Below are 53,159 nucleotides of genomic sequence, written 5' to 3' on the forward strand. Positions count from 1 at the left end.
GTGTCGGGCGGTCCTCCTGGGGCGAGTTCGCGGCCTCGGCCGCGTCGCTCCGCTCGTCCTGGCTCACTGCCACTGCTCCCACCCGTATTGTCCGCGTCCCCGCGCCGCCGTGTCGCCGCTGCGCCGCGTCCCCGCGCCGCCGTCAGCCGAGCGCGTCCGGCTTGCCCTCGCTGCGCGGCCGCTCCTCGACCATTGTGCCCCAGACGATCAGACGGTACTTCGAGGTGAACTCGGGCGTACAGGTCGTGAGGGTCAGATAGCGGCCCGGCTCGGTGAAACCGGACTGCCGGGGCACGGGGTTGAGCACGTCGACGTTGCGCGGGCTGGTGGACGGCAGCTGGCTGGCGACCTCGTACACGTAGTAGGTGTCGGAGGTCTCGACGATGATCGGGTCGCCCGGCTTGAGCTTGTTGATGTAGCGGAACGGCTCGCCGTGGGTGTTGCGGTGGCCGGCGACGCCGAAGTTGCCCTTTTTGTCCCAGGGCATGGCGGTCTCCAGGCCTGACTTCTTGTCGTAGCGGCCGACCATGCCGCGGTCGAGCACCCGGTTCTTGTCGATGCCCTCGGCCACCGGGACCCGGACGTCGAGCTTCGGGATGTACATGATCGCGAAGCCCTCGCCGGGCGAGAAGGTGTCGGCCTCGCGCCGCTCGCCCTCCTCGAAGGCGCGGGCGAGGTTGTTGGCCTCGCCCTTCGCGTGCTGGTTGGCCTGCACGTTCGTCCACCACAGCTGGTAGGTCACGAACAGCAGCATCAGCACGCCCGCGGTGATGAAGAGCTCGCCGATGACCCGGCTGGCGACGACGCCGAAGCCCTCTTTGGACGCTTTGGCGGCCTGCGCCGCCGCCTTCCGCCGCGCCGCCCGGCCGCCACCGGGCGGCCCGTCGACGGGCCGGGGGGTGGAGGTGGGGTCGGCTTCCTCCTCCTCGGTGGCGAGTGCGGCGTCGGCGGTGTCGGTGCCGGTGTCGGCGGGGCCGGTGTCGGTGCCGGTGCCCTCGGAGTGGGCGGCGGTACCGCGGCGGGAGGAGGCCTGGCGCAGGGCCACCGTCTCGTCGTCGCGGGCTTCGCCGCCGTGTGGTCCGGCGGTGCCGTAGGAGGGGTCGGCGCTGTATGGACCAGCGCCGTACGGGTCGGTGCCGCCGTACGGGTCGGTGGTGCCGTACGGGTCGGTGGTGCCGTACGGGGCGGCGCCGGTGTGCGAGTCGTAGGTGTCGGCCGCGTACGGGCCGGTGGTCGGCTGGCCGCGTCCGGCGGGCCGGCTGCTGTGCCGCTCGTACCCGTCGTGGCCGTCGTACGCCTCGTGGTGCGGCGCCTCGTGGTGAGGCGCCTCGCGGTGCGGGGCCGCGTGCGGGGCGCCGGGCGGGGACGCCGGGTCGACGTGGGGACGGAACCAGGGGGAGGCGCCGGCGGCTCCCTCCGGGCGGCCGGGCAGCGGGTCGTTCAACGGATCGGCGAGCCGCCCGACCGCGTCCTCGAGTGCGTCGGGGTCGGTGTAGGGATCGTGCGGCCGCGTCACGTACCGACCACGGGAGCGAGCCCGCGGGACCGCTCGACCGCGTCGGCGTCGCCGCACTCGGCGAGCCAGTTGGCGAGCATCAGGTGCCCCCACTCCGTCAGCACCGACTCCGGGTGGAACTGCACGCCCTCCACCGGGAGTTCCCGGTGCCGCAGCCCCATGATCACGCCCGACTCGGTGCGGGCGGTGACCTCCAGCTCCGCCGGCACCGACTGCGGCGCGGCGGCCAGCGAGTGGTAGCGGGTGGCGGTGAAGGGCGAGGGCAGTCCGGCGAAGACGCCCCGACCCTCGTGGCTCACCGGCGACGTCTTGCCGTGCAGCAGCTCGGGCGCGCGGCCGACGACGCCGCCGTAGGCGACGGCCATGGACTGCATGCCGAGGCAGACGCCGAAGACCGGCACCCCGGTGTCCGCGCAGTGCCGGACCATGTCGACGCAGACACCGGCCTGTTCGGGCGTGCCGGGGCCGGGGGAGAGCAGCACCCCGGCGAAGCCGTCCTGGGCGTGCTCGGTGCGCACCTCGTCGTTGCGCAGCACCTCGCACTCGGCGCCGAGCTGGTAGAGGTACTGGACGAGGTTGAAGACGAAGCTGTCGTAGTTGTCGACGACAAGAATGCGTGTGCTCATCAGCTCTGGCAGCCCCTGTCAGTCCTTCTCAGCTCTCGTCGACCGTCACGTCGTTGAACGGCAGCAGCGGTTCGGCCCACGGGAAGACGTACTGGAACAGCAGGTACACCGTTCCGATGACAAGCGCGAGCGAGATCAGCGAACGCACGATCGTGTTGCCCGGCAGATGTCGCCAGATCCAGCCGTACATGCTCGGTTCGTCCGTCCTTCCCGTGCCGCGCCCGGTGCGCGCGGAGTCCAGAGTACGTGGCGGGGCCGGGGAGCGGGGATCGGTCTCGCAACCCGGGCGCAGTGCGCTTGATCACCACGTAACGGGACGCGGGCGCGCGCCCGGTGAGGGTGGCGGCCTACCGGCTCAGTCCACCGGTTCGGCGTGCTGGAGGTCGACCCCGCCGGTGTAGCCGGGCAGCGTGAGGTCGCCCCGCTGCTCGACCTTCCAGCCCAGCCCGTAGGCGTCCACGTACTTCTTGTACATGTCGATCGCCGGGGAGGCGTCGAGGGCGCGCCGCAGCGCGTCCGGGTCGCCGACGGCGGTGACGGTGTACGGCGGCGAGTACAGCTGGCCCTGGAGGATCAGCGTGTTGCCGACGCAGCGGACGGCGCTGGTGGAGATGAGCCGCTGGTCCATGACCTGGATGCCGGACGCGCCGCCCTGCCAGAGGGCGTTGACGACGGCTTGGAGGTCCTGCTGGTGGATGACCAGGTAGTCCGGTTCGGGCTCCGGCCAGCCGGGGATGCGGGCGGTGGCGTCGGCCGGCGCGTCGGTGAGGGTGACGGTCAGGCCGGGGCCGCTGACCGGCTGGGCGCCGGCGGCCGCCTCCACCTCGCGGAGCCGGCGGCGTTCCTCGGGGTTGCCGGCGCTGTCCCGGCTGGCGAGTCCGGCGACCTCCTCGCGGAGCTTGGCCGTGGAGGATTCCAGGGTGCGGTTCTCCCGGCTACGCTGCTCGATCAGGTCGGAGAAGCGCAGCATCGATTCGTCACTGCGGATGTTGGTGCCCTGGGCGGTGTTGAAGCTGACCCAGAAGATCAGGCCGGCGAGGGCGAACACGCCGACGCTGGCGAGCCGGATCGGCCGCAGCCGGGCCAGGACGGACGACGCGCGCGACGACGAGGAGGTCGGCGGGGTCGAAGAGCTGGAAGCGGTCACCGTACCCTTGTCTCCTTCCTCCCCTCGGAAGCACTACGCTAACGGACCGCAGCAGCAGACGTTCCGCGCGGTCGGAGCGCATCGACAGGAGATCCCCTCGTGCCGAAGTCACGGATCCGCAAGAAGAAGGACCGGCTCACGCCGCCGGAGGGCACCAAGACCCAGAAGACGAAGATCGACCTGAGTTCCGGTCGACGGTGGGTGGCTCCGCTGATGCTGGCGATGTTCGCCATCGGATTGGCGTGGATCGTCGTCTTCTACGTGACCGAGGGCCGCTTCCCGGTCGAGGCGCTCGGCAACTGGAACATCCTCGTGGGCTTCGGCTTCATCGGCGTGGGGTTTGTCGTCTCCACGCAGTGGAAGTAGCCGCGCCGACTGAGGCGCGTCGACGGGCACCGGCCTCGGGGCCGAGTTTTCCACAGGCTGTCCACAGGGGTGGGAAAAGTTCTGAAGATCTGTGGATAACTCCGCACGGAGCTGCTGTCAGCTGCTGTGCACGAGTCCCGGTGGGATGGCCTCACGGCCCCCACCGGGCGCTCTGACGTACTCCAACGGGGTTGTTCGCCCGTTTTGGGCGATCTGGGCGTCACATTCCGTGACCATGGGCCATGGTCCCACGCGCCGTACACAGGCCGCCCCCGGCCTGTGGAAAACCCCACCCAGAACTGTGCGGAGCGTACCGATCACAGCCGACCCAGGGCCGGGCTCACCCCGCCGCCGGCTCTACAGGGGGAGATCGTCGGGAAGCACCCTGAACGCCTTGTGGTGACCCAGAGGGCGCACGGCGCGGAAGTCACGGCGATCAAGCGTGAGAACCGCATCGGTGTCGTAGTCGGCGGCGAGGGCGACGTTCACGGCATCCGCCAGGTCGAGGTCGAGGTCGAGGTCGCGGTAGCGGACGCGCAGGGTCTGTGCGGTTCCCAGGTGCTCTTCGGTGATCTCGGGCAGGATGATGCGGCCACGGCGAATCCAGTACCGAAGATCGTCAATCGCGCTGAGCGCCGCGGCGCGGCCGAGTTCGCGAGTGGCGACGTGGTCCGTCTCCGCGAGGAGCAGCGGAGACATCACCAGAAGGCCCGCTGCCATGATCGCTTCGTTCGACGCCTGATGCTCGGGGTGCGTGTCGTCGAGTGCTGCGAGAAGCCCGGAGGTGTCCGCGATGACGATGATCACGCGGCGGTTCCGGAGTCGATCTCGCGACGTACGGCGTCGGCGACGGCGTCACGCACCTCGTCCTTCGTCGCCGTGCGGCCGGTCCCGGTGAACGTACGGGAGAACAGAGGCTCGTCCCAGACGCGGTTGGCCATGGCCGCGAGGTGAATTCCCTGGCGAATGATCTCGGCCTCGCTGACGCCCCGGCGCTTGGCCGCTTCCTTGATGATGGCCAGGTCTTCCGGATCGGCGTAGACATTGGTTCGCTTCATCGACATGTACCAAGGCTGGTCCATGTGTCGGACTGGTGTATGTCGCCGAGGAAACCGGCGCGGTGTTCCGGTGGACGGCCAGGGCCGGCGGTGGCGGGCGGGGTCAGCCGAGGAGGTTGATCGTGCGGGCGATGGTGAGGGTGACGAGGAGGACGGCGAGCAGGGCGCACGCGCCCCACTGGACGAGCGCGCGGCGCTCGCGGGGAGCGTGCACCATCGCGTACGCCACGATCGCCCCGACGATCAGCCCGCCCAGGTGCGCCTGCCAGGCGATGTTCAGCCCGGGGACGAACGTGATCACCAGGTTGACGCCCAGCAGCACGGCGATCGGCCGCATGTCGTACCGCATCCGGCGCATCAGCACGGCCGTCGCGCCGAACAGGCCGAAGATCGCGCCCGACGCGCCGAGGGACATCACGTTCTGCGCCATCAGCCAGTACGTGAGCACGTTCCCGCCGAGGGCGGAGAGCAGGTACAGCGTGAGGAACCGGGCCCGGCCGAGCGCCGCCTCCAGCGGCGGGCCGAGGAACCACAGCGCCATCATGTTGAAGCCGATGTGCCAGAACTCCTGGTGCAGGAAGGCCGACGTGATCAGCCGGTACCACTCGCCGTCCGCGACGCCCAGCATTTCCGGCGGGCTGAACGGGTCGAACGGGCCGTCTGCCCGGGCCAGGCCGAGCATGGCCAGCTGCTCGACGAGGTCCCGGCCGGTGGCCAGTACCGCGACGAAGACCGTGACGTTGATCGCCAGGAGCACCTTGGTGACAAGCCGGGTGTCGCCGACCATCGTGCCGCCGGCGATCGTGCGCGGCCGGCTGGCGCCGGCCGAGTGGCCGGTGCCGGAGCCGCCGCGCACGCACTCAGGGCACTGGTAGCCCACGGACGCGGCGATCATGCACTCGGGGCAGATCGGCCGCTCGCAGCGGGTGCAGCGGATGCCGGTCTCCCGGTCCTGGTGGCGGTAGCAGCCCGGCAGCTGGTACTGCCCCGGCTCCTGGCCGCCCTGCTGGTGCTCCATGGCACTCCCTCGTCCCGGCAGCCGCCCGGCTGCCCCTGCCGCTGTCGCGGTGTTCCTGCCGCTGTCGCGGCGGTCCCCGCCGCGCGGGCGTCCGCGCGGCGCACCGGAAACCGCCCCACCCGTCCTACGGACGAGCGGGGCGGTGTGGTTCCCGCGGCGGGCGCTCTCCGGCGCCCGGCCGCATACCGGTCGGCGTCAGCGCGACTCGATGACCACGGACTCGATCACCACGTCGTTGACCGGGCGGTCGGTGCGCGGGTTGGTCTGCGTCGAGGCGATGGCGTCCACGACCTTCTTGCCGGCGTCGGTGGAGACCTCGCCGAAGATGGTGTGCTTGCCGGTCAGCCACGTGGTCGGCGCCACGGTGACGAAGAACTGCGAGCCGTTGGTGCCCGGGCCGGCGTTGGCCATGGCCAGCAGGTACGGACGGTCGAAGGACAGGTCCGGGTGGAACTCGTCGCCGAACTCGTAGCCCGGGCCACCGGTGCCGTTGCCCAGCGGGTCCCCACCCTGGATCATGAAGCCGCTGATGACACGGTGGAAGACCGTGCCGTCGTACAGCTTGCCGGTGGACTTCACCCCGGTCGCCGGGTGCGTCCACTCGCGCTCGCCCTGGGCGAGTTCGACGAAGTTCTTGACCGTCTTCGGCGCGTGGTTCGGGAAGAGCCGGATCTCGATGTCGCCTTGGTTGGTCTTCAGGGTGGCGTAGAGCTGCTCGGCCACGATCTACCTTCCATAGTCCTTTGTGACGGCTACCGATCCTCCCATGCCGTCGTTCGGGGTCGTGCACCGCGTGAATCAGCGCGCCTGGCACCGAACCATGGCATTGTCGGCATTGCGCGACAAAAGCCGCATGGATGTTTCCGTACCGGGCATGCGTGACCCAGATGCCTGCCCGCAGATGTCGAACCGCAATCCGGCAGGCATGCTCGTCGAGTACGCCACCGAGGAGAGCCCACCGAGGAGGAGGAGCCGTGACCCGCATCGATGACGTGCGCGCCAGGACCAAGGGGAGCGCGAAGGAAGGCATGCGGCACGCCAGGGCCGTGAAGGACACGGTGGCCCCCAAGGTCGGACACGCCGCCAAGGCGGCCGGGCACGGCGCGCTGGAGCAGTACCACAACCATCTCGCCCCCCGCCTGGCGCACGCCAGGGAGACGCTGCCCCCGGCCCTGGACGGCGCCGCCACGAAGGCCGCGCACCGCACCAGGGAGGCCGCCCGGCACGCCGCCGACTACGCCGCCCCCCGGCTGGAGGCCGCCCGCGCGGCGGCCGGCCCGGCGCGGGAGGAGGCCATGGCACGGTCGGGGGCCGCGCTGGCGGCCCTGCGCGGCGAGGTGACCGCCGCCGACGTGCAGAAGATCACCAAGCGCCGCGCCCGCCGCGCGCGTGCCGGACGGGCCTTCCGCCGGCTGGCCGTACTCGGCCTGCTGACCGGCGCGGCGGTCGCCGCCTGGCGCTGGTGGGACCGGCAGGCCAACCCGGAGTGGCTGGTCGAGCCGCCGGAGGCGACCGAGGTGGGCGAGGAGACGAGGGTCAACGCCACGCCGCTCGACCCGGAGGTCGAGGCGAAGGAGGCGGCCGACCGCAAGGCCGAGGAGTCCGGCGGCGAGAGCCGCTGACCGCACCGCCGCGCCCACCCGGGCGCGGACACGCGCGAGGGGGCGGGGATCCGGATCGGATCCCCGCCCCCTCGCGGTGCCTCACGGCGTCAGTCGCGCCGCCTCTCACGGCGTGAGCCGCGCCGCCGTCGGGCGGACTCAGCCCCGTCGGACGGACTCAGCCCCGGCCGAAGCCGTTGGGCCCTCGGATGAAGCCGCCCTCGTCGTCGTCGCCGTCACCGCCGCCGTCGCCGTTGTCCCCACCGCCGGGGATCGTGAAGACCCGGACAGTGGAGTCCTTCGGCACCTCGGTGCCGCCGACCGGATTGGTGGCGAAGACCCGGGCCTTCCCGTCGTCGGGGCCCTGCACCTCGACCTTGAGACCGGCCTGCTCCAGCGTCTTCCTGGCGTCCTTCAGCTCCTGGTTGGAGACGTCCGGCACCCGCACGTTCTGCTGCTCGGGGGCCTTGGCCACCGTCAGCGTCACCTGCGAGTTCGGCGCGGCCTGCGAGCCGGCGCCCGGGTTCTGGTTGAGCACCTGGTCGGCGGGGACCGAGCCGTCCTCCCGCTCGGCCTTCGCCACGACGAAGCCGATGGCCTCGAGCTGCTGCTTGGCGTCGTCGAAGCTCTTGCCGATGACACTCGGGACGGTCCTGGTGACGGTCCGCACGACGGAGATCGTGACCGTGGAGTCCTTCTGGACCTTCGTGCCGCCGCTCGGGTCCTGCTCGGTGACCGTGCCCTCGTCCTCGGTGCCCGAGGCGACGGCCTTCTCCTCGACCTTGAAGCCCGCGTCGGACAGCGTCTTGCGGGCGTCGTCGGCGTCCTGGCCGGTGACGTCCGGTACCTCGACCGGGGCCGGGCCCTTGGACATGGTCAGCGTGATCACACTGTCCCGGGGGGCCTTGGTGCCGGCCGCCGGGTTGGTGCTGCACACCAGGCCCTTGTCCTCGTCGCAGTGCTCGCTGCCGCCCTCCTGGACCTGGAAGCCGACGTTCTCCGCCCGGTTCTTGGCGTCGGGGAGACTCAGCCCGACCAGCTTGGGCACCTCGGTGTCGCCACCGGCGGCCGTACCGCTGAAGATCACCTTGCCGAGGAAGACCGCGCCGATCAGCACCAGTGCGGCGCCGACCACCAGCAGGATCGTCGAGAGGTTGCTCTTCTTCTGCCCGCCGCGCCTGCCGCGCGGCTCGTCGTAGCCGAACCCGCCGTCGTCGTCGCGGACCGGCGGCAGCATCGACGTACGCGGCTCGGCGGCGCGCAGCGCCTGCGTGGGCCGGTCCTCCGGGTTCCCGGCGTGCCCGTAGCCGACCGGGACGGGCGCGGCGACCGCGCCGACCGGCTGGCCGTCCAGCAGCGCCTCGATGTCCGCGCGCATCTCGTCGGCGGACTGGTAGCGGTAGTCCGGGTCCTTCGCCAGCGCCTTGAGGACGATGGCGTCCATCTCGGGCGTCAGCTCGGGGTCGAACGCGCTCGGCGGCTGCGGCTCCTCCCGCACGTGCTGGTAGGCCACCGCGACCGGGGAGTCCCCGATGAACGGCGGCCGCACGGTGAGCAGCTCGTAGATCAGACAGCCGGTGGAGTACAGGTCGGACCGGGCGTCGACCGTCTCGCCCTTCGCCTGCTCCGGGGAGAGGTACTGGGCGGTGCCGATGACGGCGGCCGTCTGCGTCATGGTCATGCCGGCGTCGCCCATCGCCCGGGCGATGCCGAAGTCCATGACCTTGACCTGGCCGGTGCGCGTCAGCATGACGTTCGCCGGCTTGATGTCGCGGTGCACGATGCCGTTGCGGTGCGAGTACTCCAGCGCCTGGAGGATGCCGATGCACATCTCCAGCGCCCGCTCGGGCAGCAGCTTTCGCCCGGAGTGCAGCAGCTCCCGCAGCGTGGAGCCGTCCACGTACTCCATGACGATGTACGGGATCGACACCCCGTCGACGTAGTCCTCGCCGGTGTCGTACACGGCGACGATCGCGGGGTGGTTCAGCGAGGCCGCGGACTGCGCCTCGCGCCGGAAACGCGCCTGGAACGTGGGATCACGCGCGAGGTCGGCCCGAAGGGTCTTGACCGCGACGGTACGCCCCAGGCGGGTGTCATGGCCGAGATACACCTCGGCCATGCCGCCACGGCCGAGCACCTGGCCCAGCTCGTACCGGCCGCCTAGGCGACGCGGCTCGTCCATATCTCCAGCCCTCTCCGTTCGTCCCGGCCCGGATCCGTCGGGCCCGGCGGTGTGCCGCTCGGGCATACGGTACCCGGGTCGCGCGGTCGGTCCCGGCCGTCGGCGGCCGGCGTCCCGCCCAAGCTCCTGTTCACACTCAGCGCTTGCCGTCGAGAATGGCCTTCATCACATCAACGGCGATCGGGGCCGCCAGACCGCCGCCCGAGATGTCGCCACGGGCCGCGTCGCTGTCCTCGACGATCACCGCGACGGCCACCGGCGAACCATTGCCGCTCTTGGCGTAGGAGATGAACCAGGCGTACGGGTTGGCCTTGTTCTCCTCACCGCGCTGCGCGGTACCCGTCTTGCCGCCGACCGTCACCCCGGGGATCTTCGCCCGGCTGCCGGTGCCCTTCTCGACGACGGACTCCATCATCTCCTGAAGCTTGCGCGCGGTCTCCGGCGAGACGGCCTGCCCCATCTCCTCCGGCTTGAACTGCTCCACCGTGCTGCGCGGACCCTCCAGCCGGTCCACCATGTACGGCTTCATCAGCTTGCCGTCGTTGGCGATCGCGGCGGTGACCATCGCCATCTGCAGCGGGGTCGCCCGGTTCGAAGCCTGGCCGATACCTGCCATCGCGTTCTGCGGCCGGTTGTCCTCCGGGTAGACGCTGGAGACCGCCCGCACCGGAGTGAAGACCTCGGAGTTGAAGCCGAACTTCTCGGCCTGCTTGATCATCTCCTCGTTGCCGACGTCGTCGCTGATCGCCGCGAACGTCGCGTTGCAGGAGAGCTCCATCGCGCGCCGCAGCGTCGCGTCGTCGCAGAGCCGGTCGTACGCCGAGTTGCCGAGCTTGTTGGTGGACTGCGGCAGCTGGTAGGGGCTCTCGATGCCGGTCTTCTTGTCGACGTCGTACTTCCCGCTCTCCAGCGCCGCCGCCGCGGTGATCACCTTGAACGTCGAACCCGGCGCGTACGTCTGCCGGATGGCCCGGTTCAGCATCGGGTCCTCGTCCTTGTTCTTCTCGGTGTACTCGACCCAGTGCTTGGTGTCGTTCTGCGAGTTCCCGGCAATCTTGGAAGGGTCGTACGACGGAGTACTGACCATGGCGAGGATCGCCCCGGTCTCAGGGTTGAGGGCGACGACCGAGCCCTTCTTGCCCTGCAGCCCGTCGAACGCCGCCTTCTGTGCGGCGTTACTGAGGGTGGTGACGACGCTGCCGCCCTCACGCGGCTTGCCGGTGAGCATGTCGACCGTGCGGTTGAAGAACAGCCGGTCGTCGTTGCCGGTGAGAATCCCGTCGTAGATCTCCTCCAGTTGCGTCCCCCCGAACGCCTGCGACGAGCGGCCTGTGACGGGCGCCCACATCTGCCCGTTCTTGTAGACGCGCTTGTAGTTGAAGTCACTGCCGGTCGTCTCGACGGAGCCGGTGATCGCCTTGCCCTCGACGATGATGTTGCCGCGCGGGTGCGCGTAGCGCTCGATCTGGACGCGACGGTTGTCCTTGTGGCTCTGGAGTTCGTCGGCCTGGACGAACTGCACCCAGTTCGCCCGCACCATCAGCGCCAGCATCAGCAGTCCGCAGAAGATGGCAACCCTGCGCAACGGCTTGTTCATGCCTGTCCCATCTGGCCGCTGGACTCATCGCGGAGGTTTCGGCCGCCTCGCTTGCTCCTGCTGGACTGCCGCTGGGCAGCCTCGACATTTTAGACGGGCGGGCCCCGCCGCCCGGTTCCGTACCGGGCGGCCGGACGGCGTCCGCGTACCGCGCCTCGGCCGTCGCTAGGAGCGGACGACCTGGGTCATCTCGATGTCCGGGTTGGTGGCCGGGGCGGGGGCCGGGCGGCGTGCGGTGTCGCTGATGCGCAGCAGTACCGCGATGAGCGCCCAGTTCGCGATGACGGACGAGCCGCCCTGCGCGAGGAACGGCATCGTCATACCGGTCAGCGGGATGAGACCGGTCACACCGCCGGCGACCACGAAGACCTGGATCGCGAACGCGCCGGTGAGGCCGACCGCCAGCAGCTTGCCGAACGGGTCGCGGGCGGCCAGGGCCGTGCGCATGCCGCGCTCGATGAGCAGTGCGTACAGCAGCAGGATGGCCATCATGCCGGCCAGGCCCAGCTCCTCGCCGATGGTGGCGAGGATGTAGTCGCTCTTCGCGGCGATGCCGCCGATGAGGCGGGAGAAGCCCTGGCCGAGTCCGGAGCCCATGAGTCCGCCGGAGCCGAAGGTGAACATGGCCTGCGCGGTCTCGGTGACGCCGTCGTTGGAGGCGCGTGCCAGCGGGTCGAGCCAGTTGTTGACGCGCGAGGCGACGTGGCTGTTGAAGGAGGCCACGAAGACCGCGCCGGCGGCGGAGAGCAGCAGACCGAAGATGATCCAGCTCGTCCGCTCGGTGGCGACGTAGAGCATCACCACGAACATGCCGAAGAACAGCAGCGAGGTGCCCAGGTCGGTCTCGAAGACGAGGATCAGGAGGCTGAGGCCCCAGATCGCCAGGATCGGGCCGAGGTCGCGGCCGCGCGGCAGGTACAGGCCCATGAAGCGGCGGCTGGCCAGTGCCAGCGCGTCCCGCTTGACCATCAGGTAGCCGGCGAAGAACACCGCGATGATGATCTTCGCGAACTCGCCGGGTTGCAGGGAGCCGACACCGGGGATGGTGATCCAGATGCGGGCACCGAAACGGGCCGGGAAGAACATCGGCAGGATCAGGAGCACCAGCGCGACGACCATCGAGATGTAGGTGTAGCGCTGCAGGATGCGGTGGTCCTTCAGGAAGACCAGTACGCCGATCGCCAGGGCCACGCCGAGCGCCGACCACATCAGCTGGCTGGGCGCGGCGTTCGCGGGCGAGAGGTTCGGCTCGTGGTCGAGGCGCCAGATCAGTACCAGGCCGAGGCCGTTGAGCAGTGTTGCTATCGGCAGCATCAGCGGGTCGGCGTAGGGGGCGAACTTGCGCAGCACCAGGTGTGCGATGCCGGCGATCAGGCCGATGCCCAGGCCGTAGCCGATCATGCCGCTGGGCAGTTCGTCGTTCTTCGCGAGGCCGACGTTGGCGTAGGCGAACACCGGGATGATCACCGCGAAGACGAGCAGCGCGAGTTCCGTGTTGCGCCGGTTGGGCGTGCCGCCGGAGGCGATGGTGGTGGTGTTGCCGAGGTTGAGGCTCATGTGTGGTCCGTCCCCCTACGGCGTCCGACAGTCTTTGGCGAGCTGCTGCTGCCGCTCGGTGAGCCGCGGGCCGGGGCTGGGCTTGTCGGCGGACCGGCTCTCGGCGTCGGGCTTGTTCTGGCCGTCGACGCTGGAGCCGAGGTCCTGCTGGTTCTCGCCGTCGGGGGCCGGGCTCTCGGAGGCGCCGGGCGCGGGCGGGGCCGTCTCGCCGGCGGCGGGCGGCTGCTCGGACGTGCGCTCGTCGGCGACGAGTCGGCACACCTCGGCCTGCTCGCGCAGCTGCGCGATCTTCTCGTCGGCCTGGGCGCGGCTGTTCATGGAGATGGTGTCGCGGATCTGGTTCCGCTGGTACACCGGCAGGTACTTGAGTTCGATGTCGGTGCTCTCGGCGACGCTGCTCAGCTCGAACCAGGCGAGTTTCTGGCTGATGCCCTGGTAGAGCGCGACGCGGTCGCCGTCGGCGCCGACGAAGTACTGGCTCTTCGTCCAGCGCAGCCCGGCGTAGCCGCCGGCGCCGAGGAGCGCGAGCACGAACAGGATGATGAGCGAGCGCTTGAGCCACCTGCCGCGTTTGCGCGGCGGGTCCTGGTAGCCGGTGGGCTCGCCGAACGAGCCTCCGGGCTGTGCCGCCGCGGCGGGGTACGCCTGGTGCTCCGGCGGGCCGAAGCCCTCGGGGGCGGGTGGCTGCTGCTGCGGCACGGTCTGGCCGCGGCGCAGCTCGGCCGCGCGCGCGGCCGGTGTGCCCGGGTCGCCGCCGGACTGCTGCTTGGTCTCGGCGACCGCGCCGACGACCACCGGGGTGTCGTTGAGCTGGGCGGCGGCGAGCGTGTCGTCGCTGTCGACGTCGAGGACGTCGGCGACGATCACCGTGATGTTGTCCGGGCCGCCGCCGCGCAGGGCGAGCTGGATCAGCTCCTCGACGGTCTCGTGCGGGCCGTGGTAGCTGGCCAGCGTCTCCTCGAGCGTCTGGTGGCTGACGACCCCGGAGAGGCCGTCGGAGCAGATCAGGTACCGGTCGCCGGCGCGCACCTCGCGCACCGACAGGTCGGGTTCGACGTGGTCGCCGCTGCCCAGCGCGCGCATCAGCAGGGAGCGCTGCGGGTGGGTGGTGGCCTCCTCCTCGGTGATGCGGCCCTCGTCGACGAGCCGCTGCACCCAGGTGTGGTCCTGGGTGATCTGGGTGAGGACGCCGTCGCGGAGGAGGTAGGCGCGGGAGTCGCCGACGTGGACGAGGCCGAGGCGCTGACCGGTCCACAGCAGGGCGGTGAGCGTGGTGCCCATGCCCTCGAGCTGCGGGTCCTCCTCGACCATGAGGCGCAGCTGCTCGTTGGCGCGCTGCACGGCGGAGGCGAGCGAGGTGATGATGTCGGAGCCCGGCACGTCCTCGTCGAGTTCGACGATGGTCGAGATCACCTCCGAACTGGCGACCTCACCGGCGGCCTGGCCGCCCATGCCGTCGGCGACCGCGAGCAGTCTGGGACCGGCGTAGCCGGAGTCCTCGTTGTGCTCGCGGATCATGCCGTCGTGTGATCCGGCGGCGAATCGCAGTGCCAGGCTCATGCGCACCTCGCCCGTCGGCTCCGGGTACATCCGCACGGTGCCCACCCTCCGGTCGTCATGTTCGGTCTACTTCCGCAGCTCGATGACCGTCTTGCCGATGCGAATCGGCGCTCCGGGCGGAATCGGCGTCGGTGTGGTGAGTCGGGTCCGGTCGAGGTAGGTGCCGTTCGTGGACCCGAGGTCCTCGACGATCCACTGGCCGTCGCGGTCCGGGTAGATCCTGGCATGCCTGCTCGACGCGTAGTCGTCGTCGAGGACGATCGTGGAGTCGTGGGCGCGGCCGAGGGTGATCGTCTGGCCCTGGAGGGCGACCGTGGTGCCGGTCAGCGACCCCTCGGAGACGACCAGCTTCGTGGGCGCGCCGCGCCGGGTGCGGTTGCCCCGGCCGCCGCCTCCGCCGCCGCGCCCGGAGGAGGCCGCGGCGGCCTGCTGCGGCTGCTGCTGGCGCGGCGCGGGCCGCTCGGGTCCGCGCCGGCCGGCGCGCTGGGTCACCCTGGTGCCGAACAGGTCACTTCGGATGACCTGAACGGCCACGATGACGAACAGCCACAGTACGGCGAGAAAACCCAGCCGCATGACCGTCAGGGTCAGCTCTGACATTGCCCCCGCTTCACCCTTCGGCTTGCCGGTAAATGATCGTGGTGTTGCCCACGACGATGCGTGAGCCGTCGCGGAGCGTAGCGTGTGTCGCCCGCTGTCCGTCTACCACGATGCCGTTGGTGGAGCCCAAGTCCTGGACCGTGGACGGGTTTCCGGCCCGGATCTCGCAGTGGCGGCGGGAGACCCCGGGGTCGTCGATCCGCACGTCGGCCTCGGTGCTGCGGCCCAGTACGAGGGTGGGCCGGGAGATCTGGTGCCGCTGCCCGTTGATCTCCACCCAGCGCCGTGTCTGCGCCGCCGGGGCGGCCGGTGCGCCGGGCGGCGGCGTGCCCGGCATCCGCGGGGCGTTCGGCGGCAGCGGCGGCGCTCCGGCCGCCTGCGTCCCGCCCTGGGAGCCGCCCTGCGCGCCGCCGAGTGACGGCCAGCCGCCGCCCGCCGCCGGCGGCGGGGCCTGCGAAACGCTGGCCGCCTGGGTACGGCTGCGCACCCGGTACAGGCCGGTGTCGAGGTCCTCGGCCTTCTCCAGGTGGACCTTCACCGAGCCCATGAAGGTGTAGCGCTGCTGCTTGGCGTACTCCCTGACCATGCCGGCCAGCTCGTCGCCCAGCTGCCCGGCGTACGGGCTCAGCCGCTCGTAGTCGGGGGTGCTGAGCTCGACGATGAAGTCGTTCGGCACGACCGTGCGGTCGCGGTTCCAGATGGTGGCGTTGTTGTCACACTCGCGCTGTAGGGCACCGGCGATCTCCACCGGCTGCACCTCGGATTTGAACACCTTGGCGAAGGTGCCGTTGACGAGACCTTCGAGACGCTGCTCGAAGCGTTTGAGTACTCCCACGGTGCACCTCCTTCCCAGCTGCCCTGCGCTCTAGTGCGCCGTGGCTCCAGCCCGCGGGCTGGCACGGCGACGGGACCGAACTGCTGTACTGCTTGTTGAACTGCTTACTGATCGTATCCACGCCAGACGAAAACCACTGGTTCCGCTTCACGACGCGATGCGCGGGTGTCACCCCTCACACGGATCGTAGAGGGCCCGTCCACCAGTGTCCCCCACTGTGGACGTAACGGACACGGCCGAGCTCAGGACCGTGCGGGCCTGCCGGAAGGGATGTGAGACCACCCCCGACACCGTGCTAGTCTTCTGCATGTCGGCAGGCGCCGAGACGACCGGGAGGCGAACTCCCGGAAGCCGAGGAGTCGATCGACGGCACCCATGCGCGGGTGGCGGAATAGGCAGACGCGCTGGATTCAGGTTCCAGTGCCCGAAAGGGCGTGGGGGTTCAACTCCCCCCTCGCGCACAGGCGAAGGACCCCTGCTGAGGCGGGGGTCCTTCTGCGTTTCCCGGCGCGGCTGCGGCGAATCACCACGTGATCCCCGCAGCCGGCCACATGATCACCGGCCGGGGTGACCGGCCGCCTCGGAACCGACGCCGCCGGTCGCCGCGGGACGCCTCCACGACCGGGACACTGCCGGTCTCGAGACGTCTCTCACGCTCGGCGCGACGAGGTTGTGGCGAAGTTCATGCGGCCGGGGCCGTCACTCCGGTCCTCGCTCCGGCGGCCACGGGACGCGCTCGGCTACGAGCCCGGGGTGATCCATCCCTTTCCGTCCCCGTGGATGTCGAGCTGAAGGACAGGGCGGTTGGCAGGGCACTCGTCGCCCCAATAGGCCGACTGGATCACCGGGTTCAGCGTGTACCCGCTCAGGTCGGCGAAGGTTCCCTTGTCCATGGCGGTGTTCGCGGACTCGTGGAAGTGCAGGCAGCCTCGGAACTCTCCCCAGCCGGCCTTCCCGTGGTAGTAGATGTGGTCAGCTCCGGGGTGCTTCTTCCCGTTGTTGAAGATCCGCTTGACCGGGATCGACCTGTGGCTGAATCCGCCCTCGGTGGAGAACACGGGCTTGGCGTAGGTCGGGCCTGAGGGGTTGGCGTCGTAGACGCACACGTGGCCTGGCGGACACCCGTTCACGGTCTTCGTGCCGGCCTGGGCGCTGGAGGGAACGGCAACGGCAACGACGCAGGCGGCGGCGCTCACGGCGAGCAACTGACGCATCCGCATGATCAATCTCCTGAAGTTCGGTCACGTCGGGGGCAGGCGAGGTCCGTTTTGCGCTTCGCACCGACCCGAAGGCGACGATCCGACCCGGCAGGACCTTGTCGAGTGTCGCAACGGCTTACGAGGACCGGCCTCGGCGAGACGGACACGTGACGACCGGAACCTAGTCGTGGAGCGAGGTTCCGTGGGACTGGGACAACTGAGGTTGAAGTGGCCGACACCGTGGGATAGGCGGGAGAGGGGGCCGACGCGGGAAACGAAGTCGGCGGTCGGACCTCCTGTGCTGCCGGCGGTTGCGGTGGCCGACTACCGTAGGGGTGATCGCCTACGAACGCTGCGGAGGACCGGGTGAGCAACGGTAACGGCGGTGGGGCGTCCGAGCACCTGCCGCGACTACAGCTGGACCAGCTGCTGGAGGAGTTGCAGGCCCGCATCGACGCCGTGCGCGGGGCGCGCGACCGGGTGCACAGCCTGCTGGAGGCCGTCCTCGCCATCGGCAGCGAACTGGACCTGCCGCACGTGCTCCGCCGCATCGTGGAGGCCGCGACCGTGCTCGTCGACGCCGAGTACGGCGCGCTGGGCGTGATCGGCGAGGACGGCAAGCTGTCGCAGTTCATTCCCGTCGGCCTGACCGAGGAGCAGATCAAGGCCATCGGGCCGCTGCCCGCGGGGCACGGGCTGCTCGGCGAGTTGATCAAGCACCCGGAGCCGCTGCGGCTGCCGTCGCTGGCCGACCACCCCGCCTCCAGCGGCTTCCCGCCGCACCACCCGCCGATGCGGACGTTCCTCGGGGCGCCGATCCGCATCCGCGGTGAGGTCTTCGGCAACCTGTACCTGACCGAGAAGCGGCACGGGCAGGAGTTCGACAGCGAGGACGAGACCGTCCTGGAGACGCTCGCGGTCGCGGCGGGCGTCGCGGTGGAGAACGCCCGGCTCTACCAGCAGGCCCGGGCGCGCGAGCAGTGGCTGGAGGCGAACGCGGAGATCACCGCCAGCCTGCTGTCCGGTACGGCCGAATCGGACGTGTTGCGACTGATCGTCGACCACGCGCGGCGCATCCTCGGCGCCGACCTCGGCCTGCTGGCCGTGCCGGTGCCCGACGGGTCCGGTGCGCTGCGGACCTCGCTCGCGGTCGGCAGCGGCGCCGAGCGCCACCACGGGCTGTTGGTGCCGCGTGAGGGTTCCTTCGTCGGCGCGGCGGTGGCCGCCGGGGAGCCGCTGACCAGCCCGGACATCTCCAACGATCCGCGCATCACGGCGGGGCCGCCGCGCTGGGCGGGCATGGGCCCGGCGGTGGCGGTGCCGATGCGCACCCGGGAGGGCGTGCGCGGCGTGCTGGTGCTGGCCCGCGCGGACAAGCTCTCGCCGTTCACCGATGCCGAGACCGCGCCGCTGCTCTCCTACGCCGGGCAGGCGGCCCTTGCCATGGAGCTGGCCGACCGGCGGCGCGACGCCGAGCAGATCACCCTGCTCGAGGACCGCGACCGCATCGCCCGGGACCTGCACGACCTGGCCATCCAGCGACTGTTCGCGACCGGGATCTCGTTGCAGAGCGCCGTGCGCTTCGTGGAGCACCCGCAGGCCCAGGAACGGCTGCTGCGGGCCGTGGACGACCTGGACGAGACGACGCGGATCATCCGGACGACGATCTTCGGCCTGCGCAGCCGGGACAGTTCCGCGATCGGAAACGGGTTGCGGGTGCGTATCGCGAAGGAGGTGGAGAAGTCCGTGCAGGCGCTCGGCTTCACCCCGTCGCTGCGCACCGAGGGGCTGATCGACACGGACGTGCCGCCGGCGATCGGCGACGACGTGGTCGCGGTGCTCGCCGAGGCGCTGACCAACGTGGCACGGCACGCCCGCGCCGGGCGGGCGGAGGTGGCGCTGGAGGTCGGCGGCGGCCGGGTGGTGCTGACCGTGCGGGACGACGGTGTGGGGCTGCCGGAGGGGGAAGGCCGCCGGAGCGGACTGCGGAACCTGGCGGAGCGCGCCCGTCGGCGGGGCGGCGAGTTCACCGCCGAGAGGTTGACGGACGGCGGTACGCGGCTGGTGTGGTCGGCGCCGCTCAGCCCGCCGGCGCCGAACGGGGAGTGACGGGCGCGGGGGTGGTGTCGCGCGCGTGGGTGGTGTCGCGCGGGGTGGCAGGGTCGTGCGGGGTCGAGGGGTGACGGGTCGGCCGGTGGCCGACCCGGGTGTGTGGTTTCCGGTTCCCGGTGGGTGGTGTGGTGTCCGGGACCGGCGTGTGGTGTGCGGTGATTTCGGCCTGTTGAACAGGCCCTGACAGTTGAGCGGTTGACCGCTGGCATCTTCCTGCATCGCGCCTTGCCCCGCACAGGAGCGGCGCACTTTCATGAATACGGAAGATTTGATCACGCCACGCGAATCCGCGCGTCTCCACCCGAATCCCTCGGTCGCCTCCCGGTTCGCCCTGGGCGTGTGACGTCCGGTCGAAGCCGAGAGGTCATGAGCGCTGACCACGCTGCTGCCCGACCAACCAGTCGAGAGTAGAGAGCACATGTCTGTCCACGGGGACCAACTCCTGCCACTGACCGCCGCGCAGTCGGGTATCTACTACGCCCAGCAACTCGACCCGACCAACACGATCTACAACGCCGGCGAGTACCTGGAGATACACGGGGCGGTGGACGCCGGGCTGTTCGAGGCCGCGCTGCGCCGGGTGGTCGCCGAGGCGGACACGCTGCGCACCCGGGTGCTCGACGTCGAGGGCGAGGGGCCGCGCCAGGCGGTGGAGCCGGACCGGCAGTGGGCGTTCGAGCAGGTGGACGTCAGCGCCGAGGAGGATCCGCGGGCCGCCGCCGAGGCATGGATGCGGGCAGACCTGGCGCGGCCGTTCGACCTGGCCGTCGACCCGCTGTTCCGCTTCACGCTGTTCACCGTGGGCCCCGAGCGCGCGTTCTGGTTCCACCGGTACCACCACGTCGCGGTGGACGGCTACACGGTGGCGCTGATCGCCCGGCGGGTGGCCGAGGTGTACTCGGCGCTCGTCGCGGGCGGGGCGGTGCCGGCCACGCCGTTCGGGCCGCTGGCCGACCTGGTGGCCGCCGACGGCGAGTACCGGCGGTCGGAGCGGTTCGCCGCCGACCGGGACCACTGGGTCGAGGAGCTGGCCGATCGCGCCGAGCCGGTGAGCATGTCGGGAGCGGCGCCGAGCCTCGCCCGCCGGCTCGCCCGGCGTACGGCGCACCTCGATCCGCGAAGCGCTCGCGCGCTGCGGGAGTTGGCGCGCGAGGCGGGGGTGCCCTGGCCGGCGCTGGTGCTCGGCGCGACGGCGGCCTACCTCCAGCGGATGACGGGCCAGTCGGAGGTGGTGCTGGGGCTGCCGGTCACCACCCGGCTGGGCCGGATGGCCCGTTCGGTGCCCGGCATGGTGTCGAACGTGCTGCCGCTGCGGCTGTCCGCCCGCCCGGCGATGACGGTCGCCGAGCTGCTGACGCACGCGCACGGGCGGACGCGCGCCGCGATGCGCCACCAGCGGTACCGCTACGAGGATCTCCGCCGCGACCTGCGGCTGTTGGAGAGCGACCAGCCGCTGCTCGGTCCGCAGGTCAACATCATGATGTTCGACTACGACCTGTCGTTCGGGCCGCACGGCAGCACCGTCCACAACCTGTGCATCGGCCCGGCAGACGACCTGTCGGTGATCGTCTACGACCGGGGCGCCGACGGCGGCCTCCAGATCGACTTCGACGCCAACCCCGACCTGTACCCCGAGGAGCGCATCGCCGACCACCAGCGGCGCTTCCTCGCCTTCCTGGACCGGCTCGCCGCCGCCGAACCGACGGCGCCGATCGGTGCCGTCGACCTGGTCGACGCGCACGAGCTGCCGTCGCCGGACGCCGTCACGAGGCCCGAAGTGGACGCGGATCTCGCGGAGTTGTTCGCGCGGCAGGCCGCGCGGACACCCGACCGCGTCGCCGTCGTCCACGAGGACGTCCGGCTGACCTACGCGGAGCTGGAGTCGAGGGCGAATCGGCTGGCGCGGCTGCTGGTCTCCCGGGGCGCCGGCCCGGAGGGCTTCGTGGCCCTCGCGGTACCGCGCTCGGCCGAGATGATCGTCGCGCTGCTCGCGGTGATCAAGTCGGGCGCCGGCTACGTACCGCTCGATCCGGACTACCCTGCGGACCGGATCGCGTTCATGCTGGCCGACGCCGCGCCCGCGCTGGTCGTCACGGTGGACGGCAGCCGGCCGGAGGCGCCCACCGTCGACCTGCGCGACCCGCTGGTCGTCGCCGAGCTCGCCGAGCTGCCCGACACGGCGCTCACCGACGCCGACCGGCGGGCGCCGCTGACCCCGGCCGGCCCGGCGTACGTCATCTACACCTCCGGCTCCACGGGTCGGCCCAAGGGCGTGGTCATCCCGCACGCCAACGTGGTGCGGCTCTTCGACAGCACCCGGCACTGGTTCGGCTTCGACGCCGACGACGTGTGGACGATGTTCCACTCGTATGCGTTCGACTTCTCCGTCTGGGAGATCTGGGGCCCGCTGCTGCACGGCGGCAGGCTTGTCGTGGTGCCCTACGAGGTCAGCCGCTCTCCCGAGCGGTTCCTGCGACTGCTGGCGGAGCAGCAGGTCACCGTGCTCAACCAGACGCCGTCCGCGTTCTACCAGTTGATGCGCGCCGACGCGGAGAACCCGGAGCTGTCCGCCCGCCTGGCGCTGCGGACGGTCGTCTTCGGCGGCGAGGCGCTGGACCTGTGGCGGCTGGGCGACTGGTACTCCCGGCATGCGGCGGACGCGCCCGTCCTGGTCAACATGTACGGCATCACGGAGACGACGGTGCACGTCTCCTACGTGGCGCTGGACGAGCGGCTGGCCGCCGCCGGGCAGGGCAGTCTGATCGGCGGCGCGATCCCCGACCTCGGGGTGCACGTGCTGGACGCCGGTCTGCGGCCCGTGCCGCCGGGCGTCGCGGGTGAGATGTACGTGTCCGGTGCCGGCCTGGCCCGCGGCTACCTCGGCCGCCGCGGCACGACCGCCGAGCGGTTCGTCGCCGACCCGTTCGGCCCGCCCGGCACCCGCATGTACCGCACGGGGGACGTCGCCCGGTGGACGCTCGACGGCGAGCTGGAGTTCGTCGGCCGCGCCGACGCCCAGGTCAAGATCCGCGGCTTCCGCATCGAGCTGGGTGAGATCGAGGCGGCCCTGTCCGAGCACGAGACGGTCGCCCAGGCGGCGGTGGTGGCCCGGGAGGACCGGCACGGCGACCGGCGGCTGGTCGCGTACGTGGTGCCGGCCCCGGGACGGCGCCCCGGGGGGCTGCGGGAGTTCGTCGGCCGCACGCTGCCCGACCACATGGTGCCCTCCGCGGTGGTGGAACTCGCCGCGATGCCGCTGACGGCCAACGGCAAGCTGGACGCCCGCGCCCTGCCGGAGCCGGAGTTCGGCTCCACCGGCGGCCGCGGCCCGAGGAACCCGCGCGAGGAGACGCTGTGCCGTCTCTTCGCCGAGGTGCTGGACGTGCCCGGCGTCGGCATCGACGACAACTTCTTCGACCTCGGCGGCCACTCGCTCCTCGCGACCCGGCTGGCCGGCCGGATTCGCGCCGCGTTCGGCGTCGACGTCGGCATCAGCACGCTGTTCACCTCGCCGACGGTCGCCGCGCTCGCCGAGCAGCTCGGGCAGGGCGAGGAGCGGGACGCCTCGTTGGACGTCCTGCTGCCGCTGCGGCCGCACGGCACGCTGCCCGCGCTGTTCTGCGTGCACCCGGCGGCCGGGCTGAGCTGGATCTACTCCGGCTTCCTGCGCCATCTGGAGCCCGAGCGCCCGGTGTTCGGCCTCCAGGCGCACGGCCTGCGGGACGCCTCCCAGGCGCCGGCGTCGATCGAGGAGATGGCCGCCGCCTACGTCGCCGAGATGCGCAAGGCGCAGCCGAGCGGGCCTTACCACCTGCTGGGCTGGTCCTCCGGCGGTGTCGTCGCGCACGCGATCGCCGTGCTGCTCCAGGAGGAGGGCGAGCAGGTCGGCCTGCTGGCCGTGCTCGACGCCTACCCCGGGCTGGAGCTGCCGCCGTTGGACGAGCAGGAGATCATGGCGACCCTGCTCGACTTCGCCGGCTACGACCGGCGCCGTCTGGGGCCCGAGCCGCTGGAGTTCGAGCGGGTCGTGGGGCTGCTGCGGCAGCTCGACAGCGCGCTGGCCGGTCTGGGCAGGCAGGACGTCGCCGCGATGGCCCGGGTGTACGGCGAGGCGAGCGAGCTGATGCGCCGGCACACCCCGCGCCGCTACACCGGTGACGTGCTGTTCTTCGTGGCCACGCTGGACAAGGTCGAGTTCTCGCCCACTCCGCAAACGTGGCTGCCGTACGTGGACGGCGAGATCGACGTGCGCTTCGTCGAGCGTGCCCACACGGATCTGCTCAAGCCCGCGCCGCTGGCGGAGATCGCCCGGGTCGTCGCCGACCGGCTCGCCGCGCTCGGCGGGCCCGCCGAGCCGGTGTCGCCGCCGCCCCGCCCGGAGCGGGTGCCGCTGTCCGCCGGCCAGCGGCGGCTGTGGTTCCTCAACCGGCTCGAGTCGGCGACGCCGTCGAGCGGCGCCTACAACGTGCCGTTGGCGCTGCGGCTGTCGGGCCCGCTGGACCGCGACGCGCTGCGGCTGGCCCTCGGCGACGTCGTCGCGCGGCACGAGAGCCTGCGGACGGCCTTCCCCGACGAGGACGGCGTGCCCTGGCAGCGGGTGCTGGAGCCGGCCCCGCCGCGCGCGTTGCCGGTGCGGCGGGTCGGCGCCGACGAGTTGGACGCCGTGCTCGCCCGTGCGGCGGCCACCCGCTTCGACCTGGCGGCCGAGCCGCCGTGGCGGGCCGAACTGCTGGCCCTGCCCGCCGAGTCCGCGGACGCGGAGGGCGACGACGTGGCGGCGGAGCAGGTCCACGTGCTCTCCCTCGTGGTGCACCACATCGCCTGCGACGGGGCCTCGCTGCGGCCGCTGGTCGACGATCTCGCCGTGGCGTACGCGGCGCGCCGGGCCGGCTCCGCGCCGCGCTTCGAGCCGCTGCCGGTCCGCTACGTCGACCACCTCCTCGCCCAGCGCTCCGCGCTCGGGGAGGAGGACAACCCCGACAGCCGCGTCTCGCGGCAGCTCAACGCCTGGGCGGAGGCGTTGCACGGCCTGCCGGACGAGTTGGAGCTGCCGACCGACCGCCCCCGCCCGTCGGTCGCCTCTCATCGGGGCGACACGGTCCCGGTGCGCATAGCCGCCGAACTGCACGCGCGCATCGCCGAGTTGGCCCGCTCGCGGCAGGCGAGCACGTTCATGGCGGTACAGGCCGGTCTCGCCGCGCTGCTGACCAGACTCGGCGCGGGTACGGACATCCCCCTCGGCAGCCCGGTCGCCGGCCGGGACAGCGAGGAGCTGGAGGGCCTGGTCGGCTTCTTCGCCAACACGCTCGTCCTGCGTACGGACACTTCGGGCGACCCGGGATTCGCCGAGCTCGTCGACCGGGTGCGGCGTACCGACCTTGCGGCGTTCGGCCGGCAGGACGTGCCCTTCGACCGGCTGGTCGAGGCGCTGCGCACACCGCGCTCGCTGGCGCGGCACCCGCTGTTCCAGGTCATGCTGGCCTTCCAGGAGGACGCCGACGACGCCCTGCGGATGCCCGGGCTGACGGCGGAGCGCTACGAGGTACCGCGCCGCAGCGCCAAGTTCGACCTCACGCTCGACCTGACCGAGCGCCGGGGCGTCGACGGCGAGCTGAGCGGGCTGGACGGCGTACTGGAGTACGCGACGGACCTCTTCGACCGGGGCACGGCCGAGCTGCTGGTCACTCGGCTGGTGCGGCTGCTCGACGCCGCCACGCGGGAGCCCGGGCTGCCGCTGAGCAGGCTGGTCGTCGACCACCCCGGCGACCGGCACCGGGTGCTCGTCGAGTGGAACCGCACGGCCAGGCCGGTCCCCGAGACCACCGTGCCCGCCCTGTTCGAGCTCCAGGCCTACCGCACCCCGCACGCGCCGGCGGTGGCGGCCCCGGGCGGGGAGCGGCTGGACTATGCGGAGCTGAACCTCCGCGCCAACCGGGTGGCCCACCATCTGATCAACCGGGGTGTCGGCCCGGAGGACTTCGTCGCCGTCTCCATGCCGCGCGCGGCGGACCTGGTGGTGGCGCTGCTCGGAGTGCTCAAGGCGGGCGCCGCGTATCTGCCCGTCTCCCCCGACTACCCGGCGGACCGGGTGGAGTTCATGCTGGCCGACGCCGCACCGGCCGTGCTGCTGCGCGACCTGAGCGAGCTGCCGAGCGGCCTGCCGGACCACAACCCGACCGATTCGGAGCGTGCGCGGCCGCTGCTGTCGGGGCACGCCGTGTACGCGATCTACACCTCCGGTTCCACCGGCCGACCCAAGGGCGTGGTGGTCGACCACGGCGCCGTGGTGGATCTCGCGCTGTGGGCGGGCGACGCGCTCGGCTCCGCCGCGCTGGCCAGGACGCTGTTCTCCACCTCGCTCAACTTCGACGTCTCGGTGTTCGAGCTGTTCGGCACGCTGCTGAACGGTGGCTGCGTGGAGATCGTCCGCGATCTGACGGCCCTGCTGGAGCGGGCGGACGACCCGTGGCGCGGCACGCTGGTCAGCGGTGTGCCCTCGGCGGTCGCGCCGATCCTCGCGCAGTCGCCGGCGCCGATCGCCGCCGACACGGTGGTGCTGGCCGGCGAGGCGCTGCCGGCGCGGCTGGTGGCGGACGTCCGCGCCGCCCTGCCGGACGCCCGGGTGGTCAACGCCTACGGCCCGACGGAGGCGACCGTCTACGCCACCGCTTGGTTCCACGAGGTGGACGACCCGGCCGAGGAGGCACCGCCGATCGGCCGCCCGATCACCAACGTCCGCACCTACGTGCTGGACGCCTCCCTGCAACCGGTGATGGTCGGCGGCACGGGCGAGCTCTACCTGGCCGGGCGCGGCGTCGCACGCGGCTACCTCGGCCGGCCCGGGCTGACGGCCGACCGGTTCGTGGCCGACCCCTTCGGCGCGCCGGGCGCCCGAATGTACCGCACCGGGGACCTGGTGCGGTGGCGGCCGGACGGCGAGCTGGAGTACCTGGGCCGGGCCGACAGCCAGGTCAAGGTGCGCGGCTTCCGCATCGAACTCGGGGAGATCGACGCCGTGTTGGCGGCGCACCCGGCGGTCCGCGAGGTCGTCACGCTGGCCCGGGAGGACACCGTCGGCGTACGTCGGATCGTCTCGTACGCGGTGCCGGTGCCGGGCGCGGCGGCCGAGCCGGAGGAGTTGCGCGCCCACGCGGCGCGGGCGTTGCCTGAGTACATGGTGCCGGTCGCGGTCGTGCCGCTGGAGCGGTTGCCGCTCAACCCGAACGGCAAGCTGGACCGCGCCGCCCTGCCCGCGCCGCGGGCGGCTTCCGTCGCCGAGCGTTCCGCCGGTACGGACGTCGAGCGGCTGCTGTGCGAGCTGGCCGCCGAGCTGCTGGGCCTGGAGCGGGTCAGTCCGGACGACCGGTTCTTCGAGATCGGCGGCGACAGCATCATCTCCATCCAGCTGATCAGCCGGGCCCGCAAGGCGGGGCTGTCGATCACGCCGCGGGACATGTTCGAGCAGGGCACGATGGGCGGGTTGGCCGCCGTCGCGAAGCCGCTCACGACGGCCGACGAGCTGGCCGCCGAGCCCGACGTCGGCACGGGCGAGGTGCCGGTGCCGCCGATCGCGCACTGGATGCGGGAGCGCGGCGGGCCGCTGGCCGGTTTCACCCAGTCGGCGCTGCTGCGGGTTCCGGCGGGGCTGGGCGGCGAGCGGCTGGAAGCGGCCGTCCAGGCGGTGCTCGACCACCACGACGCCCTGCGCATGCGCCAGTCGTACGCGCCGAACGGCAGCGGCTGGCTGCTTACCGTGCCCGAGCCCGGCGCGCTGTCCGCGGCCGACGTCGTGCGCCGGGTGGACGTCTCCGGCACGCCGGACGACCAGCTGGAGCAGGTGATCGACGCGCACGCCGCCGAGGTCCGCCTGGCGCCGGGCGAGGGGCGGATGGTGGCGGTCCTGTGGTTCGACGCGGGCCCGGGCCGGTCCGGGCGGCTGCTGGTCGTCGCCCATCACCTGGTGGTCGACGGCGTGTCCTGGCGCATCCTGGTGGGCGATCTCGCGACGGCCTGGGCCGGCGGCGGCCGCTCCGCCCTGGCGCCGGTCCGCACCTCGTACCGGCGCTGGGCGCGGCACGTCACCGCCCTGGTCGACGATCCCGGTATCCAGGCCGAACTTCCGCTGTGGCGCGGGACGCTGTCCGGCCCCGACCCGCTGCTGGGCGCTCGACCGCTGGACCCGACGAGGGACGTCCTGCGCACCTCGCGGCATCTGGTGGCCACCCTGCCGGCCGAGCACACGGCCCGGCTGCTCACCACCCTGCCGACGGCCTTCTCCTGCGGCGTGGAGGACGTCCTCCTCACCGCGTTCACCGCCGCGCTGGCCGACTGGCGCCGCCGCCTCGGCCGCGGTACCGACGGCCGGACGGGCGGCTCCACCGAGGGCGGCTCCACGGGCGGCTTTGCCGAGGGCGGCCCGGCGACCGACGAGGTGCTGCTGGATCTGGAGGGCCACGGCCGGGACACGGCCGAGTCCCTGGATCTCTCCGGCACGGTCGGCTGGTTCACCACCCTCCACCCGGTGCGGCTCGACCCCGGCGCGGCGGCCCCCGGCGACGGCGTCGCCCTGGGCGGCGCGCTCAAGCGGGTCAAGGAGCGGCTGCGCGCGCTGCCCGGCAAGGGGCTGGGCTACGGCCTGCTGCGCTACCTCGACCCGGTGGCCCGCGGCGAGCTGTCCGCGCTGCCCGCCCCGCAGATCGGCTTCAACTACCTTGGCCGCTTCCCGGCCGGGCAGGACGCCGACTGGTCGATGGTCACCGGGGGCGACGCGCTGTCCGGTGCCGCCCGCGGCGTCGACCCGGAGACCCCGCTCTCCCATGTGCTGGAGGTCAGCGCGCTGGTGGAGGACGCGGCGGACGGCGGTGCCGGGCCCCGGCTGTCGGCGGTGGTCGGCTGGCCCGACGCGCTGCTGGCCGAGTGCGAGGTGCGCGATCTGGTGGACACCTGGTTCCGGGCGCTGACGGCCCTGTCCGAGCACGCCGAGCGGCCCGAGGCCGGCGGTGTGACCCCTTCCGATCTGTCCGTGGCGATGAGCCAGGAGGAGATCGACGAGTTCGAGAACGACCTGCTCAGCGATTGGGAGTCCTGATGAAGCCCCGCCTGTTGGACGTACTGCCCCTGTCTCCGGTGCAGGAGGGGCTGCTGTTCCACTCGATGTACGACCAGGACGGCACGGACGTCTACACCGTCCAGCTCGCCTTCGACCTCGCCGGACGGCTCGACGCGGACCGGCTGACGGCCGCCGCCCGCCGCGTGGTGAACCGGCACGACAGCCTGCGCACGGCGTTCCGGCAGCGGCGCAGCGGTGAGTCCGTGCAGGCCGTGCTGAGCGAGGTGGCCGTGACGGTCGCCGAGGTCGACCTGTCGGAGCTGCCGGAGGCGGAGCGGGATGCCGAGCTGCGGCGGCTGGCCGAGCAGGACCGTACGCGCCGCTTCGACCTGAACCGCCCGCCGCTGCTGCGGCTGACGGTGGCCAGGACGGCTGCCGAGCGTTGCCGACTGCTGTTCACCAACCACCACATCGTGCTGGACGGCTGGTCGACGGCGATCCTGGTCGGCGAACTGTTCTCCTGCTACGCCGACCCGTCGGCCGAGCTGCCCCGACCCACCCCCTACCGCGACTATCTGAACTGGCTCGCCCGGCAGGACGAGCAGGCCGCCGTCGCCGCGTGGCGGGAGGCGCTGGCGGGGGTGGGCGAGCCGACGCTGGTGGTGCCCGCCGACCCGGAGCGGGTCGCCGTGCCGCCGACGAAGCTGGTCGTCTCGATGTCCGAGGAGGAGACGTCGGCCCTGGTGGCGTCGGCCCGCCGGCTCGGGCTGACGCTGAACACCGTCGTGCAGGGTGTCTGGGGCGCGCTGGTCGCCGAGCTGACGGGCCGGCAGGACGTCGTCTTCGGTACGACGGTCTCCGGTCGGCCGCCCGAGCTGCCGGGCATGGAGTCCATGGTCGGGCTCTTCGTGAACACCGTCCCGGTGCGGGTGCGGACCCGCCCGGACGAGCCGCTGTCGGAGCTGCTGCGGCGGATGCAGGAGGAGCAGGTCAGGCTGCTGCCCCACCAGCATCTGGGCCTGCGCAGCATCCAGAACCTCCTCGGCGGCGGCGAGCTCTTCGACACCAACATGGTGCTGGAGAACTACCCGGTGGACCCGGACGCCCTCCAGGGCACGGTCGGCGACGACCTGCGGGTGCTCGGCCTCGAGGGCCGGGACGCCGCGCACTACGTGCTGACGTTCTTCGCGGCCGTCGTCGAGGGCCGGATGCATCTGCGGCTGGACTACCGCCACGACCTGGTGGACGCCGAGACGGCGGCGGGCGTGGCGGCCCGCGCCCGCCGGCTGCTGGAAGCGTTCGCCACCGAGCCGGACCAGCCGCTGGGCGCCGTCGAGATGCTGGGCGCGGCGGAGCGCCGCCGCGTCCTGCACGAGTGGAACGACACGGCCAACGCGCTGCCGGACCGCTCGCTGCCCGAGCTCTTCGAGGAGCAGGCCGCCCGCACTCCGGACGCCGTCGCGGTCGGCTTCGGGGACCGTTCGGTGAGCTATGCCGAACTGGACGCGCTGGCCGACGTGTTGGCGGCCCGGCTGGTCGCGGCGGGCGTCGGTCCGGAGGAGCCGGTGGCGCTGCTCCAGGACCGCTCGGTGGAGCTGGTCGTGTCGATCCTCGCGGTGCTGAAGGCGGGCGGCGCCTACGTCCCGCTCGACGACCGCTACCCGGCCGAACGGCTCGCGCACATCCTGGACGAGACGGGCGCGAAGCTGGTCCTGGTCGACGCGGCCCACCGCGAGACGACGCCGCCCGGCGTCCGCGCGCTGGCCGTGGACGAACCCGGTGAAGCGGCCGCGGCCGTCGGCGTCGGCGACCGCCCGGCGCCCACGCCGGACCGGCTCGCCTACGTGATGTACACCTCCGGCTCCACCGGCGTCCCCAAGGGCGTCGGCGTGACCCACCGCGACGTGGCCGCGCTCGCCCGGGACCGCTCGTTCGGCCCGGGTGCGCACCGTCGCGTGCTGCTGCACTCCCCGCAGGCGTTCGACGCCTCGACGTACGAGCTGTGGGTGCCGCTGCTGTCCGGCGGCGAAGTGGTCGTCGCCCCGCCGACGGAGATCGACCTCCCCACGCTCGAGCGGCTGGTGGCCGAGCGGCGGGTCACCGCGCTGTGGCTGACCGCCGGCCTCTTCCGGCTGCTCGCGGACGAGAGCCCGGGCGCGCTCGCCGGAGTCGCCGAGGTGTGGACCGGCGGCGACGTCGTACCGGCCGACTCCGTGCGCCGGGTCATGGCGCACTGCCCGGGCACGACGGTCGTGGACGGCTACGGCCCCACCGAGACGACCACGTTCGCCACCCGCCACCGGGTCCGGCCGGGCGCCGAGGTGCCCGCCTCGATGCCGATCGGCGCGCCGCTGGACAACATGCGCGTCTACGTCCTGGACCCGGAGCTGCGGCCGGTGCCGGTGGGCGTGGCCGGCGAGCTGTACGTCGCCGGGGCCGGTGTCGCCCGCGGCTATCTGGGGCGGCCCGAGGCCACCTCGGAGCGCTTTGTGGCCTGCCCGTTCGGCCCGCCCGGCGCCCGGATGTACCGCACCGGCGACCAGGTCCGCTGGAACGCCTCCGGTGAGCTGGAGTACCTCGGCCGGGTCGACGACCAGGTCAAGATCCGCGGCTTCCGCATCGAGCCGGGCGAGATCGAATCGGCTCTCACCGACTCTCCGCTGGTGTCCCAGGCGGCCGTGGTCGTCCGCGAGGACCGACCGGGCGACAAGCGGCTGGTGGCGTACCTGGTCCCGGCGGCCGAGCGCGACGAGAGCACGGAGCTGGAAGCCGTCGCCGAGTGGTCCGACCTCTACGACAAGATGTACACCGAGCACGCTGAGAGCGGCGCTTTCGGCGAGAACTTCGGCGGCTGGAACAGCAGTTACACCGAGCGGCCGATCCCGCTGGCGGACATGCGGGAGTGGCGCGACGACACGGTCGCGCAGATCCGCGAGCTGCGCCCGCGCCGGGTGCTGGAGTTGGGCGTCGGAAGCGGTCTGCTGCTGGCGCCGCTGCTGCCGCACGTCGAGGAGTACTGGGGCACGGACCTCTCCCCGGTGGCGATCGACAACCTGCGCGAAGCCTTGGAGCGGCACGGTGAGCACTCCGACCGGGTCACCCTGCGCGCCCAGCCGGCGCACGACTTCTCCGGGCTGCCGCGCGGCCACTTCGACACCATCGTGATCAACTCTGTGGTGCAGTACTTCCCGCACGCCGACTACCTGACCGACGTACTGCGTCAGGCGGTGGACGTGCTCGCCCCGGGCGGCGCGGTCTACGCGGGCGACATTCGCGACCTGCGGCTGCTGCGCGCCTTCCAGACGGGCGTGCGGCTGGCCAGGGCCGAGCAGGACGTGGCCACGGCCGCGCTGCGGGCGGCGGTCGACCAGGGCGTGCGCGCGGAGAACGAACTGCTGCTCGCCCCCGAGTACTTCGCGAGCCTGCCGGGCGTGATCGACGGCGTCGGCGCGGTTGACATCCGGCTCAAGCGCGCCTCCTACCACAACGAACTGAGCCGCTACCGGTACGCGGCCGTGCTGCGCCGGGAGCCGCTGGGCGCGGAGGCCCTGCGGGCCGACGAGGCGCCGAACGTGGTCTGGGGCCGGGACGTCGCCGAGCCGGCCGAGGTCGCCGCGCGGCTGGCCGAGCGGCCCCCGCTGCTGCGGGTGACGGGCGTGCCGAACGCGCGCCTGGTGGGGGAGGTCGCGGCGGCCCGCGCCCTGGCGGAAGGCGCGGAGGCCGATGCCGTGCGCCGGGCGCTGGAGGAGGCCGGGAGAGGCGTCGAGCCGGACGCTCTCGCCGCGTTGGCGGAGGAGCACGGCTACCGCGCGCACCTCGCCTGCTCGTCCCCGGACGCGCTGGAGACCTTCGACGTGCTGCTGGTCGACGCCGCGCTGGCGGACCGCCCCGTCACGGGCACCTGCCCGGCGCCGCCCGGGCGCCCCGAGCCGGCCCGGTTCGCCAACGTGCCGGTGACCGCCCGGGACCTGGTCGGCGGGGCGCGTGCCCTGCTGCGCGACCGGCTGCCGGAGTACATGGTGCCGAGCGCCTTTGTCACCCTGGACGCCCTGCCGCTCACCCGCAACGGCAAGGTGGACCGCCGCGCGCTGCCCGCACCGGCCGCGGCGACCACCACCGCCGGCGCCGGCCGCGCCCCGGCCTCGTCCGCAGAGGAGGCGCTGTGCCGGCTCTTCGCCGAGGTGCTGCGGCTGCCCTCCGTCGGGGTGGACGACAGCTTCTTCGACGTCGGCGGCGACAGCATCGCCTCCATCCAGTTGGTCAGCCGGGCCCGCAAGGAGGGCCTGGTCTTCACCCCGCGCGACGTGTTCACCCGCAAGACGGTCGCGGAGCTGGCCAAGCTGGCGGAGGCCGCCGAGCGCGGCGACGGCGAGCGGACGGTGGCCGAGGCGCCGGACGCCGGTGTCGGCGAGGTGCCGCTCACCCCGATCGTGCACTGGCTGCGCGAACTGTCCGGGCCCGTCGACGGGTTCAGCCAGTCGGTGCTGCTCACCACGCCGCCCGGCGCGGACGCCGAGCGGGTCGCGGCGGCCCTTCAGACGCTGCTCGACCACCATGACGCGCTGCGGATGCGGCTGACGCGCGCCGAGGGCCGCTGGTCGCTGGCCGTCGCGCCGCGCGGCGCGGTCGCGGCGGCGCCCCTGCTGCGGCGCGCCCCGCTGGACCGGCTCGACGAGGAGGCGGAGGCGGCCCGCGGCCGGCTCGACCCGGACGCGGGCGTGATGCTCCAGGCCGTCCTGTTCGACGCAGGTCCCGGCCCCGACTCCGGCCCCGACTCCGGCCCCGACTTCGGGCGGCCGGGTCGACTGCTGCTTGTGTTGCACCACCTCGTGGTCGACGGGGTCTCGTGGCGGATCCTGGTGCCGGATCTCGTCGAGGCGTGGCGGGCGGTGTCCGCCGGTCGTGAGCCCGCGCTGGAACCGGTGCCGACGTCGCTGCGTCGCTGGGCCCAGCGCCTCACCGAGCACGCCACCGAACGCGAGACCGAACTCCCCTTCTGGGAAGAGATATTGGCCGCGCCGGACGCGCCGCTCACCGATGTGCCGCTCGACCCCTCGCGGGACGTCGCGGCCACCGCCCGGTCCCTCTCGCTGACCCTGCCGACCCGGACCACCGGCGCTCTGCTGACCAGCGTGCCCGCCGCGTACCACGCCGGTGTCAACGACGTGCTGCTGACGGCGCTGGCACTGGCGGTCGCCGACTGGCGGCGGCGGTCCGGCCGCGGTGACGGCCCGCTCCTGGTGGATCTCGAGGGCCACGGCCGGGAGGCCGTGCCGGCCGGCACGGATCTGTCCCGCACGGTCGGCTGGTTCACCAGCATGTGGCCGGTGCGGCTGGACCCGGGCGACGGCGACTTGTCGGCGGCGCTCGACGGCGGCCCCGAGGCCGGCCGGGCGCTGAAGCGGATCAAGGAGCAGTTGCGCGCGGTCCCGGACAACGGCATCGGCTACGGCCTGCTGCGCCACCTGAACCCGGCCACGGCCGACCGCCTCGCCACCCTGGCGGCGGCCGCCCACCCGCAGATCGCGTTCAACTACCTGGGCCGACTGCCCTCCGCGCCCGCGAGCCCCGCTGACGAGGGAGCCCTGGCCGAATGGAGCCCGGCGCCGGAGTCCGGCGCGCTCGGCGGCGGCGGCGACGCCGACCTCCCACTCGGGCACGCGCTCCAGATCAACGCGCTCACCGAGGACCGGCCCGACGGCCCCCGGCTGACGGCGACCATGTCCTGGCCGTCGGCACTGCTCCCGGAGGCCGACGCCCGGGACCTGCTCGACACCTGGGAGCGGGCGCTGGACGCCCTCGTGCGGCACGGCGAGCGGCCGGGCGCGGGCGGTCTCACGCCGAGCGACCTCCCGCTCGTGTCGCTGGAGCAGCCGGAGATCGAGCGCTACGAGGCCCGCTACCCGGGCCTGGTGGACGTACTGCCGCTGGCGCCGCTCCAGGAAGGTCTCTTCTTCCACGCCGAGTGGGACGGCGGCGGCCGGGACGACTACGTCGTCCAGACGTTCTTCGACCTCGAAGGACCGCTCGACACCACCGCGCTGCGGTCGGCCGGCCAGGCACTGCTGGAGCGGCACGCCAACCTGCGGACGGCCTTCCACCGGCGTCTCGGCGGTGCGGTCCAGCTGGTGTTGCCGACGGTCGAGCTGCCCTGGCGGGAGGTCGACCTGCGCGGCCCGGACGTCGAGACGCGCGAGGCCGATTTCCGCCGCGCGGCGGACGTCGAGCGCGAGACCCCCTTCGACCTGGGCAGGCCACCGCTGCTGCGGCTGCTCGTGGCCAGGCTGGGAGAGCACCGACACCGCGTCGCGCTCACCAACCACCACATCCTGCTGGACGGTTGGTCGATGCCGCTGCTGGTGTCCGAGCTGTTCCAGCTCTACGCCGAGCGGACGTCGGGTGCAGCGGCGCCGCCCAGGCCGACGCCCTACCGCGAGTTCCTGAGCCGGGTCGCCGAGCGCGACGAGGACGCGGCCCGCCGGGCCTGGACGGAGGCGCTGCGCGGTCTGGAGGGGCCGACGATCCTGGCGCCCGCCGAGGCCGCGGGGCGCGCCTCCGTCCCCGAGCAGGTCATCGTCGGCATCTCACCCGAGCTGACCGCCGCGCTGACCGAGCGCTCCCGCCGACTCGGCCTGACGCTCAGCACGTTCCTCCAGGGCGCCTGGGCGCTGCTGCTGGCCGGGCTGACCGGCCGCAGGGACGTCGTCTTCGGCGGCACGGTCTCCGGCCGCCCGGCCGAGGTGCCCGGCATCGAGTCGATGATCGGCCTGTTCATCAACACCCTGCCGGTGCGGGTCTCGCTCGACCCGTCCGAGACGCTGGGAGAACTGTTGGCGCGGGTGCAGCGCCGGCAGACCGAGCTGTTGGACCACCAGCACACGGGCCTCACCGAACTCCAGCACCTCACCGGCTACGCCCCGCTGTTCGACACCATCACGGTGTTCGAGAACTATCCGCTGGACGCCGAGGGCATGCGGGAGCCGGTGCCAGGGCTGACGCTCGGCGGCGTGGACGGCCGGGACGCCACGCACTACCCGCTGACCCTGGCGGGCCTGCCCGGCGAGGAGATACACCTGAGGCTGGGCTACCGTCCGGACGTCTTCACCGAGGCGGAGGTAAGGGAGTACGCGGACCGGCTGACGCGGGTGCTGCGGGCCGTCGCCGAGCACCCCGAGACGCCGCTGGCAGACCTCGACCTGCTCGCCCACGGCGAGCGCGAGCTGCTGCTGCGCGGCTTCAACAACACGGCGTACCCGCTGCCCACGGCCGGCACCACCGTGCACCAGGCCTTCGCGCAGCAGGTGTTGCGCACACCCGGGGCGGTCGCGGTGCGCTGCGGCGGCCGGGACACCGACTACCGCGAGCTGAACGCCCGGGCGGACGCGCTGGCACACCGGCTGCTGAGCGCCGGGGTCCGCCCCGGCGACCGGGTCGCCGTCCTCCAGGACCGCTCGGCGGAGCTGGTGGTGTCGCTTCTGGCGGTGCTGAAGGCGGGCGCGGCCTACGTCCCGCTCGACGACCGTTATCCGGCCGAGCGCTCCCAGCGGGTGGTGACGCAGACCGAGTCGGTGGTGCTGCTGGTGGACGCCGCGCACGCCGAGGTCGGCTTCCCCCACGCCGCCCGGCTCCTGTTCGTCGACGAGCCCGCCCCGGAGTCCGACGGGGCCCCCGTTCCGGTGCTGCCCGAGGTGCGCGCCGACCAGCCGGCGTACGTCATGTACACCTCGGGCTCCACGGGCGAACCCAAGGGTGTGGCGGTGACCCACGCCGACATCGTCGCCCTCGCGTACGACCGGGCCATCGCGCCGATCTCCCGGGGCCGGGTGCTGGTGCACTCTCCGCAGGCCTTCGACGCGGCCACGTTCGAGACGTGGGCGCCGCTGCTGTCCGGCGGTACGGCCGTGGTGGCGCCGGCCGGCGAGCCGGACCTGGCCGCGCTGCGGGACGTCCTGACCGAGGAGCGTGTCGACACGGCGTTCCTCACCTCGGGCCTGTTCCGCCTGCTGGTGCAGGAGTACCCGACGGCCCTGGCGGGCGTGCGCGAGGTGCTGTCCGGCGGTGACTCCGTGCCGGCGGAGAGCGTGCGCCGACTGCTGGAGCACTGCCCGGACACCGCGTTCAGCCACATGTACGGGCCGACTGAGACAACGGTCTTCGCCACCCTGCACCGGGTCACCTCGGCCGGGGAGATCGGTCGCACGCTGCCCATCGGGCGGCCGCTGGACAACATGCGCGCCTACGTGCTCGGCGCGGACCTCACACCCGCGCCGGTGGGCGCGCCCGGTGAGCTGTACCTGGCCGGCGCCGGGGTCTCCGCCGGCTATGTGCGCCGCCCCGGGCTGACCGCCGAGCGCTTCGTGGCCGACCCGTACGGCGAGGCGGGGGGCCGGCTCTACCGCACGGGCGACCTCGTGCGTTGGACAACCGACGGCGAACTGGTCTTCGTCGGCCGCGCCGACGACCAGGTGAAGGTGCGGGGCTTCCGGATCGAGCTGGGCGAGATCGAGGCGGTGCTGGCCGCGCATCCGGCGGTCCGGCAGGTGACCGTCGTCGTGCGGGAGGACCGTCCCGGCGACAAGCGCATCGTCGCCTACCCGGTCCTCGACCCGGGTGCGGCGGAGGAACTGCCGGATCTGCGGGCGGCGGCGGCGAAGGTGCTGCCCTCGTACATGGTGCCGTCGGCGGTCGTGCCCCTGCCGGAGCTGCCGGTCACCGCGATCGGCAAGGTCGACCTGCGGGCGCTGCCCGCGCCGGAGACCGGCGGCGGCCGAGCGCCGGCGGGCGCGGTGGAGGAGACGCTGTGTGCGCTGTTCGCCGAGGCTGTCGGACTGCCGTCGGTGGGCGCCGACGCCCCATTCTTCGAGATCGGCGGCAACTCCCTGCTGGCTGCCGGGCTGATGGCCCGGGTACGGGAGGCGTTCGACACGGAGCTCTCGGTGCGGGCGCTCTTCGAGGCGCCCACCCCGGCCGCGTTGGCGGCCAGGCTCACCGGTGCCGACGGCGGCGACGCCTCGCTCGCCGTGCTCTTCCCGCTCCGGTCCGGCGGCGAGCAGCCGCCGCTGTTCTGCGTGCACCCGGGCGCCGGGGTCGGCTGGCCGTACGCGGGCCTGCTGCCGGAGCTGCCGGACCGCCCGGTGTACGCGGTGCAGGCGCGCGGCCTCACCGAACCCGACGCGCTGCCCGCCACGATCGGCGAGCTGGCCGCCGACTACGTGGAGCAGATCCGCAAGGTACAACCGGTCGGCCCCTACCACCTGTTGGGATGGTCGTTCGGCGGTGTCGCGGCGCACGAGATCGCAGTGCGACTGCGGGAGGCGGGCGAGCGGGTCGAGCTGCTGGCCGTGATGGACGCCTATCCGCACCCGTACGCGGGCGAGTACGAGCCCGCGGCCGACGAGGAGAGCGTGCTGGAGATGATGCTCGACTTCGTGGGACAGGACCGCTCGGCGGCGGGCGAGGGACCGCTGGACGCCGCCAGGGTGGTCGAGGTACTGCGGCGCGGCCACAGCAGCATGGCGGATCTCGCCGAGCGGCACGTGGCGGCGATGAGCCGGGTGATGGTCAACAACATGCGCCTGGCGGCGGAGGCCCGACCCGCCCGGTGGGAGGGCGACATGCTGTTCTTCGCGGCCACCGTGGAGCGCGGCGGCGACCTCCACGTCGAGGACTGGTTCCCCTATGTGGCGGGTGCGGTGGACGTCCGTCAGGTTGACTGCCGACACAGCGAGATGACCAACCCCGAACCGCTGGCCGCCATCGGCCGGGTGCTCGCCGAGCGGCTGGGCGCGGGGGCGAACGAAGGAGAGCGGGCATGACCGACAAGCGCGCCGGAACACCACACGGCGACGGGCCGCACGGCGAAGGGCCGGGCGCCGACGGGCCGTCCGACGGCGGGCCGGCTACCGGAGGGCCGGCTGGCGGAGGACCGGCTGGCGGCGGGCCGTCCGCACTGGACGGCGTCATCCCCACCTGGGACCGCCGGGAGCGCCATCGACTCCCGGTGTCGGCCGACGCGGGCACGGTGATACGCGCGGCCGAGGAGTTGACCTGGGGCGAGGTGCCGAGCTTCCGCCGCACGATGGCGGCGGCGGGCATGGGGCGGGTCCGGTTCTCCCGGGAGCGCCCGGTGCTGAGCATGTTCCTGGACAACGGGTTCCGGATGCTGCACAGGTCCGAGGACCAGCTGGTGGTCGGCGGCATCGAGCGGATCTCCCGCAAGCAGCCGATCGTGGCCATGGGGGAGGAGCCGGCGGCCGAGTTCCGGGACTTCGAGGCGCCCTCGCACATCCTCATCGCCTTCGACTTCCGCTACGCCGACGGGGTGTTGACGACGGAGACCCGGGTGCGCTGCACCGACGCCAAGGCCCGTCGGCTCTTCGGGGCGTACTGGTTTGTCATCCGGCCGGGCAGCGGCGCGATCCGCCACATCTGGCTGCGCGGCATCCGCCGCCGCGTCCTACGCGGCCAGGACGGCCTGCAGTCCGGCGCACGTTGAGCGGTTGGCAGCTTCAGGACACGGAAGGAGGCGTGAGCGGCCGGGGATTGTGACGGGGTGGGGACCGAAAATGCGAGTTGGTTGCCGGAGGAGACGATTCCGCGACGTTGGGGACAGCTTCCTGACGCTTCCGGGCGGCTAATTGGACAACTTGTCGACTGTCGCGAGGAGTGGGCGGAAGTTATCCACAGGTCCGGAGGTGCCAACGTTGACTGGTTTGCGGCCAGCGAACTAATGTCGGCGTCACCGCCTCGCGACGCAGCGAGTTGCCGTGCGGGGGCATACGTGGCTCCGGTCGTGGTTCACCGCGACACGGCCGGTCTTCCACATCGTTTCCCGGGTGTCACGTCGAAATGTTGATCGCTCAATTATCGGAGAAGGTGGCAGCTTCCCACGCACGAGCGGTATTCCGACACCGGCACTCTGGATTCTCGTTTCACATGTAGGGCTCAGGGGGAATTGTGATCAACGCAATGAGTGCTTCCGTGTGGCCGCCGCGCGACCCGGGAGGAGGCGGGCGCCACGCCCGTACCCGGGCGGGCGTGGTCGAGTCGGCCGCGACGGCCCAGGTGGGATGGCCGGACCGGACACCGTCCGACCTGGCGGCCGACGTCCCGGAAACCCCAACGGACGTCCCCGACGTCCCCGACGAGGGGGCGGCGTCCGCCGACCGGATGGAGCGCGCCCTTCTCCAGGCCCGCGAGCTGATCGACTCGACGATGTCCCTGCACCGGGACCGCCCGGCGCGGGACGCCCTGGTGATACGGGCCGACGACGCGGAGGCCGGCGCCACCGTGGCCAGACTCCTCGGCCGCGCCCGGCACTCGATCTCCGCCTCGCTGCCCGGCGACGGCGAGCAGTCGCAGACGGTGTTCGCCGCCCTCACCGGCCGCCGCCCCGAGCCGACCGGGAGGACCGCCGGCCCGCTCGCGGCGGGCTCCTCCCGCGGCGCCGACCGGGTTGTCGTCCAGGCGTCGCGGCGGGCCCGCACGCCGGAGGCCGGCGGCGTGGTGGTGCGCCTGCTGTGCACACCGCGCGCGCTGAGCGCCGGCGTGCCCAGCGCCGCCGCGCTGCGGGCCGCCCGCTGCGAGATCCGGGTGGTGGACAGCGAGTTGCGCGAGGCGCTGATCGTCGACGGCCGGGTGGCGCTCATCCAGTCCGGCCCCGAGCACTCCGACAGCGCGGCGATCATCAAGGACACGGCGTCGGTGCGGGCGCTCGACCTGCTCTTCGCCGGATCCTGGGCCAACGCCCGCCCGCTCGCCGAGCATCTTCGGCTGAGCGAACGGCTGTTGCGCACCCCTTCCGCCCAGCGGGTGCTGGAGCGGCTGCGCGAGGGCCACACGGACGACGTCGCCGCCCGAGAGCTCCAGGTCTCGTTGCGCACGTACCGGCGCTACGTCGCCGCCGTGATGAAGGAACTGGGCGTCAGCTCCCGGTTCCAGGCCGGAGTGCGCGCGGTCGAGCTCGGGCTGCTCCCCCGCCGGGGGACGGTGGCCGGTGCCGGGCTGAGCGGAGTGGGGAGAGCGTGAACGAGGCCATCGGGTCGGGTCCGGCGGCGGACGGCGAGCTGCCCAGCGCGCATCCGCAGCCGCAGGAGTTCGGCGACGACGTCGAGGCGGCGCTGCTCGCCGCACGGCAGCTGATCGAGGCGACCGTCGCCAAGCACCGCCATCGCAAGGTCCAGGACTCCCTCATCACGGCCGTCGGCGCGGCGCGGGAGGACGTCATGGACGCCTCGCTGCGCCTGGTGGGCGCCGCCCGCCGGACGATAGACGTCGTACTCGCCGACGCCGAGTACGTCGATGTGGTGCGGGCTGCGGGCGCGCTGCTGGTCGCCGAGAAGCCCGCCGTCCGGGTGCGGCTGCTCTGCACCAAGGCCGTGCTCGACATGGGCCTGATCCACCGCTCCCTGCTGGCCCACCCGGCCACCGAGGTCAGGGTGGCGCGGGTGTCGATGCTCCAGGCGATGCTCGTCGACGACGAGGTCGCCATGGTCACCGCGCCCTCCGCCGTCGGCCGGCAGGTGTCGGTGATCAGGGCGGAGACGGTCATCAGCACGCTCGGCACGCTCTTCGAGGGGCTGTGGCGGCACGCGGTGGCGGTCGAGGACCGCGTCGACTTCGGCGACCGGAACCGGGCCAGGACCTCCCGCCGCATCCTGGAGTGCCTGCAGGCCGGCGTCACCGACGAGGTCGCGGCCCGTGAACTGTCGGTCTCCGTCCGGACGTACCGGCGGCACGTCGCGGAGATCATGACGCTGCTGGGTGCCAGCTCCCGCTTCCAGGCGGGAGTGCGCGCCGCCGAGCTCGGCCTGTTACCCGCCGCGTCCGCCGCGGGCCGCCGCCCGGTCGGCGCCGAGGCACCCGCCGCCCCCGGAGCTCCTGGAGCCTGACGGGTCGCCGGCCACCGTTCCGCACCTCCCCGGGTCTGCCCGGATCTGCCCTGGAGCCTTACCTGCCGCCGAAAAAGGCGCCGGGCGAGCGGAGTTGGCAGCTTCCTGAAGCTTGCTTGCCCGCCCGGGTCGCCGGCGGCTAGACAGGGCCGGGGGCGGGCCCACCGGGCCGGCCCCCGCTTCCGAGCGCGGCTACCAGGGGGAAGGTGCGGGAGAGATGAGCGCGGCGCCGATCGGTCTGGTGTTCCCGGGGCAGGGGACCCAGCGTGAGTCCATGGGAGAGCCCTGGCGGGAGAGCCCCGCCTGGCCCCTCGTCGACCAGGTCTCCGAGCACTCCTCGGTGGACGTCGAGGAGCTGTTGCTCCGCACCCCGGGTGAGCGGCTGCGCCGCACCGATCTCGCCCAACTGGCCGTCTACACGGTCTCACTGATGGCCTGGCGCGAGGCGGCGGACGCCGGTCTGCTGACGGGCGCGGTCGCCTGCGCCGGGCACAGCCTCGGCGAGTACACCGCGCTGACCGCCGCCGGCGTGCTGGACCTGCGGGACGGCGTCGCGCTGGTGACCGCCAGGGGGCGGGCCATGCGACAGGCCGCCGAGGACCGGCCCGGCACGATGGGCGTGCTGGTCAGGGCCGGGCTGCCGGAGGCGGAGAAGCTGGTCGCCGAGGCGGCGGCCGAAGGGCACGGGCTGTGGGTGGCCAACATCAACGGGCCCGGTCAGGTGGTGGTCTCCGGTGGTGAGGAGGCCGTCGGCTTCGCCGAGCGCCGGGCGCCGGACCTCGGCGCGAAGCTGATCCGGGTACCGGTGGGCGGCGCGTTCCACTCCCCGTTCATGGCGCCGGCCGCCGAGGAACTGCGCGCCGCCGTGGTGCGCGCCTCGTTCGGGCCCGGCCGGATGCCGGTGGTGGCCAACGTCGACGGACGGCCGTACGACGGCTCCGGCGACTGGCCGGAACTGGTCACGCGCCAGCTGGTCTCGCCGGTGCGGTGGGAGGAGAGCGTGCACACGCTCACCGGGCGGCTGGGCTGTCGGCGGCTCGTCGAGCTGGGCCCGGGCCGGACCCTGGCCGGCCTCGTCCGCCGGATCACCCCGGACGTCCCCGTCGACAGCTACGACGCGCCCGCTGCCCGTCCCTGAACCACCGCCTCACCACGGCTGTTTCCGCCCGGTTCCCGGGCGCGGCGAAGATGTCCCGGATCTGACGCGGCGAGTCCACGACAACGCCGGGAATTCCGTGCTCCCGCCGTCTCGGAAAGAGAGTGGCAGCTTGCTGACGGACGCCTTGCTGGCGCTTCCGGCCATCGCTTACAAATTTCTCGGAACTACCGGGAATTGCCGCTGAGGCAATCTGTGAAAGGTAAGGCGATGGCTGCCGAAACCCGCGAAGAGCGTCTTGAGGTCATCAAGGAGATTGTCTGCGACATTCTCGAGATCGAGGAGGACGAGGTCACCGAGACCAGCCTCTTCAAGGAGGACCACAGCGCCGACTCGCTCCGCGCGATCGAGATTCTCGCGGCCCTCGAGAAGGAGTTCGGCTGCGTCATCAACCAGTCCGAGCTGCCGCGCATGGTGAACCTCAAGGGCGTGTACGAGGTCGTGTCGGAGTCGGCCGGCTGGTGACGGTCCGGGCCGCCCGCGGGCGGCCGACCGGTCGGGACGGTGGACAGGGAGGGTTGGCATGTCGGCAGCGCACGGCGCTGGTTCAACGGTGGGCGGTCCTGAGCGGACCGGTCGGCACCGGGTGGTCCTCACCGGGCTCGGAGTGGTCTCCAGCATCGGTCTGGGTGTGAAGGAGTTCCTTCAGGGGCTGCGTGAGGGCCGCAGCGGGGCCAGGCCCATCTCGGTGTTCGACACCGAGGGTTTCGCCCACGCGAACGGCTGCGAGATCTCGGACTTCGAGCCGCACGAGTGGATACGCACGCTTGATCCCGAACAGCTCGGCCGCGCCACGCAGTTCTCGGTGGCGGCCGCCCGGATGGCGCTCGCCGATGCCGGGCTCGACGCGACCGCCCTGCGCGACCGCCGAGGTCTGATTTCGGTGGGCACCACGGACGGCGAGTCCTACGACCTCGATCAGCTCGTCGCCACCGAACTCGCCGAAGGCCCCGAGCGGTTCGACCCGCTCGCGGCCAGGAGGGTGCCGGCGGCCCGACTGTCGGTCGCCGTGGCCCAGGAGCTGGAGCTCGCCGACGTCGAGGCCGTCACCGTCCCGACCGCCTGCGCCGCCGGCAACTACGCCATCGGCTACGGCTTCGACGCCGTCCGCTCCGGCGAGGCGGAGTACGCGTTCTGCGGCGGCGCCGACGCGATGTGCCGCAAGACGTTCACCGGCTTCTACCGCCTCGGCACGATCGCCCCGGACCGCTGCCAGCCCTTCGACGTGGACCGCAAGGGCATCCTGACCGGCGAGGGCGCCGGCGTGCTGGTCCTGGAGCGGCTGGAGTCGGCGCTGGAGCGCGGCGCGCACATCTACGCCGAGGTGCTGGGTTACGGCCTCAACTGCGACGCCCACCACCAGGTGGCGCCCAACCAGGCCAGCGTCGCCCGCTGCATGGAGCTCGCGTTGGACAACGCCGGCGTCTCCCGCGAGCAGGTCGACCTGATCTCCGCGCACGGCACGGGCACCAGGGCCAACGACATCACCGAGGCCGGGGCGATCCGGCAGGTCTTCGGGGACCGCCCGCCGCGCACGGTCTCGATGAAGTCGATGCTCGGCCACAGCATGGGCGCGGCCAGCGCGCTGGCCGCGATCGGCTGCGCCCTCGCCATCGACAACCGGTTCATCCCGCCGACGATCAACCACCAGACCACCGACCCGGAGTGCGACGTCGACTGCGTCCCGAACGAGGCCGTCGAGGCCGACTTGCGGGTCGTCCAGAACAACGGCCTCGCCTTCGGTGGGAACAACGCCGCCGTGCTGCTGGGGCTCTACGAGCCCGAGGGCGCCCCCGAGGAGGAAGCATGACAAGCCGTCCCATCACCGGGATGGGCGTGGTCACCAGCGTCGGGCGAGGCGTGCGGCCGCTGTTCGACGCCCTGTGTGAGGGCCGTACCGGCCGGGCGGAGCTGCGCGGCTTCGACCGCAGCAGGTTCCGCGCCCAGCACGCCTACGAGGTGGACGACCGCCCCGCCGAGGGAGTCGACGTACCCGCCCGCGCCACCGCGCTGCTCGTCGACGCGATAGGCCAGGCCACCGCCGACGCCGGTCTCGGCGAGGACCTGAGCGGCGTCCCCGTCCTCATCGGCACCGGTCTGCGCGAGCTGCGCTCCATGGAGCTGTGGTGGCGGGAAGGCGGCGAGTTCCGCGACGCCGGGCTGCACTTCGGCACGGCGCTGCGGGAGCGGTTCAACGCCGACGTGACGCACACCTTCTCCAACGCCTGCTCCGCCTCGCTCTACGCCCTCGCGCTCGGCTGCGACCTGCTGGCCCAGGAGGGGCCGGGCGCCCCCGAGGCCGTCGTGGTCGCCGGCGTCGACGTGCTCACGGAGAGCATGTACGGCCTGCTGGAGCGGGTCCATCCGACGCCGCCCGACCGGGTCCGCCCGTTCGACCGGGACCGCACCGGCGTACTGATGGGCGACGGCGCCGCCGCCATCGTGCTGCACCGAGAGGCGGGCGACCGCCGGGTGCACGCGACGCTGCGCGGCGTCGCGGTGAACTGCGACGCCTACCACGTCACCGCGCCCTCCCCGGAGGGCATAGCCAAGGCGATGCGGCAGGCGTACGACCTCGCCGGCGTCAAGCCGGGTGACATCGACCTGGTCATGCTGCACGGCACGGGCACGCTGCTCAACGACGAGGCGGAGGCTGTCGCCATGGCCGACGCCCTCGGCGACAACGTCGGCGGCCCGCTGATGACGGCCGTCAAGTCGATGACGGGTCACACCTCGGGAGCCTCCGGGATGGTCGGGCTCACCATGGGCGTCACCTCGCTGGCAGACGGCCGGGTGCCGCCGACGGTCGGCCTGGACAACCCGGTCGACGAGGCGGCGGACTTCCGCCTGGTCACAGGCGAGGCGGCCGAAGCACGGATGACCACCGCCCAGTTGAACGCGTTCGGTTTCGGCGGCATCAACGCCGTCGCGATAGTGGAGGCGGCGGCATGAGCGTCGACGTCGTGGTGAGCGGCCTGGCCGTACTCGTGCCGGGAGCCGACTCCGCCAAGGCCCTGTCCGCCGGCCCGCCCGAGGGCGCGGAGCCCGTCGAACCGGCCGCGCTGGTGGGCCGAAAGGGGCTGCGCTACAAGGACCGCGCCACCCAGCTCGGCTACTGCCTCACGGCCGCCGCGCTGCGCGACGCGGAGCTGCTGGACGAGGAGGACACCGCCGTCGACGGCGACGCCGTCGGCGTGGTCGTCAGCTCCAACTACGGCAACCTCGACACGGTCGCCCGCGCCCTGGACACCCTGCGCGAGGGCACGGTCAGCGCCACCAGCCCGATGGACCTGCCGAACGCGTCGAGCAACGTCGTCGCCTCCTCCGCCGCCATCCGGTACGGCCTGCGCGGCCCCAACCTGATGGTGTGCAACGGCGCCACGTCCGGGCTGGACGCGGTGCACTGGGCACTCACGCTGATATCCGCCGGTCGGGTGCCCCGGGTACTGGTGATCGGCGTCGAGCCGGACAACAACGTCGTCCGGCGGCTGCTGGAGCCCGACGGCGTCAGCCGTGCCGTCGACGGCGGCGCCGCGCTGCTGCTGGAGAGTGCCGACGCCGCCCGAGCGCGCGGCGTCCGTGTCCGTGCCCGCCTCGGTGCCTACGTGCGCACCGCCGGGCTGGAGCCGCTGATCGAGCGGCTGGCCGCCGGCGGCGCCCCCGCCCCGGTCCGCTGGCAGCTGCCGGAGGGAGCCGCCGCACCGTCCGCCGAGCTGCTGCCGGGCGCGGCCCGCGCCGTGCTGCCGCCCCACCTCGGCCGGGCGTCCGGCGCACTGGGGGTCCTCCAGATCGCCGCCGCGATCGGCTGGTACGAGGACGGCGGCAGCGGTCCCGTCTGGGCCGTCTGCGGCACTGACGCCGACGACGCCTGCGCCGGCCTGACGCTGCGGGAGCCGGAGAACACCTGATGTCCGCACCGGAGTCGACGATCAGCCTGCGCCGCGCCGCCGCCCCGGGCGCGCCCCGGATGATGCTGCTGCACGGCCTCGCCGAGAACGAGAGCGTGTGGGACGCCTGCCTGGCCTCGCTGCCCGCGAGCCACGAGATCTGGTCCGCGAGCCTGCCGTGGAGCGCCGAGGGCGTCACCGACTGGGGCGTGGACGTCGATCTCACCGAGCGGCTGCGGGAGGCGCTGGAGGCGGTCCCCGGCGCGGTGGACGTCGTCGTCGCGCACTCCATGTCGGCGAACGTGCTGCTCGATCTGCTCGACCGCGACGGCCGGGCGGACGGCGACCTCCTGACCCGCCTCGGCCTACGGGCCCTGGTCCTGGTGTCGCCGTTCTACCGGCGGTCGGCCGAGGAGTTCGACTGGCAGACGATCAGCTACTACCTGAACGACTTCCACCTGATCATGGAAGAAGGGCTGCGGGTCCACTCCGGCGGCCGACTCCCCGCCGACCTCCAGGCAGCCATGGCCGAGCGCGTGCGGGACCGCGTCGGCCCCCACGGATGGCTCAGGTTCTTCGAACTCTACTTGCGCACACCGCTGCTGCGGACGTCCGCGATCACCACCCGGGCGCTGGTACTGGGCGGTGAACACGACTTCGCGGCGCCGCCCGGCGAGGCCCGGACGCTGGCAGCCGCCCTGCCGGACGCCGACGTCCACGTCCTCGCCGACAGCGGACACTTCCCGATGATCGAGGCGGCGGACCGCTTCGCCGCCCGCGTCACCGCCTTCGTCGGCTCCCTGGGCAGCCCGGACCCGACCGGCCCGGCCGACCAGCCCCGGGCCCACCGACCAGCCGGCACCACCGGATCCACCGAACCATCCGGCACGGGCACCGCACATCGCGCCCCCGTCCCCGTCACCGCACTGGAGCATCGTCGATGACCGCAGCAAGCACCGTCGTCACCGAGGCCGCCGTCAAGGCGCTCCTCAACGAGCAGACCACCGTCCGGGTCAGGCCCCGCTACGAGGGCTCCAACATCTGCACCTGGATCGGCTTCAAGCACGTCAACTACATGGTCGAGGAAGCCGTGCTCGACCACTTCCGCCAGGTCGGCATGCCGGCCCGCGCCCTCTACGAGGAGCACGGCCTGGGCCTGGACATCGTCGCCCTGGACACCCGCATCCTGCACGCCTTCCACATGGACGACCTCGCCGAGGCCGTCGTCGCACCGGACACCAAGGCCGCCAAGGCCGCCAAGGCCGCCAAGGCCGGCAAGGCGGGCAAGGGCGGGAAGGGAGACGACAACACCGTCGCCCTCCGGGTCACGATCAACGTCGAGCGGGACGGCGTGGTCCACAAGGCCGTCACCGCCAAGGTCCGCGTCTCCCTGCGGATCGACACCTACCTCGACTCCGCCGGCGAGGTGCCGGCCGAGCTCGCGCGCTTCGCGGTCGCCCGCCTCGGCGAGCAGCGGGAGGCCGAGCCCCGCCTGCCGTTCGACACCGAGGACGGCATCCTCGACCAGCTGCTGGAGGGCAAGAACGCCTACGGCTGGACGTGGCACATCCCCTACCCCTACTGCCACTTCACCGAGCGCCTCCAGATGTCCGGCTACCTGCGGTTGATGGAGGAGGGCAAGGACCGCTTCGTCGCCGACCGCGGCATCTCCATCAAGACGCTGCTCGACGACCGCCGTTGGATCCCGGTCGTGCCGCGCTCGGAGATCACCATCCTCGACGAGGCGATGATGGAGGAGGACCTCTACATCACCTACGAGGTCGAGGAGGTCTTCAAGGACTTCACCTACACCTCCCGGATGAACTTCTACGTCATCCGCGACGGCGAGCTGCTGCGCACCGCCACCGGCACCATCGTGCACGGCTACGCGGTCATCAGGAACCGCCGCGACTGGAGCCTGGAGAACTTCGACCAGCGCGTGCTGGACGCCGTCAACGGCGACGGCATCAAGGGCGCGGCACCGAGGCACTGGTGAACGCCGCCCCGGGAGCGGACAGCGGCGTCGCCGGCACGGCGGACGACCGGCCGCCGCAGGTCGTGCTGATCGAGAGCCAGGGCTGGTGCGCCCCGGTGGACGCCGGTCTGCGCCGCGACGCGGTGGCGCAGGCCAGGGCCGGCCGCGCGGTGCTGATGTACCTGATCGAGGACGCCTGCGTGCTGGCCCGCCCCGGATCGGACGCCGCGCTCGACGAACTCCGGCAGGCCGGCGGTCGGCTGCTCGTCGACCGCTTCTCCCTGGAGCAGCGCGGACTGGCCGGGATACCGCTCGCCCCCGGGGCGCGCGTCGCCGACATGGACGAGCTGGCCGAGCTTGTCGTGCGGCCCGACATACAGGTGGTGTGGCACTGAGATGGCGAGGAAGATCCCGCACAGCGACGTGCTGGTGACCCTCATGGGCGCACCGCACGAGTCGGACCGTACGACAAGCGCGCTGCGGCTGGTCCAGGCGCTGCTGGAGCGCGGCAACTCGGTGGCGGTGTGGACGTGCGGCTACGCCACGCTGCTCACCCAGCGCTCGCTCGGCACCGAGAAGCCGCGCAACCTGGCGGACTGGAACACCGCCTACCCGTCCACCACGGGGTTGGTCCAGGACCTGCTCGACACGTTCCCCGAGCGGCTTCGCTGGTACGGCTGCCGCTTCTGCAGCGACGACCGCGGCGCGGACGACCACCTGCCGTCCGTGGTGCTGCGCCCGCCGGCCGGCTACGCGGCGAACTTCGCCGCCGCCGACCGCACGCTGATGGTGGGGGTCCTCTGATGGCACGTGCCCTGGCCCTCGTCGAGAAGGCCTACCGCGGAGCGCTGGAGAAGCAGTTCTTCGACTCGCTCTACCTCGCCACCGAACTGCACCGACAGCTCGGCGGGCTGGACATCCTGCTGCGCGGCAGGGCCGTCACCTACGGCATCGAGGCGCCGCCCGTCCCCGCACTCCGGATGGGCAGCCGGACGCTCGACACGCTCAGCGACCCCCGGCGGGATCTGCGGGCGCTGATCGCGGCGGGCGTGGGCGTCTGGGCCGAGCGCGACGCCCTCGCCGCCCACGGCCTCCAGGAGGCCCCGCTGCTGGACGGCGTACGGACGGTCGCCGACGGCGAGACGGCCGCCCGCTGGCCCGAGTACCGAATGGTCTTCTACCTGTGAACGGAAGGGAATCGTGGCGCCCATGAGCACCACCACAACGGCCCCGGCCCCGGCCGCCGACACCCGGGGGGCCACCGGCCACCCGGTCATCACCGCCTGGTCCGCCGTGTCGCCGTTCGGCATCGGTCGTGACGCCTTCCGCGCCGGGCTGCGGGAACGCCGCCGCACGGCCGACCGCCCCGAGCCGGTCGGCCCGGAGAGCCCGGAGAGCCCGGAGAGCCCGGAGAGCCCGGCCGGACCGGACGGCAGGGCATGCACCGTCCCGTCGTTCGACGTGCGCGCGGCCCTGGGCCGCAAGGGCACCCGCTCGATGGACAGGGTGACCGGCCTCGCCGTCACCACCGTCGGCGCCCTGCTGGACGACACCGAGCGCAACCGGGCCGTCGGCACGGGCGAGGGCGCCGCCCTCGCGCTCGGCACGACCACCGGCAGCGCGCAGAGCATGATGGACTTCACCCGGGACTCGCTCACCGGCGAGCAGCCGTTCTTCGTCGATCCGGCGCGCTTCCCGAACACGGTGATGAACTGCGCCGCGGGCCAGAGCGCCATCTGGTACCAGCTCAAGGGCCCCAACACCACGATCGCCGGGGGGCGTACGGCCGGCCTGCACGCGCTGAACTACTCACGTCGGCTGCTGGCCGCCGGTCGTGCGCAGACAGTGCTCTGCGGTGCCGCCGAGGAGTACTCGACGGCCCGGGCGTGGCTTGAGCACCACTCGGGGGCCGGGGCCGCCGCCGGCGGCGCACCGCTCGGCGAGGGCTGCGCGATGCTGCTCGTCGAGCCGTCGGCCGCGCCCGGCGCCGCGGCCGGACAACCGGTGCTCGCCGAGGTGCTGGCCGTGGAGTTGGGCGTGGTGATCGGCGACGACGTACGGACCGCGCTGACGGCCTGCCTGGAGCGGGCGTTCCGCCGGGCGGGCGTCGCCGCCGACCAGGTCGCGGTGGTGGCCCGCTGCGAGGCGCCGGGCGCGGAGGGCGCCGGGGAGTCCGCCGCCGTCGCCGCGCTGCTCGACGGCGTCCACGCGACGGACCTCGAGCTGACCGAGCTGGTCGGCGACACCGGTGCCGCCTCCGCCGGCCTCCAGGTCGCCGGACTGCTGGCCTGGGCGGAGGACAACCCGCCCGAGGCCAACCCGCCCGAGGCCAACCCGCCCGAGACCAACCCGTCCGAGGCCGCACGCGTCGGCCTGGTGACCAGCGTCGACCGCAGCGGCGGCGTGGGCTGCGCCCTGCTCCGGCTCCGCTGAGCCCCGCTCATCCGCCGAACACCCGGCCCCACCCGATCCCGACCACGACACCGCAACAGAGAGGTACCACGATGCTGGACAAGGAAGAGCTGCGCGAGATAGTCGCCGGTGTGCTGGACGTCGACACGGCCGACGTGACGGACGACGCCAAGTTCGTCGACGACCTCGAGGTCGACTCCCTCATGGCCCTTGAGGTTGTTGTCGTCCTGGAGAAGAAGTACGGCATCAAGCTGCCGGAGTCCGAGCTGAAGCGGATCGTCGACCTCCAGAGCGCGTACGACCTGCTGGCCGGAAAGATGCAGGCGGCCTGATGACCGCCCCGACGGTGACCGACGTCGTCGGGCGGGCGGTGAGCCCGGTCGACGGCCCGGTCCGGGTGCTGCCGGCGGAGCCGGGCGACGGCTCCCTCACCATGCGCGTGGCCTTCACCGTCGCACCAGAGGAGACGGTGTTGCCCGGCCACTATCCGGGCTTCCCGATCTTCCCCGGTGTGTGTCTGGTGGAGGTCGTCCACCTTGGCGCGCTGGCCACGGCCGGCTCACTGCCCGCGGCGGACGCCCCGGCCGACGGCCGGCTGGAGTTGCGGCAGATCGAGTCAACCCGCTTCACCGGACCGGTCTTCCCCGGCGACTCGCTGACGGCGGTGCTCGACTGGAAGCGCGACGAGTCCGGATGGCGCTGCCGGGCCAAGGTGCGCTCGCAGCGCGGCGACGCCGCCTCCGTCCGCCTCCGCTTCGCGGCACCGGCCGCCGATCCGGACCCGGCGCCCGATCCGGCGCCCGCCTCCGCGCCGACCGAGCAGCCGACGGACCCGCCGTCGGCGGTCGTGGCGGACCAGGCGGAGATCCGCGGTCGGCTGCCGCACCGCTTCCCGATGCTGCTGGTCGACCGGGTGCTGTCCGTGGAGCCGGAACGCTCCCTGGTCGCCAACAAGGCGGTCAGCTGCAACGAGCCCTGGTACGCCGCCGGTCCGACCGGCCACGGGGACACGGCGTCGGCCGCCGCCGCGTTCGGCTACCCCGGCACGCTGCTGGTGGAGTCCTGGTGCCAGTCCGCCGGTGTGCTGGCCACCTGGGAGTCGCCCAACCCCGACGTGCTGGAGGGGGACGTGATGCTCTTCGGCGGGATGAGCGGCGTCGAGTTCCACCACCCGGTGCTGCCCGGCCAGGTGCTCGAGCACCGGGTGCGGCAGGAGCGCCGGGTCGGCGAGACCGTGATGTTCGAGGGCGAGTCGCTGGTGGACGGCCGGACGGTGATGACCGTCGGTCGGATCACCATGGCGTTCCGACCCGCCCGTGTACTGCGACCCGAGACGAGCTGACGAGGTCATGGAAGCGCTCAAGGAAGAGGACAACAGGCGGGTGGCGATCGTCACCGGCGGTTCGCGCGGCATCGGACGGGCGACCGTCCTGGCCCTCGCCAGGGACGGCTTCGACGTCGCGTTCTGCTACCGCGCGAACAGCGAGGCCGCCGAGCTGCTGGTGAAGGAGGCCGGCGCCCACGGCGGCCGGGTGCTCGCCCGGCGGGTCGACGTCGCCGACGGTGGCGCGGTACGTGGCTTCGTCGCCGAGGTGGAGGCCGAGCTGGGCCCGGTGGACGCGGCGGTCACCGCCGCCGGCATCACCAGGGACAACCCGCTGGTCCTGATGGAGGACGAGCAGTGGCACCAGGTGCTCGACACCAACCTGGACGGCGTCTACCACCTGTGCCGCGCCGTGGTGTTCGAGATGATGAAGCGTCGCTCCGGGGTGATCGTCAACATCTCCTCGGTGGCCGGTGTGTACGGGCACGCCACCCAGACGAACTACTCGGCGTCGAAGGCCGCGATCATCGGCTTCTCCCGCTCGCTGGCGAAGGAGGTCGGCCGGTCCGGCATCCGGGTGAACACGGTCGCGCCCGGCTTCGTCGACACCGACATGGTCGCGGAGATGAACGACAAGGCCCGCAAGGAGGCCACGAAGTCGATCCCGCTGCGCCGCATGGGGACGGCGGACGAGGTCGCCGACCTCGTCTCCTTCCTGGTCTCCGACCGCGCCGCCTACATCACGGGCGCGGTGCTCCAGATCGACGGCGGAATCACCATCTGACGGGCGGGCGTCCGGCGGGCGGCAGGACAGCGCCCGCCGGGCACGTCCGGGACGGCACAGACTGACATTTGGAGGCGGTGATGGCCCGCAGACGGCCTCGCTGGTACTTCTCGTTCCGCAGCCCCTACTCGTGGATGGCCTACCGGGACCTCACGGACGTCCACAAGGACGTCGCCGACCGCGTCGACTGGCTGCCCTTCTGGGAGCCGGACGAGGCGGCCGCCCGCGAACTCGCCTCGGGCGGCGTCGAGTTGCCGTACGTGCCGATGTCGCGGGAGAAGCACCTGTACATCCTGCAGGACGTCCGCCGACTGGCCCGCGAGCGCGGCCTGTCACTGGTGTGGCCGGTGGACCGCGAACCCCGCTGGGAGGTCTCCCACCTGGCCTACCTCGTCGCCGAGGAACTGGGCGCCGGGCGGGAGTTCGTCGACCACGTCTACCGGGCGCGCTGGGAGCTGGGCGAGGACATCTCCGACCCGGAGGTCATGGCCCGGATCGGTGACCGGCTGGGGCTCGACCGGCAGCGGCTGGCGGGCGCCTGCGACGATCCGGACGTCCGGGCGCGCGGCATGGAGGCGCTGAACTCCCTCTACCGCGACGGCGTCTTCGGGGTGCCGTTCTTCATCGACGGCTACGAGAAGTTCTGGGGCGTGGACCGGCTGCCCGGCTTTGTGGCCGCCGTCCGCTCCCGCCCCGCCTGACCAGCCC

Annotated in this window: 39 protein-coding genes and 1 tRNA gene; 25 read left to right on the top strand and 15 right to left on the bottom strand. The window is 72.6% G+C overall.

Annotation, left to right across the window (positions count from 1 at the left end; all coding sequences use genetic code 11):
• Window positions 1-142 precede the first annotated feature (142 nt).
• The 4 genes from FNX44_RS00870 to FNX44_RS00880 all read right to left on the bottom strand — a co-directional run bounded on the left by FNX44_RS00870 (window position 143) and on the right by FNX44_RS00880 (window position 3,289).
• A complete protein-coding gene (locus FNX44_RS00870; RefSeq protein ID WP_323368992.1) occupies window positions 143-1,516 on the bottom strand; it encodes a class E sortase in 1,374 nt (457 codons plus the stop codon).
• Window positions 1,513-2,142, bottom strand: a complete 630-nt coding sequence (locus FNX44_RS00875; protein WP_143645944.1) for an aminodeoxychorismate/anthranilate synthase component II — start codon at window positions 2,140-2,142, stop codon at window positions 1,513-1,515. Before FNX44_RS00875 ends, FNX44_RS00870 begins: the two co-directional genes overlap by 4 nt.
• Window positions 2,143-2,170: 28 nt before the next feature.
• Complete coding sequence (locus FNX44_RS27850; RefSeq protein WP_173019088.1) at window positions 2,171-2,332, bottom strand: hypothetical protein; 162 nt, start codon at window positions 2,330-2,332, stop codon at window positions 2,171-2,173.
• 165 nt (window positions 2,333-2,497) lie between these two features.
• A complete protein-coding gene (locus tag FNX44_RS00880) occupies window positions 2,498-3,289 on the bottom strand; it encodes a DUF881 domain-containing protein (protein WP_407699181.1) in 792 nt (263 codons plus the stop codon).
• Window positions 3,290-3,388: 99 nt separating this feature from the next.
• Between FNX44_RS00880 and crgA the strand changes: the two genes are divergently transcribed.
• Entirely contained in the window at window positions 3,389-3,655 is a 267-nt protein-coding gene (gene crgA / locus FNX44_RS00885) for a cell division protein CrgA (protein WP_143645945.1), read from the top strand.
• Window positions 3,656-4,012: 357 nt separating this feature from the next.
• Here crgA and FNX44_RS00890 read toward each other — a convergent pair whose 3' ends face one another.
• From FNX44_RS00890 to FNX44_RS00905, 4 genes are all read right to left on the bottom strand, one after another.
• Window positions 4,013-4,462, bottom strand: coding sequence for a PIN domain-containing protein (locus FNX44_RS00890; protein WP_143645946.1), 450 nt, complete (start codon window positions 4,460-4,462; stop codon window positions 4,013-4,015).
• Window positions 4,459-4,719, bottom strand: a complete 261-nt coding sequence (locus tag FNX44_RS00895) for a ribbon-helix-helix domain-containing protein (protein ID WP_143645976.1) — start codon at window positions 4,717-4,719, stop codon at window positions 4,459-4,461. The genes FNX44_RS00890 and FNX44_RS00895 overlap by 4 nt, the downstream gene beginning before the upstream one ends.
• Window positions 4,720-4,816: 97 nt before the next feature.
• On the bottom strand, window positions 4,817-5,731 hold the full coding sequence (locus tag FNX44_RS00900; protein ID WP_143645947.1) for a rhomboid family intramembrane serine protease: 915 nt from the start codon (window positions 5,729-5,731) through the stop codon (window positions 4,817-4,819).
• A gap of 195 nt (window positions 5,732-5,926) precedes the next feature.
• The gene (locus FNX44_RS00905; protein WP_143645948.1) at window positions 5,927-6,454 is read right to left on the bottom strand and encodes a peptidylprolyl isomerase; all 528 of its coding nucleotides are present in this window, start codon (window positions 6,452-6,454) and stop codon (window positions 5,927-5,929) included.
• Window positions 6,455-6,497: 43 nt separating this feature from the next.
• Here FNX44_RS00905 and FNX44_RS00910 point away from each other — a divergent pair, with 43 nt between their 5' ends.
• A complete protein-coding gene (locus FNX44_RS00910) occupies window positions 6,498-6,722 on the top strand; it encodes a hypothetical protein (RefSeq protein ID WP_153506684.1) in 225 nt (74 codons plus the stop codon).
• Window positions 6,706-7,353 (top strand): DUF5324 family protein, encoded by a 648-nt coding sequence (locus FNX44_RS00915; protein WP_143645949.1) that lies wholly within the window; start codon window positions 6,706-6,708, stop codon window positions 7,351-7,353. The genes FNX44_RS00910 and FNX44_RS00915 overlap by 17 nt, the downstream gene beginning before the upstream one ends.
• Before the next feature lie 157 nt (window positions 7,354-7,510).
• Here FNX44_RS00915 and pknB read toward each other — a convergent pair whose 3' ends face one another.
• The 6 genes from pknB to FNX44_RS00945 form a co-directional block, all read right to left on the bottom strand.
• On the bottom strand, window positions 7,511-9,514 hold the full coding sequence (gene pknB, locus FNX44_RS00920; protein ID WP_143645950.1) for a Stk1 family PASTA domain-containing Ser/Thr kinase: 2,004 nt from the start codon (window positions 9,512-9,514) through the stop codon (window positions 7,511-7,513).
• A gap of 136 nt (window positions 9,515-9,650) precedes the next feature.
• On the bottom strand, window positions 9,651-11,111 hold the full coding sequence (locus FNX44_RS00925) for a peptidoglycan D,D-transpeptidase FtsI family protein (protein ID WP_143645951.1): 1,461 nt from the start codon (window positions 11,109-11,111) through the stop codon (window positions 9,651-9,653).
• Window positions 11,112-11,276: 165 nt separating this feature from the next.
• Window positions 11,277-12,668, bottom strand: a complete 1,392-nt coding sequence (locus FNX44_RS00930; protein ID WP_143645952.1) for an FtsW/RodA/SpoVE family cell cycle protein — start codon at window positions 12,666-12,668, stop codon at window positions 11,277-11,279.
• A gap of 15 nt (window positions 12,669-12,683) precedes the next feature.
• Entirely contained in the window at window positions 12,684-14,258 is a 1,575-nt protein-coding gene (locus FNX44_RS00935; RefSeq protein ID WP_228449506.1) for a Stp1/IreP family PP2C-type Ser/Thr phosphatase, read from the bottom strand.
• A 36-nt stretch (window positions 14,259-14,294) separates the two neighbouring features.
• A complete protein-coding gene (locus tag FNX44_RS00940) occupies window positions 14,295-14,828 on the bottom strand; it encodes an FHA domain-containing protein FhaB/FipA (RefSeq protein ID WP_143645954.1) in 534 nt (177 codons plus the stop codon).
• Window positions 14,829-14,838: 10 nt separating this feature from the next.
• The gene (locus FNX44_RS00945) at window positions 14,839-15,663 is read right to left on the bottom strand and encodes an FHA domain-containing protein (RefSeq protein WP_143645955.1); all 825 of its coding nucleotides are present in this window, start codon (window positions 15,661-15,663) and stop codon (window positions 14,839-14,841) included.
• Window positions 15,664-16,040: 377 nt separating this feature from the next.
• On the opposite strand from FNX44_RS00945, the gene FNX44_RS00950 reads away from it, so the two are divergent.
• Window positions 16,041-16,124, top strand: a tRNA-Leu gene (locus FNX44_RS00950).
• A 279-nt stretch (window positions 16,125-16,403) separates the two neighbouring features.
• Here the strand turns inward: FNX44_RS00950 and FNX44_RS00955 are convergent.
• Window positions 16,404-16,883 carry a hypothetical protein gene (locus tag FNX44_RS00955; RefSeq protein ID WP_143645956.1) on the bottom strand — a complete coding sequence of 160 codons (480 nt, stop codon included), beginning with the start codon at window positions 16,881-16,883 and terminating at the stop codon, window positions 16,404-16,406.
• A gap of 345 nt (window positions 16,884-17,228) precedes the next feature.
• On the opposite strand from FNX44_RS00955, the gene FNX44_RS00960 reads away from it, so the two are divergent.
• The 21 genes from FNX44_RS00960 (at window position 17,229) to FNX44_RS01065 (ending at window position 53,152) form a co-directional block, all read left to right on the top strand.
• Entirely contained in the window at window positions 17,229-18,971 is a 1,743-nt protein-coding gene (locus FNX44_RS00960) for a sensor histidine kinase (RefSeq protein WP_143645957.1), read from the top strand.
• Between the two features lie 421 nt (window positions 18,972-19,392).
• Entirely contained in the window at window positions 19,393-28,062 is an 8,670-nt protein-coding gene (locus FNX44_RS00965) for a non-ribosomal peptide synthetase (RefSeq protein ID WP_143645958.1), read from the top strand.
• Window positions 28,062-37,838 carry a non-ribosomal peptide synthetase gene (locus FNX44_RS00970; RefSeq protein ID WP_143645959.1) on the top strand — a complete coding sequence of 3,259 codons (9,777 nt, stop codon included), beginning with the start codon at window positions 28,062-28,064 and terminating at the stop codon, window positions 37,836-37,838. Before FNX44_RS00965 ends, FNX44_RS00970 begins: the two co-directional genes overlap by 1 nt.
• Entirely contained in the window at window positions 37,835-38,518 is a 684-nt protein-coding gene (locus FNX44_RS00975; protein ID WP_143645960.1) for a hypothetical protein, read from the top strand. Before FNX44_RS00970 ends, FNX44_RS00975 begins: the two co-directional genes overlap by 4 nt.
• Window positions 38,519-38,991: 473 nt before the next feature.
• Complete coding sequence (locus FNX44_RS00980) at window positions 38,992-40,050, top strand: helix-turn-helix transcriptional regulator (protein ID WP_228449503.1); 1,059 nt, start codon at window positions 38,992-38,994, stop codon at window positions 40,048-40,050.
• Window positions 40,047-40,913 (top strand): transcriptional regulator, encoded by an 867-nt coding sequence (locus FNX44_RS00985; RefSeq protein WP_181353602.1) that lies wholly within the window; start codon window positions 40,047-40,049, stop codon window positions 40,911-40,913. The genes FNX44_RS00980 and FNX44_RS00985 overlap by 4 nt, the downstream gene beginning before the upstream one ends.
• A gap of 217 nt (window positions 40,914-41,130) precedes the next feature.
• Complete coding sequence (locus FNX44_RS00990) at window positions 41,131-42,051, top strand: ACP S-malonyltransferase (protein ID WP_143645961.1); 921 nt, start codon at window positions 41,131-41,133, stop codon at window positions 42,049-42,051.
• A 228-nt stretch (window positions 42,052-42,279) separates the two neighbouring features.
• The gene (locus FNX44_RS00995; protein ID WP_143645962.1) at window positions 42,280-42,534 is read left to right on the top strand and encodes an acyl carrier protein; all 255 of its coding nucleotides are present in this window, start codon (window positions 42,280-42,282) and stop codon (window positions 42,532-42,534) included.
• Window positions 42,535-42,592: 58 nt separating this feature from the next.
• Window positions 42,593-43,879 carry a beta-ketoacyl-[acyl-carrier-protein] synthase family protein gene (locus FNX44_RS01000; RefSeq protein ID WP_143645963.1) on the top strand — a complete coding sequence of 429 codons (1,287 nt, stop codon included), beginning with the start codon at window positions 42,593-42,595 and terminating at the stop codon, window positions 43,877-43,879.
• On the top strand, window positions 43,876-45,021 hold the full coding sequence (locus FNX44_RS01005) for a beta-ketoacyl-[acyl-carrier-protein] synthase family protein (RefSeq protein WP_143645964.1): 1,146 nt from the start codon (window positions 43,876-43,878) through the stop codon (window positions 45,019-45,021). Before FNX44_RS01000 ends, FNX44_RS01005 begins: the two co-directional genes overlap by 4 nt.
• Window positions 45,018-45,977 (top strand): beta-ketoacyl synthase N-terminal-like domain-containing protein, encoded by a 960-nt coding sequence (locus FNX44_RS01010; protein WP_143645965.1) that lies wholly within the window; start codon window positions 45,018-45,020, stop codon window positions 45,975-45,977. Before FNX44_RS01005 ends, FNX44_RS01010 begins: the two co-directional genes overlap by 4 nt.
• The gene (locus tag FNX44_RS01015; RefSeq protein ID WP_143645966.1) at window positions 45,977-46,900 is read left to right on the top strand and encodes an alpha/beta fold hydrolase; all 924 of its coding nucleotides are present in this window, start codon (window positions 45,977-45,979) and stop codon (window positions 46,898-46,900) included. The genes FNX44_RS01010 and FNX44_RS01015 overlap by 1 nt, the downstream gene beginning before the upstream one ends.
• Window positions 46,897-47,952: an acyl-CoA thioesterase family protein gene (locus FNX44_RS01020; RefSeq protein ID WP_143645967.1), complete on the top strand. Its 1,056-nt coding sequence runs from the start codon at window positions 46,897-46,899 to the stop codon at window positions 47,950-47,952. The genes FNX44_RS01015 and FNX44_RS01020 overlap by 4 nt, the downstream gene beginning before the upstream one ends.
• Complete coding sequence (locus FNX44_RS01025) at window positions 47,949-48,326, top strand: hypothetical protein (RefSeq protein WP_143645968.1); 378 nt, start codon at window positions 47,949-47,951, stop codon at window positions 48,324-48,326. Before FNX44_RS01020 ends, FNX44_RS01025 begins: the two co-directional genes overlap by 4 nt.
• Before the next feature lies 1 nt (window position 48,327).
• On the top strand, window positions 48,328-48,735 hold the full coding sequence (locus FNX44_RS01030) for a hypothetical protein (RefSeq protein ID WP_143645969.1): 408 nt from the start codon (window positions 48,328-48,330) through the stop codon (window positions 48,733-48,735).
• On the top strand, window positions 48,735-49,118 hold the full coding sequence (locus FNX44_RS01035; protein WP_143645970.1) for a hypothetical protein: 384 nt from the start codon (window positions 48,735-48,737) through the stop codon (window positions 49,116-49,118). The genes FNX44_RS01030 and FNX44_RS01035 overlap by 1 nt, the downstream gene beginning before the upstream one ends.
• A 22-nt stretch (window positions 49,119-49,140) precedes the next feature.
• Window positions 49,141-50,364: a beta-ketoacyl synthase N-terminal-like domain-containing protein gene (locus tag FNX44_RS01040; protein WP_143645971.1), complete on the top strand. Its 1,224-nt coding sequence runs from the start codon at window positions 49,141-49,143 to the stop codon at window positions 50,362-50,364.
• A 71-nt stretch (window positions 50,365-50,435) separates the two neighbouring features.
• Window positions 50,436-50,675 (top strand): acyl carrier protein, encoded by a 240-nt coding sequence (locus FNX44_RS01045; protein ID WP_143645972.1) that lies wholly within the window; start codon window positions 50,436-50,438, stop codon window positions 50,673-50,675.
• Window positions 50,675-51,685 (top strand): 3-hydroxyacyl-ACP dehydratase FabZ family protein, encoded by a 1,011-nt coding sequence (locus tag FNX44_RS28685; protein WP_228449504.1) that lies wholly within the window; start codon window positions 50,675-50,677, stop codon window positions 51,683-51,685. Before FNX44_RS01045 ends, FNX44_RS28685 begins: the two co-directional genes overlap by 1 nt.
• Before the next feature lie 7 nt (window positions 51,686-51,692).
• Window positions 51,693-52,451, top strand: coding sequence for a 3-oxoacyl-[acyl-carrier-protein] reductase (fabG, locus tag FNX44_RS01060; RefSeq protein ID WP_143645973.1), 759 nt, complete (start codon window positions 51,693-51,695; stop codon window positions 52,449-52,451).
• Window positions 52,452-52,531: 80 nt separating this feature from the next.
• Entirely contained in the window at window positions 52,532-53,152 is a 621-nt protein-coding gene (locus tag FNX44_RS01065; RefSeq protein WP_143645974.1) for a 2-hydroxychromene-2-carboxylate isomerase, read from the top strand.
• Window positions 53,153-53,159: the final 7 nt, after the last annotated feature.

The sequence above is a fragment of the Streptomyces alkaliterrae genome (assembly GCF_007097205.2).
GTDB lineage: Bacteria > Actinomycetota > Actinomycetes > Streptomycetales > Streptomycetaceae > Streptomyces > Streptomyces alkaliterrae.

Excerpts from the sequence above, each read along its gene's own strand:
- FNX44_RS00875 (WP_143645944.1), bottom strand. The coding sequence starts at position 2,142 with ATGAGCACACGCATTCTTGTCGTCGACAACTACGACAGCTTCGTCTTC.
- FNX44_RS27850 (WP_173019088.1), bottom strand. The coding sequence starts at position 2,332 with ATGTACGGCTGGATCTGGCGACATCTGCCGGGCAACACGATCGTGCGT.
- FNX44_RS00895 (WP_143645976.1), bottom strand. The coding sequence starts at position 4,719 with ATGTCGATGAAGCGAACCAATGTCTACGCCGATCCGGAAGACCTGGCC.
- FNX44_RS00900 (WP_143645947.1), bottom strand. The coding sequence starts at position 5,731 with ATGGAGCACCAGCAGGGCGGCCAGGAGCCGGGGCAGTACCAGCTGCCG.
- FNX44_RS00910 (WP_153506684.1), top strand. The coding sequence starts at position 6,498 with ATGCCGTCGTTCGGGGTCGTGCACCGCGTGAATCAGCGCGCCTGGCAC.
- pknB (WP_143645950.1), bottom strand. The coding sequence starts at position 9,514 with ATGGACGAGCCGCGTCGCCTAGGCGGCCGGTACGAGCTGGGCCAGGTG.
- FNX44_RS00925 (WP_143645951.1), bottom strand. The coding sequence starts at position 11,111 with ATGAACAAGCCGTTGCGCAGGGTTGCCATCTTCTGCGGACTGCTGATG.
- FNX44_RS00930 (WP_143645952.1), bottom strand. The coding sequence starts at position 12,668 with ATGAGCCTCAACCTCGGCAACACCACCACCATCGCCTCCGGCGGCACG.
- FNX44_RS00935 (WP_228449506.1), bottom strand. The coding sequence starts at position 14,258 with ATGTACCCGGAGCCGACGGGCGAGGTGCGCATGAGCCTGGCACTGCGA.
- FNX44_RS00940 (WP_143645954.1), bottom strand. The coding sequence starts at position 14,828 with ATGTCAGAGCTGACCCTGACGGTCATGCGGCTGGGTTTTCTCGCCGTA.
- FNX44_RS00955 (WP_143645956.1), bottom strand. The coding sequence starts at position 16,883 with ATGCGGATGCGTCAGTTGCTCGCCGTGAGCGCCGCCGCCTGCGTCGTT.
- FNX44_RS00965 (WP_143645958.1), top strand. The coding sequence starts at position 19,393 with ATGTCTGTCCACGGGGACCAACTCCTGCCACTGACCGCCGCGCAGTCG.
- FNX44_RS00970 (WP_143645959.1), top strand. The coding sequence starts at position 28,062 with ATGAAGCCCCGCCTGTTGGACGTACTGCCCCTGTCTCCGGTGCAGGAG.
- FNX44_RS00975 (WP_143645960.1), top strand. The coding sequence starts at position 37,835 with ATGACCGACAAGCGCGCCGGAACACCACACGGCGACGGGCCGCACGGC.
- FNX44_RS00980 (WP_228449503.1), top strand. The coding sequence starts at position 38,992 with ATGAGTGCTTCCGTGTGGCCGCCGCGCGACCCGGGAGGAGGCGGGCGC.
- FNX44_RS00990 (WP_143645961.1), top strand. The coding sequence starts at position 41,131 with ATGAGCGCGGCGCCGATCGGTCTGGTGTTCCCGGGGCAGGGGACCCAG.
- FNX44_RS00995 (WP_143645962.1), top strand. The coding sequence starts at position 42,280 with ATGGCTGCCGAAACCCGCGAAGAGCGTCTTGAGGTCATCAAGGAGATT.
- FNX44_RS01000 (WP_143645963.1), top strand. The coding sequence starts at position 42,593 with ATGTCGGCAGCGCACGGCGCTGGTTCAACGGTGGGCGGTCCTGAGCGG.
- FNX44_RS01005 (WP_143645964.1), top strand. The coding sequence starts at position 43,876 with ATGACAAGCCGTCCCATCACCGGGATGGGCGTGGTCACCAGCGTCGGG.
- FNX44_RS01010 (WP_143645965.1), top strand. The coding sequence starts at position 45,018 with ATGAGCGTCGACGTCGTGGTGAGCGGCCTGGCCGTACTCGTGCCGGGA.
- FNX44_RS01015 (WP_143645966.1), top strand. The coding sequence starts at position 45,977 with ATGTCCGCACCGGAGTCGACGATCAGCCTGCGCCGCGCCGCCGCCCCG.
- FNX44_RS01020 (WP_143645967.1), top strand. The coding sequence starts at position 46,897 with ATGACCGCAGCAAGCACCGTCGTCACCGAGGCCGCCGTCAAGGCGCTC.
- FNX44_RS01030 (WP_143645969.1), top strand. The coding sequence starts at position 48,328 with ATGGCGAGGAAGATCCCGCACAGCGACGTGCTGGTGACCCTCATGGGC.
- FNX44_RS01035 (WP_143645970.1), top strand. The coding sequence starts at position 48,735 with ATGGCACGTGCCCTGGCCCTCGTCGAGAAGGCCTACCGCGGAGCGCTG.
- FNX44_RS01040 (WP_143645971.1), top strand. The coding sequence starts at position 49,141 with ATGAGCACCACCACAACGGCCCCGGCCCCGGCCGCCGACACCCGGGGG.
- FNX44_RS01045 (WP_143645972.1), top strand. The coding sequence starts at position 50,436 with ATGCTGGACAAGGAAGAGCTGCGCGAGATAGTCGCCGGTGTGCTGGAC.
- FNX44_RS28685 (WP_228449504.1), top strand. The coding sequence starts at position 50,675 with ATGACCGCCCCGACGGTGACCGACGTCGTCGGGCGGGCGGTGAGCCCG.
- fabG (WP_143645973.1), top strand. The coding sequence starts at position 51,693 with ATGGAAGCGCTCAAGGAAGAGGACAACAGGCGGGTGGCGATCGTCACC.
- FNX44_RS01065 (WP_143645974.1), top strand. The coding sequence starts at position 52,532 with ATGGCCCGCAGACGGCCTCGCTGGTACTTCTCGTTCCGCAGCCCCTAC.